A 57,671-nucleotide genomic window follows, 5' to 3' on the forward strand; every position below is an offset into this window, starting at 1 on the left:
CGCGCCACCAGGTGGAACCCGGGACCGACCGGACCGGCGTGCAGCGACCCGCCGAGGGCGTCCACCCGCTCGCGTAGCCCGGTCAGCCCGTGGCCGGCGCCGGGCTGCGGGCACCATCCGGCAACGGGTCCGCCGTCACGGACGCTGGCGACCACCGCGTCCCCGTCGCGGTGCACCCTGACCCGGACGTCGGTCGGCCCGGCGTGCCGGGCGGTGTTGTGGAGTCCCTCCCGGACCACCGCACACACCGCCAGCTGCACCCCGGACGAGACCGTGCCCAGCTCCGCCAGGTCGAGCGCGGCGGGCAGCCCGCTGTCCCGGGCCGCGCCGACGATCCCCGGCAGGTCGCCCAGCGACGCCGCCGGCAGCACCGGTGCCGGCCCGTCACCCGAGGTACGCAGGACGGTGAGCAGCCGTCGCAGTTCGGTGGTCGTCTCGCGGGCCACCCGCTCGATGTCGGCGAGTGCGGCGGCACGTTCCGCGTCACCGCCCACGCCGGCCACCCGGTTGGCGGCCGCCGCCCGCACCGTGACCAGGCCCAGCCCGTGTGAGACGAGGTCGTGCAGGTCACGGGCGATCCGCAAGCGTTCGGTCTGACCGGCCCGCTCGGCGGCCCAGGCGGTCAGCTGCTCCTCGTAGCGGCGGCGCTGCCGGCGGCTGCGGACCAAGGCCCAGGCCAGCACGACGAACGCCGAGACGATCGCGAGGGCCGGAACGACCAGCGCCGCCGGCCCTTCGGCACCGGTCACGAGGGCCAGCGTGACAAGGACGGCGGCCAGCGCGGCGGCGACCAGCCACACCCGGGAACGCCAGGTCGGACGCCCACTGCTGTCCACCGGCCCGAGTCTAGGTCCGCCGGGTCGGGCCGACAATCGGACCGTGGTCGCACGACCACGGTCGCAGGACCGGTCCGCAGGTCCCGTCCCCGGCCCGACGACACGGCGACGGATCGGCGGTGGGATGGCAGGCATGCTGCTCATCGACGACGTCGTCAAACGGCGAGGTGCCCGACAGGTGCTGCGGGGCGTCAGCTTCGAGGCGGTGCCCGGTCGGGTGACCGGATTCGTCGGCCCCAACGGGGCCGGGAAGTCTTCCGTCCTGCGGATCCTGCTCGGTCTGGACCGCGCCGACGCCGGCCGGGCCCTGGTCGCCGGACGGCCGTACCGAGAGCTGCGCCGGCCGCTGCACACGGTCGGTGCGATGCTCGACGGCTCCGGCGCGCACCGGTCCCGTACCGCCCGCAGCCATCTGACCTGGTTGGCGCGCAGCAACGGGATCCCCCGACGCCGGGTCGACGAGGTCCTCGACCAGGTCGGGCTGGCCGAGGCCGCCCGGCAGCGGGCGGGCCGGTTCTCCCTCGGGATGGGTCGCCGACTCGGGCTCGCCGCCGCGCTGCTCGGTGAGCCGGCGGCGCTGGTGCTGGACGAACCGGTCAACGGACTCGACCCGGACGGCGTCCGGTGGGTCCGGCGGCTGTTGCGGGCCCACGCCGACGCCGGCGGGACGGTGTTGTTGTCCAGTCACCTGATCGGCGAACTCGCCGGCATCGCCGACGACCTGGTGGTCGTCGCCGACGGCCGGACCGTCGCGGCCGGCCCGCTGGCCGAGGTCGTCGCCGGACACGGCACTGCCGAGGCGGCGTTCTTCGCCCTCACCGGCAGCGACGCGCGGCCCGGCGCCCGGTGACGGCGTTCGACACGGTCGCCGCCGAATGGCGCAAGGCCGTCACCCTGCCGGCGACCGCCGTCGCGATGGCCGTCGCGGTCATCGGATCGGTCGCGATCACCCTGGTCAACTCGGTCACGGTACGCGGCGCATTGGCGTCCGGCCGTCCCGAACTGGTCGCGTACACGTCCGCGCCGGAGGCGTTCTTCGCCGCTGTGCCGCTCGGCACCGTCGGCGCGGTCGTCATCGGCGTCGTCGTGGTCGGCAGCGAGTACACCGCCAACAGCAGCGACAGCGGCGGTGGCCGGCAGATCACCACGACGCTGACCGCCGCGCCCCGGCGGCTGCCGGTGCTGGCGGCGAAGGCTTTGGTCGCGGTGGGGCTGGTCGCCGTGACGGCCGGGGTGGCGGTGCCCGCGTCGCTGGCCCTGGCCCATGCTGTCGTCGGCGGGGCGGGCGCCAACGCCGGTGCCGCCACCGTCGCCAGCGCCACCGCGACGGCGGACACCGTGGTCCGGGCGGTCGGCGCGGCCGTCTACTGGGCGCTGACCGCGCTCACCGCACTGGCGGTCACCGTCGTGACCCGCAACGGGATCGTGCCGATGACCGTGCTCATCGTCAACAACTCGCTGGTGTCGCTGTCACTGCTGCTGTCGTACGTCACCCCGCTGGCCCGCTACCTGCCGGATCTCGCCGGCATCCGGCTGTTCGCCCGCGAACACGTCGCTTTCGGCGACGCGCTCGCCCCACTGGCCGGCGGGCTGGTGATGGCCGGCTGGACGTTCGGGCTGCTCGCCGTCGCCGCCGGGGTACTCCATCGGCGCGACGTGTGACCGGCGGTCTCGGCGACGTCGTCGCGGCCGAGCTGGTCAAGCTGCGGACACTGCCGGGTGTCGTCGCCACCCTCGGCGGTACGGTCGGCGCGGCGGTCGCCGTCGTCGCCGTGACGGTCGCCACGGCCCGGTCGACCGGCGAAGGCGGGCCGGCGGGTGTCGACGCCGTGGCCCTGGCCTGCCGGGCGGTTCCCTTCCTGCAGGCGGGCCCGATCATCATCGGGGTCCTCGGCGGCGCGGCCGAGTACGCCGGCGGCCTGCTGCGGACCGCCCTGGTCGCCTGCCCGGACCGGCGGACGGTGCTCGCCGGTCGGGCGGCGGCGTACCTGGTCGTCGCTGCGCTCACCGCCGCAGCGGCGCTGGGTGCCGGCCTGACGACCGGTTGGATCGCCGGTGCCACCGTGCGGCCGGTCGGCTGGGCCGCTGTGCAGGTGTCGGTCGGCGCGGTCGGCTATCTGGTCCTGGTCGGGCTGCTCGGCCACGCCGTCGCGGTCGTGCTGCGCGGAGTCCTACCAGGGTTGGCCGTGACGCTCGGGCTGGTGTTCGTGGTCTGCCCGGTGCTGGCCGGGTTCACCGGCGTCGCCGGTGTCCTGCCGGAGCGGGCCGGTCGGCTGCTGGCCGGAGCGTCGGACGCTGCTGCGGTCGCCGTGCCGGATCTGGTGACCGGGCTGATCGTCCTGCTCGGCTGGATCGGGGTCATCGGCACGGTGGCGGCGACGGTCTTCCTTCGACGCGACGTCTGAGGCCGCACCCAACCTGACCGCACCCAACCTGACCACGCCTGGCCTCGCCGAGGTCGGTTCCGGCACCCCGCCGGCACCATCCGAGCAGACGTAACAAGCTGTTTCGCTGCGATGGCGTTGTGTGCGGCATCCTCAGGTGACACGATCAAGAAAAGCATTCACCTAATCCGATCGAGGAGGTGGACATGCGGACGTTGCGGCACCTGGCGGCCCGGCTGGTGGGCAGGAGGCGGATCAGCGGCCGGTACGAGTGGTGGTACTACCACCAGGCGTAGACAGCCGTCGGACACCGGGAACGAAGGCAGGATCCCGGTAGCGGGGTCCTGCACCTGGTTAGGAGCCGCAGATGGCACCGCTGAAGCAGGGCGACCGGCCACCGGGGCCGCGCGGGCACTGGCTCACCGGCAACACCCCGGCCTACGAGGCCGACCGGATCGGCTTCATCGAGCGCAATCACCGCGAGTACGGCGACGTGTTCACCTTCGACGACCGCACCGTGTTCGTGATCGACCCGGAGCTGGCCCACGACGTGCTCACCCGGCCGGGCAACGCCTTTCTGCCCGAGCTGGCCCCGTTCGACGCCCGCCCCGACCTCGACCGGGCCGCCGAGCGGGCCGAGGCCTGGATGCCGGCCCGTCGGGCCGCGTGGGCCGGTCTCGACCGACAGGCCAGCGCCGCCTTCGACGGGCGTACCGTCGAGATCCTCGACGCGGACCTCGACGCCGCCGCCGGCCGGGAAACCGACGTGCTGGCGATGATGCGACAGTACGCCGCCGCGACGATCGCCGATTACTGCTTCGGAGCCGACTCCGCAGGGGTCCCGGAGCTGCTCGCCGAGGGCGTCGCCGCCACCGCGCCGTTCGAGACCGCGAAGTACGGGTTCGCGGCCTGGCTGCCGATTCGGCGCAACCGTCGGTTCTTCCGCGCACACCGCACGTTCACCGACGCCCTGCTGTCGGTGGTGCGACGCCGTCGGGCCGGGACCGCCCCGACCGGTACGGCCTCGGCCGGTACATCCACCCTGGACCTACTGGACGTGCTGCTGGCGGCCCGGCCGGCACTGCCGGACCGGGCGGTCGTGTCGACGCTGCGCCCGGTCCTGCTCGGCGGACACGGCGTGCCGGCTGCCGCGCTGACCTCGCTGACCTGGGAACTCGCCAGCCGGCCGGAGCTTGTCGCCGCGCTGCGGGCGGAGGCGGGCGGGCCGGCCGGTTCCGGCGACCCGCCGCCGGCGGCCCGGCTACCGCTGGCCGAGGCCGTGGTCAACGAGGCGCTGCGGCTGTATCCGCCGGCGTGGCTGATGACCCGGACCGCCCGTACGGCCACCGGGTTGGGTCCGTGGACGCTGCGGCCCGGCGACGAGGTGCTGATCGGCGCGTACCTGATCCATCGGGATCCACGGTGGTGGCAGCGGCCCGACGAGTTCGACCCCGGCCGGTGGGCCGCCGGCCGGCCGGCACCGGGAGCGGCGTTCCTGCCCTTCGGCGCCGGGCCCCGGGTCTGTATCGGTACGGCGTTGACCATGCGTCAGCTCACCCTCACCGTCTCCCGGCTGGCCCAGCGCGGCTCGGTCGAGTCGTCGAACGCCGCGTCGACCCGGCTGCGGTTCGCCGGCCGGCTCGCACCGGCCGGCCTGCGGGCCCGGTTTGTCGACGGAAAGTTCTGATCACGTCTCGTTGCGTACCCGCAACCGGTGTGCGATGGTCATGAGAATTACTCACCTCGATCGAACGAGGAGGTAGCCATGCGGACACTGCGTCACCTGGCCGCCCGGCTGGCCGGCAGGAAGCGGGTCAGCGGCCGGTACATCTACTGGCCCTACCACTACGAGTAGGCCGACCCGGCGGACGACGTCGACGACTGCAGGACATGGTCCCCGGGGCCCCGCCGATCGGCGGGGCCCCGGGGACCATCCTTGTCTGACTGCCCGGACCGGTGTTCCAGCCTGTCCGGACCGGTGGTTCAGCCGCTGGTCAGCTGATGGTGCAGGCGGCACCGTTGAGGGTGAACGAGCTCGGTGCGCCGGCGTTGCCGGTGTGGGTGGCCTGGAAGCCGATGTCCACCGAGCCGTTGACCGGGATACTGGCGTTGTAGGACATGTTGCGGGCCGTCACCTGCCCCGAATTCGGTGAGTAGGTGGCGTTCCAGCCCCCGGTGATGGTCTGCCCGCCGGGCAGGGTGAAGACCAGCGACCAGCCGTTGACGGCGCTGGAACCGGTGTTGGTGATCCGGAAGTTCCCGGTCAGCCCGTTGTTCCAGGCGTTGATGGTGGCCGCGACCCGGCAGGCACCGGTGGGCGGCGGCGCAGTCGTCGGCGGCGGCACGGTGGTCGGTGGCGGAGCCGTCGTCGGCGGCGGTGCGGTGGTGGGCGGTGGAGCCGTCGTCGGCGGCGGTGCGGTGGTGGGTGGCGGAGCCGTGGTCGGCGGTGGGGTCGAGGTCAACCCGAAGAACTCGATGGCAACGGCGGCCATGCCGCCGCTCGGCAGGCTGTGGCCGGCGCCCTGGATGCTGTACGCCTCGACCTGGACGGTGCCGGAGCTGTCAGCGAACTGGCGGCGGTTCCAGCCGGACCGCGGGGTGTCGGTACGGGTCGGTGTCTGGCTGAGCCCGAACACGTTGGTCCACTGGTCGACCGCCTCCTGCAGCAACGAGTACGGCACCAGGGTGTCGGCGGTGCCGTGCCACAGCTGCGCCCGCGGCCGCGGGCCGGAGTAACCCGGGTACGCCTGACGGACGGCGTCACCCCACTGCTGCGGGGTCCGGTTCATGTTGCCACCGGTGCACTGGCTGCTCCACGGCGGATAGTCGGCCGCGTTGGCGAAACAGTTGTACGGCACTCCCATGAAGGCCGACCCGGCCTTGAACACGTCCGGGTAGACGGCCAGCATGTGGTTGGTCATCATGCCGCCGGACGAACTGCCGGTGGCGTACACCCGGTTGGGGTCGCCGCCGTACTGCTGCTGGGCGTACTGGACCATCGACATGATCGACACCGGGTCGCTGCCGCCGCCCCGCCGCCTCGCCGCCTCGGACCAGACGTCGAAGCAGTTGCCGAAGCCGGCCTGCTGGGTGGCGGTCGGGTAGATCACGATGAAGCCGTACCGGTCGGACAGTGAGGCGAACTCGCTGCCGGAGTAGAAGCCGGGCCCGGATCCGCCGCAGCCGTGCATCGCCACGACGATCGCCGGGTTCGCCGGACGGCTGTCCGGCACGTAGACGTGCATCTGCATTCCGCCCGGGTTGTTACCGAAGTTGGTCACCTGGACCAACGACGCCGCGTACGCCGGCCGGAGCGCCGGGACGACCAGGCCGGCGGCGACCAGCGACATCGCCATGCCGAGCAGCAGTTTTCGTCTGACTCTCATGCACCTGACTCCTTCCTGTCGTGTGCTGTCCCCTGTCGTGTGCCGGCCGGCGGGACGTCCGGCCCTGCCCCGCCCGGCCTTCGCACGGCAATGTGTGGCACTTAGTGTTCCCGCCGGACAGACAAGTGTCAATCGATACAGCTCGATCACAATCCCGGGTCGTTGCCATGAACCCAGGTCACCTGCGCCAACCGGAGATCACGCCGTCTACAGTCGGTACCGCTGCCCCCGAGCCACGCCGGAGTGCCCGTGACGAGCCTGTTCAGCATCGAGGAGATCTATCCGGAGGAGGCGGGCCGGCCGGTGCGGCTGCCCCGACGGCAGACCGGCAACTCGCCGCAGGGCCTCGCGGTGACCCTGCTGGCCGACTACACCCTGCGGACCCGCGCCTGGCTGCCGTCGGCCGCCATCGTCGCGCTGCTCGCCGAATCCGGCGTCACCCCCGCCGGCGCCCGGACCGCCATCAGCCGGCTCGCCCGCCGAGGGGTACTCGAAGGCAGTCGACGCGGTCGGCACAGCTCGTACCGGCTCGCCCACGCCGCCGCCGCCAGCCTGGCGATCGGCGGACACTGGATTCTCACCGCCACCGCGACGGCCCGGCCGTGGGACGGCCAGTGGACCCTGGTCGCGTTCACCTTGCCGCAGGAGCACAGCGCGCAACGGCGGGCGCTGCGGGGCCAGCTCCGGTGGCTGGGGTTCGCGCCGCTGTACGACGGGTTGTGGATCTCCCCCCGCACGCTGCCCGGGCCCGCGATGCGCCATCTCGCCCAGCTCACTCCCGGCACCATCTCGGTCTTCCGTGGCCGGCAGGCCGACCTGGGCGCCACCACCGGTCGCGACCCGCTCGACGCCTGGGACGTCGAGGCCATCGCCGGACAGTACGGCGACTTCGTCGACCGGTGGCAGGCGCTGCTGCCCCAGGTGCACTCCGGTCAGGTGAGCGGACCGGCGGCGGTACGGGCCCGCACCGAAGTGATGGACACCTTCCGGCGGTTCCCCACCCTCGATCCGCAGTTGCCGGTCGAGCTGCTGCCGGCCAACTGGCTACGGGATCCCGCCCGGGAGGTCTTCGCCGCCGTCTACGACGGTCTCGCCGACGTCGCCGAACGACACGTCCGGGCGGTCGTCACCCGCTTCTCCGGTGACGCGGCCCCCGACCACGTACGGGCCCACACCACCGGCGATCTGTTGGCGGGAGTCCAGCCAGCCGGTCCCGGCCCCGGCTACAGCCCCGGCCCGGGCTTCGACCCCGGCCCGGGCTTCGGAACGGGCCTGGGCCTCGGCCTCGGAGCTGGAGCCGGGCACCGGACGGCGCAAGCCGGGTCGGCGGCCCGTACCGTCGGACAGTGACCACGACCGCACCGCAGCACCCCGACGCCCGGGTGGTCGCCGTCGGCGTCGGCGCCTACCAGGCCGGCGACGGCTGGACCCTGACCGGGCCGGTCCACGACGCCGTCCGGATCGCACGGTTCTTCGTCGCCCACGGCGTACCCGCCGGGAACGTGGACCTGCTCACCGACCCGGCGCCGCCCGAGGACGATCTGCCGGCCGGGGTGCGACGGCGACCCGCCGACCGGACCACCGTCCGTCAACTGCTGCTGCGCGAGCTGCCCGACAGCTCCGCCCGGGAACTGTACGTCTACTGGGGCGGTCACGGCTTCGTCGACCCCGGTCGGCGGCGCCGGCTCTACTACGCCGACGCGACCGACGCCGACGCCGTCGACCTCGGCCTGGACTCGCTGCTGGCGACGTACGCCTCGGACCTCGTCACGGCGCTGCACCGGCAGCTGTGGCTGGTCGACGTCTGCCAGACCCACGGCCCGGCCCGGCCACGCCGGATCGACGGACACGAGACCTTCCCAGTCGGTGAACCGGTCGCTGGGCGCAGCCAGGACGTGCTGTTCGCCGCCGCCGTCGGCCAGCCTGCCGCCAACCTGGACCGGCAGCGGACCGGGCTGTTCAGCCGGGAACTGCTGCGGCTACTGGACGCCGACGGCATCGCGGCGCTCGACGACGCACAGTGGCTCGCGGACCGGCTCCGTACCCGGTTCACCGCGTTGCACGCCGAAGGTCTGACCGGGCAGACCCCGACCTACCTGTGGTACCGCAACGCCTACGGCGACGAAGGTCTGCTGCTGGCGGCGGAGCCGGCCGGCTCGCGAGAGACCGCCGGCAGGCCGGCGCGGCCGTCGACGGCGGCGATCGCCGCAGTGGTGGCCGCGCTGTTGGAGATCCCGGAGTTTCTTCGGCCGAACGACCGCGAGGAGATCCTGTCCCTGCTGCCCCCGTCGGTCTACGCCTCGATCCGGCGCAACCCGGCTGCGCGGATCGACGCAGTGAACATCGTCCGCGGCTGTCAGCGGCACGCCACCGGACTGTCCGAACTCGTCGCCGCCGTCCGCTTCTTCGCCGGCGACGATCCGGCCGTCGACCACCTCGCCGAGACGGTCCGGAGGCTCGCCGCGTAGGTGCCGCCGCTGTGACGCATGTGCCTCGGCGCTTCCGTTGCCGTACGGGGATGAGCGATGATGAGGACATCGACCGTCACCTTTCGTGAAGGGCTACCGCTGATGGACAGCACCCCGGCCGGAATCGAGTCCGAGATGCTCGATCTGTCGATGGTGGACGTGGCGACGTTGCGCAGCGTCGACGGTTCCGACATGGCCGCCGCGATGGCCCGGGTTCGGAACTGGATCGCAGACCCCGAAGGCAGTGTCAGCGACTACAACGGCTCATTCTCCAGCGAGGTCCCGTCCGGTGGCCCTCAACCGGAAGACCTGATCGGTTGACCGGCCAGACACCTGCCACGCACACGATAACTGCGGCGGACTTCCAAGCCCTGGCTACCGGCTCCGAGAATGACCGGGGCGTCGCAGCCCTACGCCGGTCAGAGCGGAGCTGGAGGCTGCTGGCGATACGCAGCGTCATGGACATCGCTAGGACACATCCCGAGGCCGCAAGTCCCCTACCGTCGGTCGACGTCGCCTGGCAGTTGCTGATCCGGGCGCACCTGGTCGATCCGGACGCCACCGAAGATGTGCTCGCCCAGCCGCAGGTCGGGGTCTGGGCCGCACACGCCCTGCGCCGGCTGGTCCACCACTCCGCCACCGCCACCGACGCTGGTCGGCTCTGGAAGGACCTCGGCTACCTGCACACCCTAGCCGCCGCTGCGGCAGTGCGCGCCGGGCTCAGCTTCGAGCTCGACGTCCCGGCTCGCTACGGACTCGCGGTGCTGCCCACCGTCGGCGCCGCGTCGTTGCCACCGCGTTGCCACCGGGCCCGGGTGGTGGCCCGCGACGGAGCTGTCACCATGACCGACGATATCGGGCAGCGGACCAGTCCCGGTGACCGTCACTGGCACCATCCGATCCGGCTGACGGTCGCCGCAGGCGGCGTCACCCTACGGATCGAGGTAGTCGACCGTGACGTGTACCGGAACCTGCGCGGAACCGCCGCGCCAGCACCGCTGGACGACGACCAGGTACGCCGCTGGGAGGCGCTGCTGCGGCGCGCCTGGTACCTGCTGGTACGGGAACAGCCAGCCCGCGCCCGGTCGATCGCGGCGACACTGCGGACCATCGCTCCGTTGCCCGCCGGACAGCGGTTCCGCCCATTGTCGGCCTCGGGGACGGAGGCGTTCGGCGGCGTGCTGCTATCCGAGCCGGACGACGCCGTCCAACTAGCGGCGACGTTGGTGCACGAGTCGCAGCACCACAAACTCGGCGCGCTGACACACCTACTCACGCTGGTCCGCGCCGATCCCAACCGGCGGTTCTACGCCCCGTGGCGCGACGACCCGCGACCGATTGGCGGACTGCTGCAGGGGTCGTACGCGTTCGCCGGCGTCACCGAGTTCTGGCGGATTCGTCGCCTACACGCGGTGGCCGGCGACGCCGATCTGGCCGCCTTCGAATTCGCACTGTGGCGTCGGCAGACCAGGTACGCACTGCGGGAGCTACTCGAATCGAGCCAACTGACCGACCATGGACGCCGGTTCGTCGAGATGCTGCACCGCACTGTCTGTGACAGTCAGAAGGAGCCGGTGTCGACCGGGCCTCGGATCCTCGGCGACCGGATGGCGATCGACCACTATGCGCTGTGGAGAGCGCACAATCTGCGGATCGGTGCCGCTGGCCCGGCTTTGGCTGCAGCCTGGGCCAGCGGAGATTCGTTCCCGACCTGGATCCTCGACGAGCCAACCGCCCAGCCGATGGCGCTGCCCGATTCCGGCCCGGCCTGGTTCGACACCCGCGCGGTGCTGGTCCGCCACCGGCTGACTGATGCGGCCGCTTTCGACCAGCTGTGCGCCGAGTCAGACGTCATCGGCACCCGGGTCACCGGAGCCACCGCCGCCGACCTCGCCCTGGTCAGCGGCGACGACGCCCAGGCGCGCACCGGTTACCTGCGGCAGCTGGCCGGCGACTCGCCTGGCGGCAAGACTCTGGCGCACAGCTGCATCGGACTCGGGCTGACCTGGTCCGACGACCCGGCGCACCCTGCGGCCCGTGCCCTGCTGCACCGCCCGGAACTGGTGATGGAGACGCTACGACACACGACACGCGGCGACACCACGCTCGGCGTACCGGACCTGGTCGGACTGGCGGCCTGGGTCGGGGACGGACTGGCCAGGGCGCAGACCAGCCGGTCCGACTGGGCCGGTTGGCCGGTACAGGACCGAGCCAGCTGATTAAATGGCCGGTCCGGTCCCGCTCAGCCGGACCGACGGAGCCCGCTCACAGCGGTAGCGGATCGATGTCGCAGTTGGCCCGCACGCCGGCGGCCGCAGCTGCGGCCGCCGGATGCAGCTCGCCGAACGTCGACCGGTACCGTTCCACCACGTCGTCGAACAGCAGGCTCGCCGCCGACTCCTGACCCAGGCCGCGTAGATCCATCGCAAGGTTCACCCCGCAGGCCAGCGTGGTCGGATGGCTGACGCCGAGCTGATCGGCGCAGTTGGTGAACGTCTCGTCGTCGAGCGCCCGCGCCGCCTCGTGCTCGCCGAGCTCGTACAGTGCGCTGGCCAGGTTGATGCGGGCTGCCAGGACGAGGGGATGTCCGTCCCTGACACGCCGCGTCAGCTGATGCAGGCCTTCCTCGGCCAACTCCCGGGCCTGCTCGTACTCGCCGAGCAGGCGCAGCGTCACAGCCAGATTTACCTGCGCTCCGGCGGTGTGTGGGTGGTCGTCGCCGTACAGCGCACGCATGCCCTGCACGGCTGCCTCTCCGGCCTGCCTCGCGGCCCGCAGATCGCCGGTGACCCGCAGATCAATCGACACTGTCAACCCGGCCAGCACGCTCTCCGGGTGGTCGTCGCCGTAGCGCAGCTGGAACCGCCGCAGCGCATCGCTGGACAGGTCGAGCGCCTCGTGATGCTGGCCGGCCTTGCGCCGGAAGCAGGACAGCCGATGGCTCTGCCGGACCAGGTCCGGATGATCGTCGTACTTGAGCATCCGTCGGGCGGTCGCAACCAGACTTTCCTGGCTCACATGCGCGGCGACGTAGTCACCCAACTCCCGTCGGTCGAGGTTGATGCCCCCGAGGGTGTTCAGGCTGTCCGGATGGTCCGTGCCGTAAATCTGCACCATCCGCTGGTAGGTCTGCTCGTCCAACTGCAATGCTCGGCCAAATAGCCCAGACAGCCGCATACTGACCGCGAGGTTGTGCGCGGCCCGCAGAGTGAACGGCTCCTCGTCGCCAAAGCTGCGTTGTGACTGCTCGTAGACAGCGAGCGAGCGTTCCAGCGCGCTATCGAAGTCACCGGCGACGCGATGGTCGGCGGCGACCGCACCGAGCGCGTGAAGCGTCTCCTCCTCGTCGTCGCCGACGGCCTGCCGGTACAGCTGCAACGTCCGGGCGTTCAGCTTCGCTGCAGCGGCGTACTCCCCCCGCACGAAGTACATGAAGCCCAACCAGGTCGCCATCCGCAGGCTGTCCGGGTGGGTTTCGTCGCCCATCCCGATCCATGAGCTGTACGCGCGCTGCGCCAGGTCCCGGGCACCGATGTGGTCACCCCACCGCCACAGGTACTTCGCCTCGTTGAGCACCATGTCCCGCACCAACTCGTTGCGACACCTCTCCGCCTCGGAGGCGACGATGTGCGGATACAGCTCGGCGTAGCGGGGCCAATGGTCGGCGTCATCGGGCTGGTCCGGATCGTTGCCGGCGAGCAGCAAATGGGCGCTGTGCCGCAGCGTGGCCCGGTCCTGCTCGCTCATTTGGTGGATCAGCACCCGCTGGACCAGGCGGTGCATCTGCAGCGAATTGGTCCGGTGGTCGATGCGGGCCAACGACAATCGGCCGATGGTCCGGATCGCCTGCTTGAGCCGGATCGGACTGCGCATCAACGGGTCCAAATCGGCGTGGATGCGTAGCCGGGGCTTAGACAGCAGCACCCGGCCGATCGGCTCGGGTGCGAAGAACGCGCAGACCTGCAGCAGCCGCAGGGCAGACGGATCCCGCTCCCGCAGCACGTTGAGGGACACGTTCCATGCGGCGGCGACCAGCGGTGGATAGTCCTGCTCCGCATCTGTCACGTCGTCAACGTCGGGCCAGCTGTCGTGCAGCAGCTGCAGGTACTCGTCGGCGGTCATCGTCGTCTCCGCCCGCCAAGCGGCGGCCTGCTCGATGGCCAGCGGCAGATCGCCAAGCGCGTCAGCGAGCCGCTCGGCGTCGCTGACCAGCAGGTCCGGGCCACGGCGGCGGAGCAGCTCGATGCTCTCCTGCCGGTCGAACACGTCGACCGGCAGGCTGTTGGCGAGGTCACCCCACCGGGCGTTGCGCGAGGTGACGACAATGCTGCCAGGTCCGCCCTTCGGGAAGAACCGCTCGACGTCGTCGGGATCCTCGGCGTTGTCGAACACCAGCAACCAGTTGGCGTACGGACGACCGATGCGCAGCGCGTCGAGCACCGCCGGCACGGCAGTGTTCGCCGTCGCCGGCACCTGCAGGTCGAGACGGCTGGCGAGCTCGGCGAGCGCGGACTGGATCTGCGCCGGACGTTCGGCGGGAATCCACCAGATGAGATCGAAGTCCTGCTGGTGTTGGTAGACGTACTCGATGACCAGCTGAGACTTGCCGACGCCGCCGGTACCGTGCACTGCCTCGGGCAGCACTGCGGTAGTGCCAGCACGCAGTCGCTGGTGCAACGCGTCGAGCAGCGCCCGCCGTCCGGTGAAGTTGGCGTTGCGCAGTGGAAGGTTGCCGACAATGGCCGGCTGCGGCTCGCGGCGCTGGCCGTGCAGGACAGCGGTGGTCAACGTTACGACATCGCCGGTCGGAGACACCGCACTCCCTTCTGGGTCGATTCCGGGGTGGGGCGTCGGCTGCCGGGCACCGAACGGGAAGGGCGCTCCAGGCGGCTCCATTATGTCAGACATCGGCCGCTCCATACCTATATGACTCGCTTGCGAATTGGTCGCCGGATAGCGGGGTCTACGGGCTCGCACCGGCGAACCCAACGCCCGTCCGAGCCGCTCAGCGGCGACCAGGTTCGGGCCGCCCAACGCCAGGTGCACCGCCAACTCGACCCGCAGGTACGGCTCGGACGCCGGGGTCACTCGGGGATATGTGGCCTGACGGGGGCTACGGATTCGACGGGTCAGGTTCCGCACCGCCTCGATGTCCCGGCCGAGCTCACTTTCCACCGTGTACTGCACCTCGACGATGCGGTCCCGGTAACTCGACGCCAGCAGCTGGTCCCGGACCCCGTGGCGGAACTCGTACCGCAGCCGGGTGTCCCCGCCGGACGTACCGCCGCCGTGCCGGACCGGCCGCAACAAGTCGCTGGTCAGCACCTCGGTGAGATGCGCCGGGCCGAGCCGCCCGGCGGTCCGCTGCACCGCCCGGATGATCCGCGAGGTCAACGGGGCGGCGGCGAGCCGGGTCGCCAACGCGAACGCCCGGGGCGACGCCTTGGCCCGGAACCGGGCGACCAGCTCCGTCGCCCGCAGCCCCGAGGGCACCAGCCGCGGTACGCGCACCGATCCCGGGACCCGATCGGGTCCCGAATCCGGATCCAGGTCCGGGCCGGTACGCCACGAGCGCACCAGCAGCGCCGGCATCCGCACCGTACCGGCCGTCGACCCGGCCAGCAGTCGGCCCCACCGCGACAGCCAGTCGCCGCCGCGCTCGATCACCGGCACGGCGGTCTGCGCCGGCTCCGTCGCTGACCACGCATCCGGCACGCTGGTCCGCCATGCACGCTCAGCGGTCGGCAGCCGGGCGTCGGCCGGGGTCCACAGCACCTCGGCGGTGTCCATTCCCCGGTCGTACCAGTGCTGCTGCGGCAACACGTTGACCACGGCCAACGCCGCCAGCGCTGCCCAGCCGACCAGCACCGGGAAGATCAGCCCGGTGGTCCAGGCCGACGACCGGCCGTGCGTCACCAGAAAGACCACCGGCGGCCCGCCGTCACCCGGGGGGACGGTCAATGGGGCGTGTGGGTCGTCGCGCCAGCGCACCGCGCCGTCGGCGACCACCATGGACCGGACCGATACCGAGGCGAAACAGTCCTGCTCGCGCAGCATCGCCAGGAAGTGGGCGAACTCGTCGGACCAGAACTCCATCACCGGGTCGTCGTCGATGACGACGAGTACCTCACGCCGACCGACGATCTCCAACTGCCGGGTCGGCTCGGGCAGGGATGGGCGGATGGCGAAGGCCGACCCGCGCGGCGATACAGAATCCATCATGGTGCACCATCAGGGCGAGTGGCGTCGCCGACCGTCCCCCGGTGACCGTCACCGCTCATTCGCGGGCCTCTCCCAAGTCGTCGCCGGCTGAGCCAGTCTGTCCGGGCTGCCGCATCGGATCGTCCCACAAGATCACAAAGCCGTGCCCGACATGCCGGCCCGAGGCAGACGGATCCTCACCCCAGGCCGACTTCCTCAACTTTGCGACATGCATGGGCAGCTGCGCCATCCCCCCAGCGAACCCATTCGCCGACTCGACCATCGATCGCAGCACCCGGCACAGCTCAACGGCCAGCACCGGATCGCGGTGCCAGACGATGGCTGGGACACCGGACCGTACGCCGACGAGCAGTTGCCGCTCGGCCGCGCTGTCCGGCAACGGCGGATCGCTCAACACCAGAACGACCGCCGCCTCGTCACCCGTCAGCAACGCCTCGAGTTGTGCGTCAACCTGATCAGGCGCGGCGCAGAATATCCGAGAAGACCCACCGCCCGCAGCAACGCCACGCCAACGCACCCGCCAACGCCGATGCCACTCGGGCGATCGCAGCCGCTCCAACGAGCGGATCACCAGTGGATACTCCACCACCAACGGGCTCGGCACCGGCGACCGAAGTTCCTTGCGCCAGGTGTCGACCGGCTCGTTGAGCAACTGCCACGGCAGGATGATCTCGATCGCCACCGGACCTGCCTGGTATGCCCAGCGCCGCTCCGTCTCCGACAGCACCTCGTCGACCGCAGCCTCGAGATCACCGTTGCGCACATAGCGGTGCTCACCACGCACCGGCTCCCAAGTCGGCGACGCCCACTGGTACCAGTGCGACATGATGAAGGTGTCGTCGTCGCCGCCGTACTTCTCGAACTGGATGATCAGGTAGGCCGTCGCCGGGCCGGCGGCCTCGTCCGGGGCGACGGTGGAGTCGGAGACGGCCGTCGCGACGAGGGCGTCCTCCAGCACGTCCCACTCCTCGGCCAGGGTCCGCACCAGCTGGCGCAGCCGCTGCCGCGACCCGGCCGGCACACTGTCGTCGAGCCGGCCAAGCAGCCGCAACCAGTGCGGCACCCCGCCGGCCGGCGGTGCCAGCACCAGGTGGGCGAACAGATGCCAAAGCGACGTGCAGTGCTCTGGCGGCGGCAGCTGCCGGCACTCGGCCACGAACCGGCGCCACTGCGCGGTCACTGGCAACAGGGACAGATCGTCACGCAACCAACCCAAGTCATGATCGGTAAACTGCTCGAACACCTGCCACTCGTCGGACAACTGGAACAGCGTCAGGGTCCGCGCGCTGTCCGGCTCCAGCAGGTCGAGACACTCCGCCAGCAGCCGCAGCCCACCTGTACGGTCGATGCAGGCCGTGATCAGCTCCACCAACTGCAGGCGCAACCCCCCCAGCTCACGCAGCCGCAGCGGCCCAGCCAGATCGCGCTCGATCAAACGCAGCAGCGACTGACGGCTGCTCGGATCCCGGACCACCTCCGACTCCTCAAGCAGCTCGGCTACCTTGGTGGTGATCCGGCGATGTTCCTTCCCAGGCAGGGACGGCACACGCCGCTCGCCGTCACTCGGGTCCAACATCGGGCTGGCCACTCCACGGACACCGGGCCGACCCGAACCGGATCAATCGGGCCGTCCCGGTCCGAACGGGTCCAATGTCTCCAGCGCGCGAACCACGTCGTCGGCGTCACCGGCCAGATCCGCCCGCCGCCGCTGACCGTCCTGCTCGAACACGGCGATCACCCGCAGCGGCCCGGAGCGGCTGCGCAACATCGACTGGATCGCGTACCAGCCGGCCGACGACGCGATGCCGACCGCGATCTGCAGCAACGTGTCGCCCACCGGGCCTCGGGCGGACAGGAACTCGGACTCCGCCGCCGGATGCCAGGTACGCGCGGTGACCCCCTGCGCTGTCAAATGGTCGACCAACTGGGTCGTGTGTGCCGGGTAGACCGGTGTGCCGTGATCGAACGCCTGCGGCAGAAACACCACGTCGGTGCCGGCCACCGGTCCCGGACCAGCATCCGCGGGCACGGTGACGACGGATTCCTCGGAGAGCATGTGACGATGGTATGTGGACCACGCGAACCCGGACGTCCCGCCCGACCGGACGGCTTCTGAGGCACCTCCGGGTGACCGCCAGAAGATGGCTGCGGAAGTGGCGATTACGCGCGGTTAGGCCGTCGGAGCGCAGGACCGCCGGTACGATCCCTCCAGCGGTGCAGCACGGAACCTCTTGCCCGATGGCCCGTCGGCGTCAGGCGGTAAGGCATGATTAGCCGTCGCCAAGCGGTGGGTGGAAGGACTGCCCCAGATGACTGAACCCTCGCGAGAGGTTGAGCCCTCGGTCGAGTGCGAGTTGGTCGACCTGTCCCTGGTCGCTCTCGCGGAACTGCACCGAACCCAGCTGACGGAAGCCGAAGCCTGGGTCTCACGTCGTTTACGAGTTTCCGGCGGCAGCATCAGCGGTTACAGCGGCAAGTTCGCCGAACCGGACAACTCAGCGCCAACCACAGCACACGGGTCATGACGATCGGCTTGGCCGCCACCCGGCCTCGACACCGCCTGAGCGTAGACGGCTACCGAGCCCTCTCCGCCGGCCTCGGCGATGAGAAAGCCATTCGGCAGTTGCGGTCCACCGAGCGCAGCTGGCGCATGGTAGTGCTGTCGCTCCTGCTCAACAGGCTGGCCAGCGCTGGCGATCAATCCGGCAATCTGGTCCCGGCCAGTGAAGCCTGGCAACTGGTGGCGGCGGCCGACCGGGCCGATCCTGGTGTCACCGAGGACGTCCTAGCCCAGCCCCAGGTCGGAATCTGGGCCGCCCACCTACTGCGCCGCCTCAATGGCTGGGATCAGGGCAGCGGAACACCTCCGCTGTGGGCCGAGGCCGGGTATCTGCACACGCTGGCAGCAGCCGCCGCGATCCGTGCCGGTCTGACGTTCGAGCTGACGGTCCCGGCGCGTGACGGAATGGTAGTGCTACCCACGATCGGCTCGGCAGCCGTTCCGGACGCCGAGCCCTGGTCCACGGCTCATATCAGCTGCGTGAACGGAGTGTTCGAGGTCCTCGCCGCCGACGAAACCCCGGTGGGGCCGGGCACCGGTGCCTGGCGGCCGCCGATCATCGTGACCGCGACGGCGGACGGACTCGCCCTGTCCGTGGAACTGATGGACCGGGACCACTACCGGGACCTCCGCGGCCCGGCCGCGCCCCGATCACTGTCGCCCACCGAGGTCACCCGGTGGCAGCGGTTACTGGCCGAGGCCTGGTCCATCCTCGTCCGCGAACAGCCGGAACGCGCCCCGGCGATCGCCGCCACCTTGCGGGTGCTCACCCCGGTGCCGTCCCGCGAACGGTTCCGCTACCTGTCCGCCTCGGGCGGCGAGGCCTTCGGCAACGTTCTGCTGTCCGGTCTCGATGACGCCGTCGACCTAGCGGTTACCCTCGTCCACGAGACACAGCATCAGAAGCTGGGCGCTCTTCTCCATCTGCTCACATTCCATGACGAAGATGCGGATCGGCGGTACTACGCGCCGTGGCGTGACGACCCTCGGCCCTTGAGCGGCCTCCTGCAGGGCGTGTACGCCTTCGCCGGCATAACCGAGTTCTGGAGCCGGTACCAGTCGCCCAAACACGCGGATCTCGCCGGGTTCGAGCTGAGCCTGTGGCGTGGACAGACCTTGAGCGCGTTGCAGACCCTGATCGCCAGCGGCAGGCTCACCCTGCGCGGGCGACAGTTCCTCGAACTCCTACACAGCCCCGTTCAAGCGTGCCTCGACAAGCCCGTGCCCGGGCCAGTGGAACGCCTTGCCCGGATGGCCGCGATCGACCACCGCGCGATGTGGCGTGGCCACCACCTGGTCGTGGACCCGGCATCCGCAGAGGCGCTGGCGGATGCGTGGCGGCGAGGCAGGCCGGCCGTCGTCCCGGCAGGCAACTGCCGGGTGACCCCGTCGACCAGTCCCGAGGTCGGGCTGTTCGACACCCGCGCGGTGCTGATCCGGCATCAGCTCACCGACCCGGCCGCAATGAGACTGATGCGGGACAATCCCGATCTGTTAACCGCCACCGTGTCCGGTGCCCGGCCGGCCGACGCCCTGCTGATCTCCGGCGATCGGCGGGCCGCGCAGGCGGCGTACGCGGAAATCATCGCGGCGGACCCCGCGAGCGTCCATGCCTGGGTCGGTCTTGGGCTGGCCCGGTCGGAGCAGACCGGCGACGCGGCCGCCCGCGCCCTCCTGAGCAGACCGGAACTCGTCCGAGCGGTGGCGTCCCTGGTGGAACCCTCACCCGATCCGGTGCGGCTCGCCGCGTGGCTCGGCGCCGGGCTACCAGCGGAGTCGCTGGACATGCCGGTGCCTGCGGTCTGGCAGATCGCCTGAACGGCCGGCTACAGCGGCAACGGGTCGATGTCACAGTTGGCGCGGACCCCATCGGCCGCGCTGACCGTCGCGGGATGCCTCGCACCCAGGACCGCCCGGAATCGGAGGAGTGTGTCCGCCAGCAGCCGTTCACCGTCCTCGGCACGTCCGGTCCGCTGTAGGTCCCGGGCAAGATTCACCGCACAGGCCAGGGTCGTGGGATGGTTGACGCCGAGCAGGTCCCGGCATTGCCGCAGGACGATCGCGCCCAAGTCGCGCGCTTGGGCTACCTCACCGACGGCCTGGTAGGCGCTCGCAAGATTGATGCGGGCGTGCAGAACGTTCTGGTGGTTCGGGCCCAGCCGGTCGGTCAGCCGGGCGATCGACCGCTCGTCCAGCTGCCGTACGGTCTCGCTCTCCCCTTGCAGACGCATCGTGATCGCCAGGTTGACGTCGGCGCTGGCCGTGTGCGGATGGTCCGGGCCGTACAGCTGGCGCAGTTGCTCGGCCGCGAGTTCGCCCGCCTCACGGGCTGCCCCGAGGTTGCCCAGCACCCGCTGATCTATCGAGACGGTCAGTCGCGCCAGCGTGGTGTCCGGATAGCCCTCGCCGTACCGCTGCTGGTAGCGCAGCAGCACCCCTTCTGACATCGTCAGCGCGTTCGCCAGGTCACCGGCCTTCCGGCGGGTGACCGCCAGCTGCTGTGTCTGGCTGAGCAGCAGCGCATGGCGTTCGTCCGGCAGCAGGCTACGCACCAGGGTGACCAGGCTCTCCTGATCGGTACGGGCCGCCACGTGATCCCCGAGCTCGCGCCGGTCCAGATTGATGCCGCCCCGGGTGTTCAGGGTTTCCAGATGGTCCGCACCGAGCACTTGGACAAGCTGGGTGTAGGTCCGCTCGTCTAGCTGAAGTGCCCGGCTGAACAGCCCGGACAGCCGGAGGCTGACGGCGAGGTTGTGCGCGGCCCGGAGGGTGAACGGCTCGCCCTCGCCAAAACTGGCACGGGACCGCTCATAGACAGTCAGCGACCGGTCAAGTGCGCCAGAGAAGTCACCGGCCACCCGTAGATCGGCAGCGACCGAGCCGATAGCGTCCAGGGTCTCCTCACGGTCGTCGCCCAGCGCCTGCCGGTAGAGCTGCAAGGTGTCGGCGTTCAGCTCAGCCGCCGCACGGTAGTCACCGACGGTGAAATGCATGTAGCCCAACCAATTTGCCATCCGCAGCGTGTCGAGATGCGACGAACCCTCGACCCGGACCAGCACGTCGTACGCCTGTCGGGCCAGGTCCCGGGCACCCCGGAAGTCACCCCAGCGGGACAGGTACTTCGCCTCGTTGAGCACCAGGTCACGGACGTAGCCGTTCCGACACTGCGACGCATGCGACGCCAGCACGTGCGGGTACAGCTCCGCGTACCGTGGCCAGTGATCCGTCTCGTCGGGAAGGTTAGGGTCATTGGCGGCGAGCAGCAGATGCGCGCTGTGACGCAGCTCATCACGCTCGTCCGGGTCCATCTGGGCCACCAGCACCCGCTGCACCAAGCGGTGCATGTGCAGGGAGTTGGTGCGGTAGTCCACTCTCGCCAGCGAGTAGCGGCCGATGGTCCTCACCGCCTGGTTGAACCGGGTCGCGTTGCGCAGCACCGGGTCGAGGTCCGGATGGATCCCCAGGCCGCGCGCGTTGGACAGCAGGATGCGGCTGATCGGCTCGGGCGCGAAGAATGCGCACACCTGTAGCAGGCGCAACGCCGCAGGCTCCCGTTCCCGGAGCGCGATCAGCGACATACTCCAGGCGGCGGCGACCGCCTCCGGATAGTCCAGCGGTGCGGAGACCGCCGTGCCATCGGCGGCCGCCGTGGTCAGAGCCGGCCGTCCAGCGTCCAAGCGCCGCAGGTACTCGTCGGTCGTCATGCCGGTCTCGGCGACCCAAGCCGCAGCCAGCTCCACGGCGAGCGGAAGGTCGCCCAACGCCTCGGCCAGCCGGTCAGCGTCTCTCTCGGACAGCGCGCGCCCACGTCGCCGCCGCAACAGTAGGATGCTCTCCGCTCGGCTGAACACGTCGACCGGGATCGGGTTGGCCACCTCGCCCCACTCCGGGTTCCGTGACGTCACCATGATCTTGCCCGACTCTCCCGCCGGGAAGAACGGTTGAACGTCGTCGGGATGTACGGCGTTGTCGAACACCAGGAGCCAGGATGGCGACGGATCACCCTGGGTAAGCGCGTCGATGACAGCCGGGACCGCCGAACCCGCCAGCGGCGCGACCGGCAGGTTGAGGCGTTGTGCCAGCTCGACGAGTGCACTGCGGATCTGCGCAGGCCGCTCGGCGGGAATCCACCAAACGATGTCGTAGTCGTTCTGGTAGCGATGCACGTACTCGTTCGCCAGCTGGGATTTCCCCACCCCGCCGAATCCATGGATCGCCTCCGGCAGCACTGCGGTCGTCCCCGAGCTCAGCCGCGAGTGAAGGATGGCGAGCAGCTCGGCTCGGCCGGTGAAATTCGCGTTTCGCGGGGGAATGTTGCTGATGGTGGCGGCACGACGGCTCTCCCGCTCGGCGGACGACTCCACGCCACGGCCGAGATCGGTGTCCCCAGCGCGGTGCTGGTCGGGCCCGAGTAGCTCGTCGAGACGGGAGGCGGGAACGTCGGACCGATCCGACGGCGCCATGGTTACCAGCGTAGGGCGTGGCCCGGGGGCCGCGGGGCGATCAGCGAGAAGACTCCGCAGCCGGGCGGCCGCGACCAGGTGGGGCCCGCTCAACGCCTCGTTGACGGCCAGCTCGACCCGCAGAAACGGGCGGTTGCCCTCGGTTGGGCCGGGATGCTCGGCGGTGGCCGGCGCGGCGATCCGGCGGCTCAGGCCCTGGACGGCTTCCACCTCGGCGTGGAGTTCCGCCTCGACGATTCTGACAACGTCGATCGTCCGGTCGCGGTGCCCGTACTCCAGCAGCCGCTGCCGGACCCCACGGGTGAAATCGAAGGTCACCCTGGCCGGATCGGTGACCTCCTCGTCCGGCACGACAGCGCGGATCAGCCCACTGGTGAGCACCTCCGCCAGCTCTGCCGGGCCGGCTCGCGGCAGCCTCCGCGCGACGGCGAACATGGTACGGACGTTGAGCGGCGCAGCGGCAAGCGCGATCGCGAGCCGGACCGCAGTGGGCGAGGCCATCGCCCGGAACCGGGCTACCGCGTACTCCGCGGAGTGCTGGCCCACGTCGTCGTCCTGTACTGCGGTCATCCGCGGATGGCTGGCCGAGACGAGAATCGCCGGCATCGCCACCACACCAGGCCCGGTCCCCGCGACCAGGTCCGCCCAGCGGCGCACCCACCGGCCGTCGATCTCCAGCACCGGCACCGCGACCGGGTCGGCCAGCCGGGCCGTGTCCGGGTCCGCGGCATCGATCGCGGACCTGCTCCACGCTACTCGCGCGGTCGTGGCCATCTTGGTCGTGCGCAGCCAGGTCCGCCGCGGGTCGAGCGCGGTCTGCGACCACCGCTGCTGCGGTAACGGGTTCAGCAGTGCGACGACCATGCGCGACGACCAGAGCGCGACGGCCGACTGCGCCGCGCCGGTCCACCAGATCTCCGAGTATCCGTCGGTCAGGATCAACACGACGGTACGACCGGTGGGGTCGACGATGTTGGCTGGCGCCATCGTCGCCCGGCCGGAGACAGAGCCGATCCCGATACCGTCACGCCCGTCGGACGCCATGGTCCGCACGCGGATGTCCCGGAACACACCCTGCCGTTCGAGCAACGCGGAGATCGTGGCGACATAGCCGGACCAGATCCACATCGACGGCCCGGTGTCCACCAACAGCACGACACTCCACCGGCGCTCGACTGCGGGACGCATCACCGGCAGCCAGCGGCGGTCGATCACGCCACGTTCCGCTGTCGCCTCCTCGTCGATGACCATGTCCGTGCTGGACGGCACGTCCTGGCGCAGGCTCGCGAAGAAGTCGGCCCGTCCCTGTGTAACTGGAACGGCCGGCTGGTAACGGGTACGCGCCGAAGGCTCAGGCCGCGCCGCCTCAGCGACCCCGGCGTCGATGCCGGCACCGACGCCGGAGTCCGGCACCGACGGCTCCGGGTCTGCCGGGTCGGGCCCGCCGGGCGATGCCGCCGTGTCGGGAACGCCGCCTTCCGCAGCAGCTGCCTGGTCCGCCTCGTCCGGCCCTGCGGCCACTGTCCGCGTGGCTGCCTCGAAGCCGTCACGGCTGGCCAGCCACAGCGCATCCGCGATGTCTGACCAATGTAGTGAAGTCGGGCGCGGCCACTGCGAAGGTTCCATTACACACCCGTCGCGTACAGGTTGCGCCACACCGTGTCGAGCAGCCGGGTCCACTCCGCCTCGTTGCCGGCCGGGCGTGCCCCGGACGCCGCCAGGAAGACGGCGTTGAGGAGTTGGTCCGCCGCGAGCGTACCTTGTTCGCCACGCCGCTCGATGAAAGCCGTGATCAGCTGCCGCGCGTTCTCATCAGTTCTGGGAAAGTGCGCCGACACCAGATCGGCGAGCCGCTTCTCATCCGGGTCCGGCAGGTCGAGCCGGATACAGCGACGCAGGAACGGGGGCGGAAAGTCCCGCTCACCGTTCGACGTGATCACCACGACGGGGAACGCATGGCAGTGGACAATCCCTTCCCGGATGACGGCGCGGTGGCCAGGGTCGGCCGTGTGCACCTCAACCGCCGGCATCCGGTTCCTGGCCCGGATCAGCTCGGGAATCGAGAACATGCCGTCCTCGAAGACGTTCAGCAGGTCGTTCGGCAGATCGATGTCGCTCTTGTCGAGCTCGTCGATGAGCAGGACGCGGGGACGCCGGTACGGCAGCAACGCGGTGCCGAGCGGGCCGAGATGGATGAAGTCGCCGAGAACCGATTCGGGGCCATCCGGCGGCTGCTCACCGGCGGGCCGCTCCGCGGCGGCCTGCGCCCGGCCGATCGCGTCGTAGTCGTACAGGCCGGACTGCAGATTGGACCGGGACGTGATCGGCCAGTGCAGCACCCGGCCCAGCCGGAGATCCCGGGCAAGCTGATAGGCCAGGCTCGACTTGCCGACACCAGGACGCCCGGTGACCAGGAGCGGCCGGTACAGCCGCAGCGCCGTGTTGATCACGTCCAACTGGTCGCGGTCCGGGCGGGCAACGCCGGGGCTGCCCAGCCGGCGTGCGGTCTCGTCCGGGTCGTCTGGTGGATCCGGTAGGTCGGGACCACCGCTGAAAGCGCGCCACTGCGGCGGATCCGGCCAGGCGCCCTCCTCGGCTCCCAGCCGAGGGTGTCCCGATCCGTCGTACAGCCACCACCCCGCAGCCGGAGGCGGATTTTGCTGGTCCTGGTCAGTCATTACGAGCCTCTTTCGGTGCGCTGTCTGGTGGCCAGATACGTCCGGGCTGCCGATCCGGATCGTCCCACAAGATGGAGAATCCGTGCCCGACGTGCTGCTCCCGGTGCGCGGTGTCCTCGGTCCACGCCCGACGCCTCAGCTGGGCCATCCGCACCGGCAACTGCGCCAGCTCGGACTCCGCAGACGTCCCTACGCCCAGCAGCGCCGCCACCAGCGATCGGAGGCTCGAATCAACCACCTGACTCCGGTGCCAGATGAGAATCGGTAGACCGGCGCGGAGCCCGGCGAGCGCCTGGCTCTCACCGGTGCTCCTCGGCGTCGGCGGCTGGTTGAGGACCATGGCCACGATCCCGGCCTCGTCCTTCAGGATCGCCTCGAGCCGGATGTCGTTCTGATCGGGCTCGGCGTAGTAGATCGGGTGTGGGTGCCCGGAGCCGGCGGTCAACTGTCGCCAGCGGGATCGCCACAGGCGGTGCCACTGCCGGGCGTAGAGACGGTCGAGACTCCGGATCACCACCGGATAGTCCATCGCCAGTGGCGTCGGCGACGGCGACGAGAGCTCCTTACGCCAGGCGTCCACCGGCGTGTTGAGCAACTCCCAGGGTAGGACGAACTCGATCGTCACCGGGCCGTCCTTGTCCGCCCAGTCGCTCTCTGTCCGGAGGACGATGCGGTCGACCGCAGCCTCCAGACCGTCCCGCTCGACCCGCTGGTCCTCACCACGGATCGGCTGCCAGACCGGCGACGCCCATTGCCGCCAGTAGGAGACGATGTACGAGTCGTCGTCTCCGCCGTACTTCTCGAACTGAATCACCAGGTAGGCCATGCTGGGCCCCGGTGACGGCTCGGATCGGCGCGTTCGCAGGGCCGTCAACTGCGCTCCCATGCCCCAGTTGTCGGCCAGCGCTGCGGCCAGCGCCTGCAGCCGCGACGCCGCCTCGGGGGGCAGCAACGGTGCCACAGCGTCGAGAAACCGCAGCCAGGGCGGCATGCCATCGACGGCGTTGAGCCCGGACAGATGGGCGAGGACGTGCCACGCTGACGCGCAGTACGGTGGTGGCTCCGGTGATCTGGCCGCCACGAGCAGATGTCGCAGCACCTCACGCCCGCGCAGACGGTGCAACTCCTCCCGCAGCCACCAGACCTCGTGTCCCTCGAAGACCTCGGTCACATGCCACTCATCCACCAGCCGGTACACCTCGGCGACCCGCCGGGTGTTCGGCTCCAGCGCCTCCAGACACTCGGCCAGTGACCGGAGGGCTCCCGGCTGCTCAGCGCACGACTTCACCAGCTCGACCAACTGCAGATGGAGCACCTCGTGCTCGCGCCTGGACGGCGGACCGCCCAGTACGGTGTCGAGTTCCTGCAGAAAGAGCTGACGTCCTGCGGTACTGCGGATGGTGGGCGACTCCCCGAGGAGAGCAACGAGCCGTCCGCGGAGGCGCCACCGGTCATGCATGGCCGTCTTCGAACCATGATCGAAAGCAGGCGTCTCCGGCATGCGGCTGAGCACCGTCCAAAGCGTTGTAGCCGGCTACCGGCTTGGTCCACTGATGGCATGCTAATTGATCGGCGTACCCGCAACGCAAGCATCGAAGGCCACTCGCATACAGCAGACACGCCAAGCCGATAGGCGATCCACCATGTTCCATGCGATCGTGTCGTTCATGGCCAGTCCTTCTCGTACACACGCCATCGTCGTCGGGATCGACGAGTACCAAATCGGGACAGCGGCACGGCTGACCGGACCCGTTGACGACGCGATCCGGTTCACCCAGTGGTTCCTCAAGAGCGGCGTGCCGGCCACTAGACTGCACCTCGCGGTCACGCCGTGCCCTCCGGAGGCCGACGAGCTCCGAAGCGCCGGCGTCGACGTCCGTAGCGCCAGCAAAGCCGACATCCACCGCCTGCTCACCCGTGACCTGCCGAAGTGGGACGGCGACCTGCTGTGGGTAGTCTGGGGCGGACACGGCGCCGTCGACGAACTACGGCGGCGGCGCCTCTACTACGCTGACTCCACCCACGCCGACCCGGCAACCCTCGACCTCGAATCGGCGATGGCCATGGCTGCGAGCAGCTACATCCCCGCGTTCGATCGACAGATCTGGGTCATTGACGCCTGTCAAACTCACGGCGTCGCAGCCAGACCACGCTGGGTGGCCGGGACCGAGACGTTCCCGCTCGGCACTCCGGAACAAACCCGCGACCAGGACGCGCTGTTCGCAGCCAGCCTGGGACAACCAGCGCTGAACCTGACGGCCGCGCGCACCGGCCTGTTCAGCGCCGAGGTCCTGCGCGAACTCGAAGCCGTCGACCAAGGGCCGTGGCCGCCCGACATCGACGCGCTCACCGCCCGGCTCCGGGAGCACTTCACCCGACTGCGCAACAGCGGCGTCCACGGACAGACACCTACCTACCTGTGGTACCGCAGTCGGCACGGCGACGAGGGACAGCTGCTGCAGTCCGGCCCGGCACCAGCCACGCCCACCCACTCGGCCCGGGTCGACCTGCGGCTGCTGGGCACCGCTGCCGACGCCCTGGTGATGATCGACGAGTTCGTCCGCATGGACACACGCGAGGAAATACTGTCTACGCTGCGCCGCAGCATCTACGCGTCGATCAATCGGCAGGCCAACGCCCGGCTGGAGGCCATTAGCGCGCTTCGGACCTGCAGCCGTTACTCCGGCGGCTTGTCAGAACTGGTGGAAGCGGTCCGCTTCTTCAGCAGCGACACCACCCGCGCCGACAACTTCGCAGCCGCCGCACACCGACTCACCGCCGCCAGCTGATCACCGAACGCACGCCCTCGCCGATCTAGCGGAGAAGACCCGGCCGAACCGGGCCACCGTCGAACTGCCCGGTTGGTAGGGCGACAACGGCAGGCCGTTCCAGCGGACGCGTACCGTTTCGCAGATGAGCGAGGCAGGAAACCGGGTGAGCAGCCCAGATCAGACGAGCGGTACGGACGTACCGCAGCTGCTGACCGCGGCGCGTGCCGGCGACGGCACCGCCTTCGGCCACCTCGTCGGCCCGCTCCGCGACGAACTGCACGCACACTGCTACCGGATGCTCGGCTCGGTGCACGACGCCGACGACGCGGTCCAGGAAACCTTCGGGCCCTGACCATCATCGAGCGTCGCGGACGACGGGAACTCCCCACCGACCTGAGCCCACAGGGGGCACCCCTGGCCGAGACGGTGTGGCTGGGTCCGTACCCGGACCAGCCGGCCGCACCGACGGCGTCGCGCAGCCCGGAAGCGCAGATCATCGCCCAGGAAAGCGTCGAGCTGGCGTTCGTCGCGGCCCTGCAACACCTGTCGGCCACGCAGCGCGCCGTCCTGCTGCTCCGCGACGTACTCGCCTACCCCGCCAGCGACGTCGCCGACCTGCTGGACACGACCGTCCCCGCCGTCAACAGCGCCCTGCAACGCGCCCGCAGAGCCGTCGCCGAGCTGCATCCGACCCCCAGCCAGCAGCGGACCCTGGCCGCGCTCGGCGACGCCGCACAGCGCGAGCTCGCCCGACGGTACGCGGCCGCGTGGCAGGCGAACGACGTCGACACCATCGTGGCGATGCTGACCGAGGACGCGCGCTACTCGATGCCGCCGATGACCACCTGGTACGACGGACGCGACGCGATCCGCCCCTTCCTGGTCGACGTGGTGCTGCGGCACCGCTGGCGGTTCCTGCCGACCCGGGCCAACGGGCAACTCGCCTTCGGCACGTACCTGTGGAACGACGACCGGGACGCGTACGTCCCCGCCGGCCTGGACGTGCTCACGCTGCGCGGACAGCAGGTCGCCGAGGTGGTCGCGTTCCTCGACGCCGACTTCCCGACCTTCGGCCTACCCGCCCTGCTGACCGGCTGACCGGCCGGCCTGTCGGGCCGGTGTGGCGCTGCGCGATGAGTTTGCGGCCCGGCCGGGGTGGTAGTGCCGACGGACACGCCGACCGGAAGGACACCACCGACCATGGCCACCACCGAAGAACAGATCCGTACGCTGATCGGACGTTGGACGGCGGCGGTCCAGCGCCGCGACCTGGCGGCCGTCCTGGCCGACCACGCCGACGACATCGTGATGTTCGACGTCCCACCACCGCAGCAGGGGGTACGCGGCATTGACGCCTACCGGGAGAGCTGGCCGCCGTTCTTCCAGTGGCTGGCCGGCGGAGGTGGGGTGTTCGAGATCGAATCGCTGGAGGTCGCCGCAGGCGACGACGTCGCTTTCGCGTACGCGCTGCTGCGCTGCGGCACCGAGGCGAGCTTCGCCGAGCAGCCGGACGTCCGGCTGCGATTGACCCTCGGCCTGCGGAGGCAGAACGGCCGGTGGATCGTCGCCCACGAGCACCATTCGTTCCCACTGGCCGACACCACCCCGCAGGACCCGGCCCCGGATCAGGGCGCGGCCCAAGCCGAACAGGACCTACGCCAGCTGCACCAGGACTGGTTCGACGCCACCACGGCGAAGGACCTCGACCGGCTGACCGCCCCGATCGCCGACGACGTCGTCTCCTGACGAACACGAGCAACCTCTGCGGTCCTGAACCACGTCCGGTTGGAGCCGGCCGAAGCGACGCCCTCCGGCAGCTGGTCGCGCCGGACCCGCGTCCTCCAACGTCGGGATGGCGCGTGGCGGACGGTCCACCAGCACCTTTCGTACCCTACGACCCGTCGACTGGCGCCAAACTCGGTCCTGAGCTGGTAGCCGTACTTGGGGCCGTCGGCGAAGAGAGCCAACAGCCCCACCGCGCCGCAGTTCGCTACATACCGGACACGCGACCAAGTAGGTAGTTGCCCAGTAAGCATTCCCCCTCGATGCGGCGGTACACGTCTCGTGTCTCCACCCGGTACGGTGGCAAGCCATGCACGCGCTGAAGCCCTGGCATCTGGCCGTACTGCTGCTCACCGGTCTACTGTTCGTCGGCGGTACCACAGCAGTCATCGCCGCTCTTCTCGTGGCCGCCAAACGGGGCAAACGCTAAACCCGCAAAAGCCTCTTCCGCGTACGCTGCGAGCGACCTTGGCCGGTCTCGTCGTAAGCGCAGAGCCGGGGTCAATCCCCGCATTCGCGGGGAGCAAGCCGGACATCCGGGTCCGGCGAGGATCGCAACAGGACCATCCCCGCGCGCGCAGGGAGCAGTTGACGACGGCGGTACTGGACCGGCCGCCGCTGGGACCATCCCTGCGTACGCGGGGAGCAGCCTGGTAGATGTCGACCCGAGACCTGACCGCAGGGACCATCCCCGCGTGCGCGGGGAGCAGACGATGGTGTCGAGGGGATCGACCAACCGCGCGGGACCATCCCCGCGTGCGCGGGGAGCAGTAGATCGTGCCCGTGTCCCCGTTGATGAGCCAGGGACCATCCCCGCGCGGGAAGCAGCAGCAGCTGTTCCGGCTGGTCGGCTGGAATCCGGGACCATCCCCGCGTGCGCGGGGAGCAGGCGACCAGGCCGACGCGCTGCACCACGCTGCGGGGACCATCCCCGCGTGCGCGGGGAGCAGCTGGACGCCGGCGTGTACGGGTCGTCGTTCCGGGGACCATCCCCGCGTGCGCGGGGAGCAGCGAGTCGGCCCCCTGCGACGACCGCTTGATCCGGGACCATCCCCGCGTGCGCGGGGAGCAGGCGAAAGCCCGTGGTGCGGTGCGGAACCAGGTGGGACCATCCCCGCGTGCGCGGGGAGCAGTCGATGGCCGACGTGGCACCCGAGGCGGCCATGGGACCATCCCCGCGTGCGCGGGGAGCAGACCGCGTTGAGCACCATGTCGATGCCCCGGTAGGGACCATCCCCGCGTGCGCGGGGAGCAGTGGCCGTCGCCGGTGCCGTCCTTACGGATGCTGGGACCATCCCCGCGTGCGCGGGGAGCAGACCCCCCTGAGCCGCACGGATAGCCACGTGTCGGGACCATCCCCGCGTGCGCGGGGAGCAGCGAATCGCCGGTCAGGCTCCGCGAGTCGACCAGGGACCATCCCCGCGTGCGCGGGGAGCAGGTGCCATTGGTCTGCTTCGCGGCCCGCGTTGAGGGACCATCCCCGCGTGCGCGGGGAGCAGGTGCCATTGGTCTGCTTCGCGGCCCGCGTTGAGGGACCATCCCCGCGTGCGCGGGGAGCAGGTGCTCGGCAACGCCGGCTTGGACCTAGCGTGGGGACCATCCCCGCGTGCGCGGGGAGCAGCATTCCCCTGAGTCTCGGGAAAGGTGCGCGGGGGACCATCCCCGCGTGCGCGGGGAGCAGGCAAGGGGAATCGAAAGGCCACAGGCGGCTATGGAACCATCCCCGCGTGCGCGGGGAGCAGCGCTCGCGCGGCCGGGCCAGATCGTCAGATCGGGGACCATCCCCGCGTGCGCGGGGAGCAGTCTTCGCCGGGTATTCGGGCGCGTCCTGCTCGAGGACCATCCCCGCGTGCGCGGGGAGCAGTTCCCGGTCGAGCCGTTCCCGGAGCCAGTCCAGGGACCATCCCCGCGTGCGCGGGGAGCAGATCGACCCGATCCGTATCGACGGGCTGCAGCCGGGACCATCCCCGCGTGCGCGGGGAGCAGCACCCCACCAGCTAAGCCGCTCTGAGGCAGAGTGGACCATCCCCGCGTGCGCGGGGAGCAGGGAGCAGACGTAGCTGGGCTGGTCTGGCGTCGGGGACCATCCCCGCGTGCGCGGGGAGCAGACGACACGGCCTCGTGGCCGGCGGCGTCCTGGGGGACCATCCCCGCGTGCGCGGGGAGCAGCCGAGAGCCAGCATCGCTTCGTCGAGATCGACGGGACCATCCCCGCGTGCGCGGGGAGCAGCACTGTGGGTGCAATTCGGGTGGAATAGTCCGCGGACCATCCCCGCGTGCGCGGGGAGCAGCTGCATGTAGCCGTTCGACCAGTCGCTGATCGCGGACCATCCCCGCGTGCGCGGGGAGCAGGATGCGGGGGCGCAGGCCGACTGAACCCCGCTGGGACCATCCCCGCGTGCGCGGGGAGCAGGTCCTGGACCAGGTCAGTCAGGTCCAGGAGAAGGGACCATCCCCGCGTGCGCGGGGAGCAGGGGACCGCCGTACACGCCTGGCTGGCGGACGCGGGACCATCCCCGCGTGCGCGGGGAGCAGCCGGCGGCCGCGGCGATGTTGTCGAGCACCGCGGGACCATCCCCGCGTGCGCGGGGAGCAGATCACGCGCTGCGTAGTGGCCACAGCTGCCGCGGGACCATCCCCGCGTGCGCGGGGAGCAGGTCATCAAGTCCGCTGACCTACCGCCGTTCCCGGGACCATCCCCGCGTGCGCGGGGAGCAGATCGACAACTACCGGCTGATCGCCGCCGAACTGGGACCATCCCCGCGTGCGCGGGGAGCAGGTCGACGATTTCGCGGGCGCAGTTTCCAACAAGGGACCATCCCCGCGTGCGCGGGGAGCAGCAGCGGCTGTTCCGCGCGGAGGTCAGCGGCCTGGGACCATCCCCGCGTGCGCGGGGAGCAGATCGCCGGCCTGGAGTCGGAGGTGCGGGAGCTGGGACCATCCCCGCGTGCGCGGGGAGCAGAGCGAGCACAACCCGCGCGGGTTGCCTGAGCTGGGACCATCCCCGCGTGCGCGGGGAGCAGGCTTGTTGAACTGGGCGTTTAAGGGCTCGGGGCCCGGTTTTCATTCACTTTGGTTTGGCTCCTGTCGATCAGTGGACCGGGTGGAGGCGCGTCGGGCGAATCGGCGCCGCTTGGACGCTTTGCTCCACCCCGTTGGCGGTGCGGCGGCAACGGCGGCGGGTTCGGCCGGCCGGCGCATCAACATGATGCCGTCGAAGTCGACCGGGTGCCAGTGGTGGTCGTGCACCTTGAACGACAGCCGCTGCTCACCGCGTACCTGGTAGACCATCAGGGCACGGCCAGGGCCGGCGAGTTCGACGACTCTGCCCCAGAGCCGGTCGCGTACCCGGGCGGTGACGTGACCGACGTACACGCCGGCCGAGATCTCCAGCAGCCACTGCGTCAGGTGACCGCGTAGGCCCGCCGGGCAGGCGGTGAGGACGATGACGACCATCAGAAGTCGACCTCGTACTCGTCGGCGTAGTTGATGCCGCTGGGCATCTCGACACCGGACTCGTCCCAGAGGTTGACGACGTCCTCACCGAAGGCGTGCCCGTCCGGCTCGTCACCGGCGGACGGCGGCAGAAGCAGTCTGCGGACGTCGTAGGCGCACCGGTCGAGCAGGTTCAGCTCGAACAGCTTGTCGCGGACGGCGCGGCGGGTGTCCGCCGGTACGTCGATCGATCCGCCTGCCACGACGTCGAACGCGACCGGGATGCTCACTTCTGCCTTGTACAGGTCGGCGATGTCGTAGACGAAGGACCGTTCGTGGCCGGTGTGGATGAAGCCGAGGCCGGGTGCCGCGCCGAGGGCGACGATGACGGCGTGGACGACCCCGTACAGGCAAACGTGCGCGGCGGACAGCGCCTGGTTGATCGGGTCGGATCCGGCGAAGTTCTCCGGGTCGTAGTCCCGGTGGGTCCAGGTCACCTTGGTACGCCGGGCGTGTTCCCGGTAGATGCGTCTGACCCGTGCCCCTTCCCTGCCCCGCAACTGCTGCATGGTCAGCTTGTCGGTGTCCTCGTCCGGGAAGCGCATGTCATACATGGCGCGGGCCACGGTGAGCCGCCGGTCCCGGTGGGACACGGCGGCGGCCTGGGCGACGAGCAGCCGGCTGGACCGGGCCAGCGATCGGCCATGGGCGTAGTAGCGCACGCCCTGCTCTCCGACCCAGACGACGGTGGCTCCGTTGTCGGCGAGCAGCATCATCGCCTGGTGGGTGACGGTGGTGCCGGGGCCGAGCAGCAGCACTCCGAGGCTCGCAGCCGCGATGTGCACGGTCCCTTTGGCGTCGGTCGCGGTGATGGCGTTGCTGTCCCGGTGGATGACGCAGCGTTCCTGGTAGATGAAGCTGATCCGGTCCTGGGCGCGGACCAGGTCGGGTAGCTCCGGAGGCCGTACGCCGGGGATCTTCATCGTGCGGCGTCGGCGGGGGCCAGGGTCATCAACCCGCAGCCGTACGCCTTGGCGTGCCCGATGCCGGCGGTGAGCACGCGACGCAGGGCCTGCGGGTCGCGGACGGCGAGGACGCCGTCGTAGGTGACGGTACGGATGACGACCGGGCGGTCTCCCCCGCGTCGCCCGAAGCTCTGGGTGGTCTGGTTGTGCAGGATCAGGTTCAGGTCGTCGTCGGTGCCGCGCAGGATCTCGAACCCGTTGGGTTCGGCGCGTTTGACCAGCCACTGGGTCTGCTGTTGGACGGTGACGTGGCCGTACCGTTTGGTGTCGGCGGTGGGGTCCTTGGGTCGGCCGTCGCGGACCGGGTTGGCGGTGAGGCGGAACGCCCACTGCTGTCCGGCGGCGAGCTGGTCGAGGAAGCCGCCGTACGGTCGGGTCTGCCACCGTTCGCCGGTGGTTGGCCAGCCGGCCTGTTCGACGAGGTGGGTCAGGTCGGGTCGGCCGGGGCTGACGATGTAGAGCACCGGCTGGTTGCCGGTGGTGTCGAGCCGCCACAGGGTGCGACGGCCGTCGCGGGTGTGGTCGGCGTCGTCGGCGAAGCCGGACATGACGGCGGCGTGCATGACCTGTGGCGAGCCGAGGAGTCGTCGGCTGTCCCGACGTGCCTTGTTGAGTCGGAACCGGGTGAGGTACACGTCAGCCTCCGAGGACTTGCATGGGGTCGTGGCTGGGGATGGTGGCCACCTGTGTGTCGGGGTGGGGCAGTTCGACGTGTTCGCGCACGACGAGCCGCCACCCGTGTTGCCGGTGGGTGGGGTCGAAGCTGACCGGCTGGTCGCGGATCGTCTCGGTGAACGGGTCGGTGTCGTCGGCGTCGCGCAGCATCTCCAGGGTCACGGTCGCTGACCGTCTGGTGCGCCGGTGCCAGGCGGACGCTTCCCAGCGGTGTCGGCGCAGCACGTCGACCGGGGTGCCGGGGTGCACGCCGAGGCTGACGGGCAGCACCGGCGGGCAGGATCGGCGGCCGAGGTAGAGCGGGAACTGTGGTCGGCGCAGCGCGTCGTGCAGGCCGGTGAGCAGGTCTTCGTCGCCGCCGACGGCGGCGACGAAGACGGCGTCGCTGAGGTAGTGCCGGTAGGACAGGGGTAGTGCGGAGCCGTCGAGGCGTCGGGCCGTCTGGAAGTCGCGCAGCACGGTGCCGGGCTGGTCGACGCGTACGGCGAAGCTGAGGCGGAGCAGTTCGGTCAGCGGCTCGGTGCGCCGGATGCCCTTGGCGGCGGCGAGCATGCCGATGACGCCGCTTTTCGTCGGCGCGGTTTCGGTGCCTCGGTAGACGAACCGGCTGCTGGCACCCCAGGCTTGCAGCGGTCCGGCGAGCCGCAGCAGCAGGGTGTTCATTCTTCCTTCCCGAGTCGCGCGGCGGCCTCGTCGGCGACTGCGGTGACGAGGTCGGCGAAGGGCAGCGCGTCGCCGAGGGTGTCGAGCGCGGCGGTGTGGTCGCCGACCCGGCTGATCCAGGCGGCGACGGGCTGCTCGCCGTAGGTGGTTTCGACGGAGGTGGCGTAGGAGGCGAGGCGCTCGGCGGCTTCCCGGACCCGGCCGGTCGGCGAGTCGTAGGTGACGACTTCTTCGTACGCGCCGACGAAGTTGATCGGTTGGGTGTCGCGCAGCCGGACGATGACGGCGTCGGGCAGGGTGCGGTTGGCGAAGGTGTTCTGTTTGCCGGTCGGCATGCTCTTGGCGAACGCGGTGACGAAGGCGTGGACGGCGCGTCGGGTGGCTTCCGGGTCGCCGAGGTTGTCGTTGAGCCGGTCGACGTCGAGGGTGGCGTAGCGGTACAGGGTCGACGAGTTGAATTCGACGGTGCCGATCATGCCTGCGCCTTGTTCCTTCGCGTCGTCCTTGCGGTCGTCGACGGCGGTGTAGTAGTCGAATTCGTTGTTGACGGCGTGCACGCTGATCGCGTGGGCGACCTGGACGGCGGCGTCGACGTTGGTGTCGGACAGGTCAGCGAGCATCCGGCCGAACAGTGCGATGTCGACGGAGTGCCGCTGGTTGGCGAGCTTCTTCAGCTCTTTGCCGTCGGGGTCCTTGCCGGCGCGGTGCGCGGCGATGGCGTGTGCGGCGATCGCGTCGAGCTGGTGGTGGCTGAGGAATACCAGATACTCGGACTCTGCTGCGGTGACGCCGTCGTCGGCCTTGTTCTTGGCGGCTTTTGTGGCCTTGGCCGGTTTGGCGAGCCCGAGCGCGGTCAGTGCCTTGTTGGCGAGGTCGATCTTCGCGTCGGCGAGGTCCGGTGCCTGCCCGGCAATCAGTTCGCCGAGGGATTCGCCGAGCCGCTTGGTCCGCTCCCCCAGGTCGGCGCGGTCGAGCAGCGCGTCGAACGAGGTCCGGGTGGCGCGTTTCCACGCCTGGCTGGAGACCCGGGCCCGGCGTTGGCCGCCGTAGACGGCGGTTTTCGGTGAGCCGGTGTCGTCCCGGTTGAGGTTGCTCGGCGGGACGGTCTGCAGGATGTGGATGTCGATCACGGTTCGGCTCATGGCTGGTCCTTCGAGGAGTCGCTGTCGGTGGTGTCGGCGTCGGTGTCAGTGCCGGTGGTGGTGTTCGTGGTGCGGTGGTATTCGCGGCCCCACAGTGAGCGGATCTTGTCCGGGCCGCCGGGTGCCTGGAATTCGCGCAGGTCGTCGGCGAGCAGCCCGTAGTCGAGGGCGATGCGTTTGTCGCGCAGCAGTCGGACCAGGCCCCGGCAGTGGTGCAGCGCCTCGGTGAAGGTGGCGGCGGTGCCCATCGCGACGAACCGCCGCCGCACGGCTTCCTTGCTGGGGCTCTGCGCGGCGAGCAGCGCGACGGCCTGACCGAAGCCGTACCCGTCGCGGTGCATCCCACGGTCGTGTGACGACTGCTGGTGTACGGCGTACAGGGTGAGCGCAGCGTGCCGGGCGTGTTCGACCGGTTCCGGATCGTCGGCGAGCCGGCGGGGCAGGAACTCCGTCGGTACGGCGGTGACGCCGAGGATGTCCAGGCGTGATCCGGCGAGGGTGCCGGCGGCGGCCCGCAGCCGGGCGAGGGTGGCGATGGCGGCGGGCGCGTCGTTGATGAAGGCGCTCTGGAGCTTCGCGACGTCCTTGGCGACGTCGTCGCCGAACGGGCGTCGCCGACGGATCGCCGCCCTGGCCGGGGTGCTTGTCTGGCTCATGTCAGGGCCACTTCCTCCTGCGGACGGTCGGTGGTGTCTGGCTGTGCCGGCCGGAGCGGGCCGGCCAGTGGCAGCGCCTTCGACAGTTGGTTGCGGAACCAGGCGTCGGCCTGGGCGCTGGTGATCAGGGTCTTGTCGATCTCCCGGCCGGCCCAGGCGACCGGTCCGGCTTCCGCGACCATGCGGTCGCCGAGTCCGCGCAGCGACTTCGCGGCGGTGCGGTGCCAGGCGGCGCGGGCCTCGGCGAGGTCGACTCCGTCGACGAGCCCGCGCAGCCAGTCGCGGAACTGCTGGTCGAGGGCGGCGTACGCTTCGGCGGTCGTCTCGTCGCGGGCGCCGTCGACGCGTTTGTCGTCGCGGACGCCGGCGGCGCGTAGCAGGTTGCGGCCGAGGTTGACGAGGGCGCGTACGCCCTGGTCGGCGTCGTCGGCGGCGCGTTGCACCTCGATGGCGGTCTGCGGGTCGGTGATGGCCCGTACCGGCATGGTGACCGCGTCGTCGATGATCTCGTCCAGGACGGACTGTTGGGTGCCGTAGACGGCGCCGACGGCACGGAGCCGGATGACGGGTCGGCGCAGCAGCCGGCGGTTGGCGGCGTACCCGATCCATTCGAGGACGCCGGGGTCGAGGTTGGCTGGTGGTTCGCCGCTGCCGCCGCGTCCGGCGGTGCCGGGCAGCATCGCTTCGAGGCCGCGCCACAGCGCCCGGCCGGGTGCGTGGGTTTTCGGCAGGTACACCGGGGTGGTCTTGAGTGCCTTCTCCTGGGTGGGGCTGCGCCGCCAGGCGGTGAGTGGTTCTCGTTGGTGCAGGTCGCGAGGGCTGAGCGGGTCTCCGTAGGCGAGCACCACGCCGGTGATGCCGTGCTCGTCACCGTGCAGCCGGATCCGCCGCGACTGCCAGGTGTAGAGGCGCAGCACTCCCGACGGTGTCAGGTCGTCCTGCTCGGCGGGGCCGGGCGGGTCGACGTCCCAGATCGGCGCGTCGTTGTCGTCGCGGCGCAGGTACGGCACGTCGTGTGGCACCAGGTTGAGCAGCAGTGTCTCGCGCAGGTTGTCGCCTTCGACGAAGACGCCGCCGAGGGAGCCGGCGTAGCCGGTGCCGAGCGGGTAGACCTTGCCGCCTTTGACCCGGCTGTCGCCGACCGCGCCGGATTTGATCCCGGAGACGTCGTACGCATGGGCGTGCACCAGCCAGCGGGCGGCCTCGGCCGGGGTGATCCGGCGCAGCGCGGGGCCGGACCGGGCGGTGAACAGCGGTGCGCCGCTCGGCACGTCGGCGATGAGCCGTTCGAGCCCGAACACTTCGCCTTTGCTGGTCCGCAGGTCGGCGACCTGGTAAAAGGGCGTGGTCGGGTGCAGCAGGTCGAACCGCTCCCGGCGCTCGTCGAGGTAGTCGAGGATGTCGTCGACCGGCAGGTCGGCGGCGGCCCACAGCTGCTCCCAGTCGTCCTCGCTGGGGCCGCCGACGGTGTCGTGCAGGACGGCGAGCAGCAGGCGCAGGACGGCGAACTCCTGGGTCGGCACGTCACCGGTGATCCGGCGCAGCGTGCCGGCCCGGCGGAAGGCGTCGGCGAGCGACACCTCCTCCACCTGCCCGTCGAGCCGCTGCACGAGCAGCCAGTGCCGATCAACAAGATCAAATGACATTGGGCATTTCCCATCGTGGCCAGACAGGTTGCTCTGACATGGATCGGGACCCTACTGCGGGCCACCGACATTCCAAACTTGATCATCGGGATACGAGGTGACATCGCATTTCGCTAGCAATCCTTGCCCTGAGCAGGAAATTGTCTCCTCAGCTCTGGCCGGGGCAAGGAGCCGGGCGGCCTCGAACAAGACCACAGATGGCAAAAATGCAGTCGCCTTGCCGACAGATCCTCAACCGTTCGGCCACGTTGTCCGGTCGATCACGCTATGGCGACTGGCCAAGCTGGCACTTTGGATCAACAGCCGTGGCTACGCAACAGACGGTTGAGTTGAGCGACGCGGCGTCGTCGGCGTGGGGCAAGACGAGCGAGGATGGCCCCGGCTGGCTACCGCTGTGGCAGCATCTCGCCGACGCGGCGGCCGTCGCGGAACGGCTGTGGCGGCACTGGCTCAACGACGCCGTACGGCAGCGGATCAGCTCGGCGCTGCCCGGCGGTGACGCCGACGGGCGACTCCTGGTCGCCTGGCTGGCGGGGGTGCACGACATCGGCAAGGCGACACCGGCGTTCGCCGTGCAGCGCGACGATCTGATGAGCCGGATGCACGCTCGCGGGCTGACGGTCGACAACCGTGTCAAGGCAGACCGGCGTATCGCGCCGCACGCCCTGGCCGGCCAGATCCTGCTGGAGGACTGGCTGATCGACGGGCACGACTGGGTGCCGCGAGCGGCAGCCACGTTCGCCGTGGTCGTCGGTGGCCATCACGGCGTACCGCCGACGGACAAGGAGCTGCACGCGGCCCGCAGCCTCGACTACCTGCTCGGCACCGGGCCGTGGCCGGCGGTGCAGCGGGAGTTACTGGACTGGATGACCGACCGGTGCGGCGTACGGGACCGACTGTCAGCGTGGCGCGACGTCCGACTCCCCCAGCCGGTGCAGGCGCTGCTGACCGGCATCGTCGTGGTCGCCGACTGGATTGCCAGCAACCAGGAGCTGTTCCCGACGACGTACGCGGCCGACGTGCACCGGGTCGAGCGGGCCTGGGACGATCTGGACCTGCCGTCGCCGTGGCGGGCCGTCGACCTCGGCCTCTCCCCCGACGCGATCATTGCCACCCGGTTCGGGCTGCCGGCCGGCGCGACCGCGTACCCGGTGCAGCGGGCGGTGATCGACCAGGCCCGGCGGATGGCCGAACCCGGCCTGATGATCGTCGAGGCGCCGATGGGCGACGGCAAGACGGAGGCCGCGCTCGCCGCCGTCGAGATCCTCGCCGCCCGGTTCGGGCTGTCCGGCTGTTTCGTCGCGCTGCCGACCCGGGCCACCAGCGACGCCATGCTGTCCCGAGGGCTGTCCTGGATGGAGCGGCTGCCGGACCGCGACGCCGACCGTGGCGCCTACGGGGTGGCGTTGGCGCACGGCAAGTCGAGCTTCAACAACGAGTACGACACGCTGCGCATTGACCGGCGTCCCAGCTCGATCGGCGTCGACGAGGAGGGCGTGCAGCTCGCCGTGCACCGGTGGCTGGCGTCGCGCAAGAAGATCCTGCTGTCCGATTTCGTCGTCGGCACCGTCGACCAGCTGCTGTTCATGGCGTTGAAGGCTCGGTACGTGGTGCTGCGTCACCTCGGGCTCGCCGGCAAGGTCGTCGTTGTCGACGAGGCGCACGCCTACGACGTGCACATGAGCCAGTACCTGGACCGGGCGTTGGAGTGGCTGGCCGCGTACCGCGTACCGGTGATCGTGCTGTCGGCGACGCTGCCGGCGCGGCGTCGCCGGCAGATGATGATGGCGTACGACGACGGCCGGTTCGGGCAGCCGACGCAGCGCCAGCGGCGGCGACGCACGCCGGCATCCGACGCGGCCCCGGGCGCGGACACCGACCCGTACGCCGACCTGGCCGGGGACATCGGCTACCCGGTGATCACCTGCTCGGGCGCGACGGACCGGCAGCCGGCGGTGACGACGACGGCTTCGTCCGGCCGGGCGGTGCAGGTGCGGGTGAGCCGCTTCGACGACGACCCGCAGCGCCTCGCCGACCTGCTCGCGGACGAGATCGGTCGGGGCGGTTGCGCCCTGGTGGTCCGCAACACGGTCCGGCGGGTCCAGGAGACCGCCGCCGTGCTGCGGCGACGGTTCGGCACGGACATTCCGGTGTTCGTGGCGCACTCCCGTTTCCTGGCACCGGACCGGGCCGCGAACGACCGGCGGCTGCTGGACATGTTCGGGCCGCCGAGCCGGGTCGCGGACCGCCCGGAGCGGTATGTCGTGGTCTCCAGCCAGGTGGCGGAGGTGTCGCTGGACGTCGACTTCGACCTGCTGGTCACCGATCTCGCCCCGGTCGATCTGCTGTTGCAGCGGATGGGCCGGCTGCACCGGCACCACCGCAGCCGCCCGGCTCATCTGGCGACGCCGCGCTGCCTGATCACCGGCGCGGACTGGTCGACGGATCCGCCCGAGCCGGTGCAGGGTTCACGGATCGTGTACGGCCGGGCCGGGTTGTGGCGGGCGGCCGGCGTCCTCTGGCCGCATCTCGACGGCGACGTCCCGGTCGAGCTGCCCGCAGACATCCCGACGCTGGTGCAGACCGCGTACGACGTGCCGTTGGTCGGCCCGACCGGCTGGCATCCGGCGATGCGCGAAGCCGACGAGGCGGCGACGAAAAGGCAGCAGGAGCATTGTGTACGGGCGGACGCGTACCGGCTGAACCCGGTCTCGGCGCAGCCGACCGCCCTGCTCGGCTGGTTGGTGGCGCACATCGGCGACGCCGACGCGGGCGGCGACGACGCGCGCGGGCGTGGTCACGTCCGCTCCGACTCCGCCGAGAGCCTGGAGGTGATTCTCCTGGTACGCCGCGACGGCCGGCTGCACCTCCCGGACTGGGTGCCGGACGACCCCGGCCGGGAGGTGCCTACGGAGATGGCACCGGACAACCGGCTGGCCCGGTCGGTGGCCCGGTGCACGCTCGCCCTGCCGCAGCTGATGACCAGCAGACTCGACGAGGTGATCGACGAGCTGGAGGCCCGCAACTGCTTCCCGGCCTGGGATGCGTCGCACTGGCTGGCCGGCGAACTCGTGCTCGACATCGACGACACCGGCCGCACCCAGATCGCCGGCTTCGACCTGCACTACGACAACACCGACGGACTCATCGTCACCAAACTGGATGCCTCACTCATCTGACGGACACCAACCATGTGACCCGCCCGTCTGCGTCCATGGGATTAAAGACTCCAATCCCCGCATACGCGGGGAGCAGAACGAGTTGGCTACAGGTAGAAGGGACCTGACGGGACCATGCCCGCGTGCGCGGGGAGCAGTGCAGGGCCAGCTCCAGGCCCGGGGTCTGGCCGGGACCATCCCCGCGTGCGCGGGGAGCAGCGGCGCGCACTCGCCGGTGTGCGATGGCCGACGGGACCATCCCCGCGTGCGCGGGGAGCAGGCTGATCCGCTGGCGCGTGCGTTCGGCCAGTCGCCCATGGTGCAGAAGAACCGCCGTACCCGTAGGTGCAGCATGGTCTCCCGCCCGGCGACCGGCGCGTCGAGTAGCCGTCGTTCGTACCGGCTGTGCACCCGCCGGGACACGGTCGAGCAGTCCGGGCATCTCGCGCCGACGCTACCTGGTTCGGCGTACACCCGCACCGTCAAGCCCGTGGCCAGCACATTCGTGATGCGTAGCCCGGACAGGTGCGAGAAGATGACAGCAGCAACATCCACTATGGGCACGAATCATGATCTACCATCGACCGTCCGCGATCACCGAGACCGTGCCAGAGCCCGAACCAACTGACCGTTGACAGCAGGACGCGATCGACCAGTTGGACCCGGACCAGGAGGATCCATCCCCGCGTGCGCGGGGAGCAGTCGTCTGACCGGTACTCAGCAATGGCGAGCATGGGACCATCCCCGCGTGCGCGGGGAGCAGCGCCCACCTCGGCGACCGGGTCAGGAGTACGGGGGACCATCCCCGCGTGCGCGGGGAGCAGACGTTCCACGCCGGTTTGGCCAAGGTGAACTCGGGACCATCCCCGCGTGCGCGGGGAGCAGAAGGTAGTTGGCCAGGGCGATGAGGTCGTGCTGGGACCATCCCCGCGTGCGCGGGGAGCAGGTGCCGATCGCGGCCGGCGTCTGGTCGTCCACGGGACCATCCCCGCGTGCGCGGGGAGCAGAGCTCGTCGACGACCGCGATCATCAGTGCCTTGGGACCATCCCCGCGTGCGCGGGGAGCAGAAGCTGCGCGGCACCCGCCAGTGGGGGCAGGCGGGACCATCCCCGCGTGCGCGGGGAGCAGGACCATCCGTCGCGTCGACCAGCTCGGCTGCGGGGACCATCCCCGCGTGCGCGGGGAGCAGAACGATAGCCAGGTGTCGCGGTTCATGGAGCAGGACCATCCCCGCGTGCGCGGGGAGCAGGTGCTGGTGACCGCCAGCAGACCGGACGTCCGGGGACCATCCCCGCGTGCGCGGGGAGCAGACGACGTGGTCGAGCCGCGCCGACCCGCCGCCGGGACCATCCCCGCGTGCGCGGGGAGCAGACCCTGGTCGCGCTGGCGTTGCTGGTGCTCCTGGGACCATCCCCGCGTGCGCGGGGAGCAGGCCCGCCAGGCGCTCGAGCAGGCGCAGGCCGCGGGACCATCCCCGCGTGCGCGGGGAGCAGTCGTCGACGGGCCCGGTCGGCACCAAGCCACGGGGACCATCCCCGCGTGCGCGGGGAGCAGGGACTTACGACGCATTCAAGACACTCCGAATTGGGACCATCCCCGCGTGCGCGGGGAGCAGACGACGGTGCCGGGCTGGTAGCTGATCCGCTCGGGACCATCCCCGCGTGCGCGGGGAGCAGAGGGTGCCCGGTTCCCGCACGTCGACCCGCCGGGGACCATCCCCGCGTGCGCGGGGAGCAGGCGCGGCGAGCCTTCGACAAGCACAAGGACACGGGACCATCCCCGCGTGCGCGGGGAGCAGCAGCTGGCCGAGGGCGTCGCGAGCTGTGGTCAGGGACCATCCCCGCGTGCGCGGGGAGCAGTGACGATCTCCCGCCACCCGTGGTTGTAGACGGGGACCATCCCCGCGTGCGCGGGGAGCAGAGGCCACACCCCGAGATCACAGCCGGCGCCGAGGGACCATCCCCGCGTGCGCGGGGAGCAGCATGACGCGTCCCCGTCGGCGGATGTAGAGCGCGGACCATCCCCGCGTGCGCGGGGAGCAGCTGACCATGGCTTTCGTGCACGGCAAGGACACGGGACCATCCCCGCGTGCGCGGGGAGCAGCGCATCGGCCGCAACGTGCTCGAGTCGCTGCTGGGACCATCCCCGCGTGCGCGGGGAGCAGGTCTGACCCGACAGACGACGGCCGCCCGGCTGGGGACCATCCCCGCGTGCGCGGGGAGCAGGCCGTCGTTGATGCGCAGTTCGCCGTCGGGCAGGGACCATCCCCGCGTGCGCGGGGAGCAGGTCGGCGGCTTGCTCGGCCCATTTGCGGATGCGGGACCATCCCCGCGTGCGCGGGGAGCAGACACCTTTAGACGGGTCGATCTCGCCGCGAGAGGGACCATCCCCGCGTGCGCGGGGAGCAGGACCACCCGTTGGCCAAGGAGCGGCCGGACCTGGGACCATCCCCGCGTGCGCGGGGAGCAGACCATTGTGGGCAATCTGGCTCGCGATCCAGAGGGACCATCCCCGCGTGCGCGGGGAGCAGTCGTTGCCGATGGTCCCAAGGACTTGGATGCCGGGACCATCCCCGCGTGCGCGGGGAGCAGACCCCAGACGAGGACTGAGACCCCATGGATCTGGGACCATTGAGCCATTTTCATCCTGTGTAGGGGTTGGCTTCGACGTGGTGCAGGACGAGGATGGCCTGCACGATCGCGGTGGCGCGGTGTGGGCTGCAGCGCAGCTTGGTCAGGATCTTCCAGGTCTTGAGCGTGGCGATGGCCCGTTCGCCGTGTGCTCGGATCTTCGCGTGCGCCCGGTTGATCGTCTTCTGTCGGCGTGACAGCTTCGGTCGGAAGCGGTGGCGCTTGAACGGGGTGCGGACGGTGCCTCGGGCGCCCTGGTAGCCCTTGTCGGCGAAAGTCATCACCTGGGCGCTGGTCAGCGCGTGGGTGATGCCGTGGACGCGGGCGGCGGTGAGGTCGTGCGCCGAGCCCGGCAGTGTCCGGGAGGCCCAGACGAGCCGGCCGGCGGCGTCGGCGATGACCTGCACGTTCACGCCGTGGCGCTGGTGTTTGCCGGAGTAGTACGGCTTCTGGTCCGCCACTCGGTCGATCGGGATCAGGGTGCCGTCGAGGATCGTGTACGCCAGGTGTCGGATGCGGCGCATCGCCGTGGTCAGGTCCTCGGCGACCGCGGCGAGCAGGGCGATCGCTTCCTGCACGTACCGCCAGGCGGTGGCGACGCCGACGGCGAACCCGGCGGCGAGCCGGGTGTAGGTGTCGCCGTTGCGTAGGTGGGCCAGGGCGAGTAGTGCCTGGCGGCCGGGGTCGAGGCGCCGCCATCGGGATCGATGCTGGTTGCGGTGGGCTCGGATGAGGTCGGTGAGGTGGTTGAGGGTGCGGCTGGACAGCGGGATCGTGGAGGGGTAAGACAGCACGGGCGAGGCTCCCGGTCGGGGCATCGGATCTTGGTCGACTGCTGTCTTACCTGGAGCCTCGCCCTCATCGCTCTCCGGGCTTGCTGCGCCCGCCCTGACCTGCAAGATCAGCTTGGAAAAGGCTCATCGTCAACGCCGCCTCAATCGTGACCACCGTGGTCCGGCTGAAACTGGACCACCCCGGTTTGGTTGATCTTCAGTCGTTGGTCTTGGTCGCTGCCGGGACGCGGCCGAGGTCGCGGTCCTTGAGCCGGTAGCTGTCGCCCTTCATCGAAACGACCTCGGCGTGGTGAACAAGCCGGTCGATCATGGCCGCGGCGACGACGTCATCACCGAAGACCTCTCCCCACCGGCCGAAGGGCTTGTTACTGGTGACGATCAGCGAGGCACGTTCGTAGCGGTTCGAAACCAACTGGAAGAACAGGTTCGCCGCTTCGGCTTCGAAGGGGATGTAGCCGACCTCGTCAACGATCACCAGCGGGATCCGGCCGAGTTTGACGAGCTCGTCCTGCAGCCGGCCGGCGTGGTGGGCGTCAGCGAGACGGGACACCCACTGAGCGGCGGTGGCGAACGCGACCCGGTGTCCGGCCTGGCAGGCCCGGATACCGAGACCGATGGACAGGTGGGTCTTGCCGGTGCCGGGCGGCCCCAGGAACACGACGTTCTCCTTCGACGCCACGAAGTCCAGAGTGCCCAGGTGGGCGATCGTCTCCCGCTTCAACGACCGCTGGTGTTCGAAGTCGAACTCCTCCAGGCTCTTGCGTGCCGGGAACCTCGCCGCCCGGATACGCCCCTCACCGCCGTGGGCCTCCCGGGCCGCCACTTCGCGTTGCAGACAGGCGGCGAGAAACTCCTCGTGCGTCCACGACTCCGCCCGGGCCCGCTCCGCGAGCCGGTCCACCGACGCCGCCAACGAGGGCGCCTTCAACGCACGGGTGAGGAAAGCGATCTCGGAGGAGACGTTGCGGTTGCCGGTCGTTCTGGAGGCCATCACGCGGCCGCCTCGGCATCGACACCGAACATGCGGTCGTAGTCGGCCAACCTGCGGTGCTCCACCTCGGCCGTGACCGCCGGTGCCGGCGCCTGCCGCGCGGCGGTCCGCAGATCGGCGGCGGCCTGACGGTGAGCCGGGTCGGTGATGCTCTGATGCCGCGCCCAGCACCGGTCGTGCCGGGCGACGAGACGGCCCTCGCAGAGCACCTGCACCCGGTCGGCGTCAGCGACCACGTCGACCCGGCGGCCCACCACCATCGGGTGCACCGAGTAGTCGTTGCCGTCCAGCCGGACGTAGTGGTCGCGGGGCAGACGGGTGCTCCGCCGCCAGCCGACCACCGGCGCGACCGGCGGCAGCGTCAACATCGCCGCTCGGTCGGCCTCCCACCGGTCCACCGGCCGGCAGCCCAGCACCCGGTGCCGACGCTGGTTCGCCCGTACCAGCCATTCGGCAAGCTGGGCGTTGAAGTCCCGGGGCGAGCTGAACCGGCGCCCGGGCAGGAACGACGTCTCAAGATAGCCGTTCGCCCGCTCCACCAGGCCTTTGGCTTCCGGATCCGCCGGCCGGCACTGGAGCACGCGGATCCCGAGAGTGCCACGGAAGCCGTTCATCGCCTCGGTCAACTGCGGCCTGCCGGCACGCCACTGGCCAACCGCTGACTCGTTGTCCCATACCAACGTCCTGGGCACCCGACCCCACCCGGAGATCAACGTCCAGTGTCCGACCAGCAGATCCGCCGACTGCCGGGACGGGATCATCACCGCCGTCAGCCACCGCGAGTACCCGGACACCATCACCATCACCGGCGGCCGTCCGACCTGACCGAACCCCAGGGGCACGTCCGCCGGCGGGAACCACAGATCACACTGCGCCAGCTCACCCGGCAGGTACTCGGTGCGCTGCGCCGGGTCAGGCCGGCGGAACAACGGCCGCAGCCGCTGCACCCGGTCACAGAACACCGTCTTCCCACGGGTCCACCCGACCCGTTCCATGATCACCGTCGAGGGCATGTCCGGGAACTCCGCCAACAACGCCCTGATCTGCGGCTCGACCGCGTCCACGATCGAGCCCTTCGCCGCCCGTCGGTACCGCGGCGGCTCATCACTGGCCAACGCCTTCTTCACGGTGTTGCGAGACATCCTCAACCGCCGTGCGATGGCCTGAATCGCCATACCCTCCGACCGCCGCAGCCGCCGGATCTCCGCCCAGTCCTCCACGTTCAGCACCTCCCGATGCTTCAGGAGGTGGTCCCGATTCAGCCGGAACCACGTGGTCAGTTTTCACGCGGAGCTGACAACCATCCCCGCGTGCGCGGGGAGCAGGGTACGTCGGTGGGCCGTTGCATGACCGCGACGGGACCATCCCCGCGTGCGCGGGGAGCAGACGTACGGCAGCTCATCCCAAGCAACCACCCGGGGACCATCCCCGCGTGCGCGGGGAGCAGCTCATGCTCGCCGTAGGCGTCGGCGCCGGCCTGGGACCATCCCCGCGTGCGCGGGGAGCAGGTTCCGTTGGTCTGCTTCGCGGCCCGCGTTGAGGGACCATCCCCGCGTGCGCGGGGAGCAGCAAACGACGGAAGTGGAAATGGCACTACCCGCGGGACCATCCCCGCGTGCGCGGGGAGCAGGCGCAGAAAATCGCGGTGATCTGCCGGTGCCTGGGACCATCCCCGCGTGCGCGGGGAGCAGGCGTGGCCCGGTCGACTCTTATCGCGAGTGTCAGGACCATCCCCGCGTGCGCGGGGAGCAGGCACGCCGGTCGGCGATGTAGTGCGTGACCGCGGGACCATCCCCGCGTGCGCGGGGAGCAGCTGGTGGATCATCTGACCGGCGAGCGGTGGCAGGGACCATCCCCGCGTGCGCGGGGAGCAGGCAGGACTGTCAGCGGCGTCGCCGGCGGGCCGGGGACCATCCCCGCGTGCGCGGGGAGCAGTCGGCGGATGTAGAGCGCTTGGTGGTCACCCAGGGACCATCCCCGCGTGCGCGGGGAGCAGTTTGCAGTTCACCCGGGACCTGTACGACGCCGGGGACCATCCCCGCGTGCGCGGGGAGCAGAGCAGCCCCGCCGCCAGGTGCCGCCGCCGCACGGGACCATCCCCGCGTGCGCGGGGAGCAGTCGTTCGCGTCCGTGACCTCAGGCAACGGCCAGGGACCATCCCCGCGTGCGCGGGGAGCAGATCGTCGAGAAGCCGGGGTCGATGTCGGTCGAGGGACCATCCCCGCGTGCGCGGGGAGCAGCGACAGATCCCCGGCCACACCGGCCCATGTGCGGGACCATCCCCGCGTGCGCGGGGAGCAGGTGTTCGTCCACAACGGGCACGCGGACCTGACGGGACCATCCCCGCGTGCGCGGGGAGCAGCCGAGCGCGAACCCGACTGACCACCGGGCCGCGGGACCATCCCCGCGTGCGCGGGGAGCAGTGCACCAGGAAGAACTCTCCGGTGTGGAAGTAGGGACCATCCCCGCGTGCGCGGGGAGCAGTGAATTGCCAGCAACGGCGAGACAAGATACCCAGGACCATCCCCGCGTGCGCGGGGAGCAGGCAGGCCCAGCGCCGGGGTGATGGCGGCGGCGGGGACCATCCCCGCGTGCGCGGGGAGCAGGTGACCGTCGCGGCGCAACTCGAGTTCTCCCGGGGACCATCCCCGCGTGCGCGGGGAGCAGACTTCCTGACCTGGGCGTTTACGAGGTTACCGGCCGGTTTTCGTTCACTTTCATTCGGAGCTACTCCAGGTCCAACGAGGTGTTGCGGGGGGATGCAGGCAGGGTACCTGCCTGCATCCGCCAGCCGGTGACCTATCGGGTGGGCAGGTGGGTGGTGAAGGTGGCCCACTGGGCGGGGGCGAAGGTCAGGACCGGGCCGGTCGCGTCCTTGCTGTCCCGTACGGCGATGACGTCGGGCAGGTTCGTCGCTACTTCGACGCAGTTGCCCGAGTTGCCACTTCGGCTACTCTTCCGCCACTTCGCGTCGGTCAGGCTGTCCACTAGCGAATTCCTCCAGTATCTGACGGATGAGATCCCTTGACGCCGATTCGTCGAGGGCACGGCTCTCAAGATCCTTCCAGACCAAATCGTAGGCCCTGACTTCGTCGGCCTTGTTCAGGTAGAGCGATCCCGTCAGGGTGTCGACGTAGACCAGCGGCGGCTCAACCGGATCCGGGCTGAGTGGGGCGTTGGGAAAGGTCAGGAAACTGAACGCCGAGTTCATGCCGGCGTGAGCACCGACCGTGTACGGGATCACCTGAACCGAGACACTGTGCCGCTCGGTGACGTCAAGGAGGTGCTGAAGCTGCGCGACCATCACCTCAGGCCCGCCGACCTCCCGACGCAACACAGCCTCGTTCAGCATCACCTTCAGGTGTGGCGGGCGCGGCGAAGCCAGAAGCGCTTGCCGTTCAATACGAACCTTGACTCGGTGTGCGATCTGTTCCTCGGTGAGCAGCCCGACCGGAAGGCGGGTCACCGTCTCGGCATAAGCACGTACTTGCAACAGCCCTGGAACTGACTCCGGCTCGTACTGCCGGATCATGGCGGCGCTGTCTTCGAGGGAGACGTAGAGGCCGAACCAGGCGGGTAGGGCCGATTCGGTGTAGTCGTGCCACCAGGCACGTCTCGGGGCTTCGCGGGTCTCCCTGGTCATGGTGAGCAGGCGGTGGCGGGTCTCCGGGGATACCCGGTAGAGGGTGCACATGGCGTCGACGTCGACGTCGCGGAAGCGGATCCGCGAGTCGCCGGCCTCGATGCGCCAGATGGTGGAGGAGCCGCGTTGCAGTGCCCGAGCTGCGGCGTCCTGGCTGATGCCGGCGGACTCCCGCAAGACGGTGAGCCAGCGGCCGATGTGTCGGCGGAGCAGGGTTGTGCCGATGGAGCCGGACAAATCGCTCGCCCCCTTCATCCTCTGTGGTGAGTGTAGTCACCAACGTGGCGGACAATCAACTGACGAGCGCCTTCATAATCGTGAAGGCGCTCGGCACTGAAATGATTGACCTCGACCAGGGGTTGCCCACGACGATAAGGGCGCATCGCGCCTTGTCTTATGCATGCGGTCCAACTTAGATAACTGATGCCGGTGCTGTCCATAGTCACCCGCCGCAGTCGGAGAACCCCCCGTGACCGGCTGCGGCGGGCCCGGCGCATGCGCTCCTGCCCGCACGATTAATTGATCTTCGCTCGGGAGGAAATGGAATGTCCACCGCCCTCGCGTTCATTGCCGCCGGCTTTGTGCTCGGCATTCCGCCGGGTCTGCTGCTGTGCCGGCTGCGGCGGCGCTGGTGCCCGGCCTGCGGGCAGACGCTGCGCTGCCCCGACTGCGGCTCCCGGCAGTTCGTCACCTTCGACATCCGGCCGACGACCGGGCGGCGCTGGTCGCCCCGGGCGCGGTCGGCGACCCGGGCAGTCGGCTCGTGACCGTCGAGCATGTGGCGGCGCGGCCGTCGTGGCGGTGCCGGGTGTGCCGGGCACCGTGGCCGTGTCAGCCGGCGAAGGCGCAACTTGTCGCCGCGTACGACCGGATCGGCCTGTGCATGTACGTGGCCGAACGGTCCGCGGAGGCAGCCCTCGACCTGCCGGGGCTGACCCCGGCGGCGGCGTACGCCCGGTTCCTCGGCTGGGCGCGGGCCGCCACCCGTTCCGAACCCACTGGAGAGACCACGATGGAATCCGAGATGACCGTCCGGGACGCCGACGTCACCGACATCGCCGAACTGTCGGCGCTGCTCGCCGAGGCGTTCGTGACCAACCCGGTGGCCGGCTGGCTGATCACCGACGTGTCCAACCGGTACACCACGTTCCTGCGGCTGTTCGACGTCGAGTTGACGCACGGGCTGAGGCACGGCGTCGTGCACGTCGCCGGCAACCGCGAAGGGGTGGCCGTTTGGCAGCCGTACCCGATGCGGTTGACGACGGTGACCGACCACGAGCGGGAGGTGCTCGGTGCGGCCGGCATCTACCGGCGGCGGGTCGCGCACCTGCGAGCGGTGCGTGACGAGCACCGGGCGGCGGCGTTGCGGCTGCCGGTCGGGCCGTCGGCCGGCCTGTCCGCGCGGTCGCCGGTGGGGTCGGCCGGGCCGGCTGCCGGGCCGGCCGACGGGTCCGCGCCGGAGCCGGTGGTCGGCCACGAGCTGGTGTACCTGGCGGCGGCACCGTGGCAGCGCCGCCGCCGCATCGGCGCGGCGCTGCTCGACCACCATCAGCGCACGTTGGACGCCGCCGGGCTGGTCGGGCACACCGTCACCGACGAGGAGTACGCCCGTGACCTGCTGGCGGTGCGCGGCTGGCGCACGCCCGGCCCCCGGCACCTCTCCCCCGGCGGGCCGCCGCTGTGGTCGATGCGCCGCGACCCCGGCACCCGGCCGATTCCGCCTACAGCGGGGTACGGACGATGAAGGTGGCGTAGGAGGCGTTGGCGCCTCGGCCGATCTCGGCGAGTTTCAGGTATCTGCCGTCGTGGTGCAGGTAGCGGTCCGGGTAGTTGTAGGAACGCAGTGAGGTGTGCTGCCCGGTCAGTCCGGCGACCGGGCAGAACGTGGCGTCGGCCCGGAACAGGGCGCTGCCGTCGATCCGGTGCAGGAAGAAGCGGAAGTCCTGGTGGCGCAGGTAGTAGCCGGGGAAGTTGACCGACTCCAGGGAGATGCAGTCCGACTTGGCCAGGCCGCGACGGACCACGAACGCGGCGTCGGCCTTGCTGCGCTGGTCGACGACGTCGACGCGGCCCTCGAACTCGAAGTGGCGCACCCGCCGGCCGGGCAGGTTGACCGGCTCCAGCCCGTACGTGCCGCCGACGGTCAGGGTGAGGTGCGCGGGCGCGGTCGGTTTCGGGTCCGGCTTCGGGTCGGTGGCCGGCGGCGGTGGTGCCGGGGCGGCCGGGGTCGGCCCGCCGCCGGGTGCGCCGGTGTCGGGCGTGGCGGTGTGTACGCCGTCGCCGACCGGGCCGGCCTGGTCGGTCGGCTCGCCGGACGGCGGTACGGCCGACGGGTCGGCGGTCGCACCGGGGTCGCCGGCCGGGTCGGTGTCGGCCGGGGAGTTGCCGGGGCCGGCCCCGGTGTCGACGCCGCTCGGGGCTCCGGCGACGAACTCGCCCCGGATCGGCTCCTGCTGGGCGCCCCGGTTGGTGGCCACGGTCGCGGCGATGACAGCGGCGGTGAGCACCGCAACGGCACCGATGGCGGTGCGGCGCTGCGGGATCGCCGGGCGCTCGGCGTGGCTGACCGGTGCGGCGGGCAGGGCGTGGGCACCGGATGCTCTGCCGCCCGGTCCTTTGCTGCCCGGTCCTCTGCCGCCCGGTGCCGTCGTGCCGCCGGTTGCGGTGCCGTCGGTGACCTCGCCGTCGATCGTCGGGGAGGCCGACCAGCTGACCTGGCCGAGCCGGGCGGTGGCCTCAGTGAGTGGGCTCTCCGCCGGTGGCCTGGGCCAACGTGGGTTGGCGCGGGCCCGCCGGGACAACTCGCGGCCGGGTGCCGGCTCGCCCTCGGACGTGAGCCAGCGCCCGACGCGCAGCGGATCCTGCTGGGTGTCCTCGTCGGACATCGCGGTCCTCCCACTTTCCGGATCACAGACTGTTCCGGTTTTGTCACTGCATCGCGGCGCATACATTCTCATTTCGCCCCTGGGCTGCGCCAGTACCCGGAGCCACTGAGTTGATCTCTTTTCGGTGTTCGCCGGGTTCGTTGCCGGGGTCGGTTACCGTTACGAGGGTGACCGGTCGACTCACGGTAGCGAAGTCGATCAGGTCGGTCCCCGCAAGTGAACGGGCGACCACGATCAGTAGAGTGGGGACGTGCCTCTGTGGATCGCAGCGACGTGGGGACTGGTCGGCAGCGTAGTCGCCGAAGCGCTCAATCTCTACGCCATGATGCGCCCGACCACCGAGTCGAAGGGGCGTTGGCAGTGGCCGTGGCGCACCCCGGCGGACCAGCCCATCATCATCTTCGCCGTCACGCTGCGGGCCGTCGCGGGCACCGGCCTGGCCGCCGCTGCGGCGGCTGGTGGGGTGGCCACCACGGCGTTCGCGACGTTCGTCTTCGGCGTCGCCGCGCCGCTGTTCATCGCCCGGATGTTCGACCAGGTCCGGGTGGTGGATCCGCGCACGCCGCCACCGCCGTCGATCACGCACCGCTCTGCCGCAGACCCCGATTCACCTGTACGGGAGCCTGGCGATGAAAGCCCGTGACGGTTTCCTGTCCCGGCTGGTCGCGGCGCTGGCCGCCCGGCCGGCCGAGACCACGACGTCGGTGCCGCTGCCGGCGCGGACCAGGCTGGCGGCGGCACTCGCCGCCCGGCCGGTGGTCGGGCAGCCAATCGACCGCCCCGCCGACGATGCCGTCGTCGGCACGGCGGCCGGGGCGGTGTCCGCCGGGGACAAGCTGACCGGCCAGGTCAAGCTGGTCGTCGCGGAGCTGCTGAAGACCACCGTGGACCAGCTGCTGTTGGACTCCGACGGTGACATCGGCATCCGCGCCGGTTCGGCGATGATCCTGGTACGCGCCCAGGAGGACCCGCCGCTGGTGGAGGTCTTCTCGCCGCTGCTGACCGGGGTGCAGCCGTCCGAGGCGCTGCTGCGGCGGCTGACCGATGTGACCGTGACGATGCCGGTCGGCCGGATCTACTGCACCGGCGACACGGTGTGGGCGTCGATCCCGGTGCTCGGCGTCGACTTCCAGCCCACCCATCTGCTGCTGGCGATCCGGGCGATGCTGCGCCTGGCCGACGACCTCGACGACCGGTTGCAGCAGGAGTTCGGTGGCAGCCGGGCGGCCGGGCCGGAGTCACCGGGCCTGGAGGCGCTGCCCGACCCGACCGGATACCTGCGGGACCTGGCGGCGGCCGGTGAGTCGCCGGCCGGGCGGATCCTGGTCGACCTGCTCGCCGACCGGGGCCACCTGGACCAGCTGCGGACCCTGGCGGCCAGCGGCGACTGGCATGCGGCGTCGCGGCTGGCGACTCTGCTGTACGCGCAGGGCGAGCGGGCCGAGGCGGAGCACTTCTGGCGGCTGGCGGCCGACAAGGGCGAGCCGTCGGCGCGTACCGAGTTGGCGACGGTGCTGGCCGGGCGGGGCGACGTCGACGAGGCGATCGCGTTGCTGCAGGCCGGGGTCGCCGCCGACGACTGGCACGGGGTGGGTCTGCTGGTGACCCTGCTGGCCCGGCAGGGCCGCATCGACGAGGCGGTGGCGTTGCTGCGCGACCGGGCAGGCTGAGCCCGGCCAGCTCGACGTCGAGCCGGCCGGGCGTTACCGGGCCCGCCTGCGCAGCAGCCAGCCGCCGAGCAGCAGCACGAGCAGTCCCCCGCCGCCGGCGGCGACCCCGGCAAGCAGCGGCCCGCTGCCCCGGTCGTCCGGCCCGGCGGCGGCCGTGTCGGCCGTACCGCCGTCGGTGTCGGCGGAGTCGGCCGCCTCGCCGGCGGTGCCCGGTGCCGGCAGCACCGCGCGGGCACAGTCGGCCGGGTCGGCGCTGTCGGTGCCGCCGTCGACGACCTCGAAGTAGAACTTGCCGGTGATCGCGTGCCCGTCGGCGGACGTCGCCTGGTAGGCAAGCGTGTGCACGCCGACGGTCAGCGGGTCGACTGTGGCGCACAGGGTCTTCGCGTTGACCACCACCGCCTCCCCCACCGCGACGGTGGTGTCGTCGGGGCCGGTGACAGTGATCCGCCGTTCACCGGTGCCGGCCAGCGGGCCGAACGTCAACGCGATGGTCGCCACGCCGGGGGCGACCTCGTCGCCCGGCCCGGGGGCGGCGGAGACCAGCTCGGTGTGCGCCCACGCGGGAGCGGCGAACGCGACCGCCGCCACCCCCGCGCAGGCCAGGGCCGTGGCGTGGCTCAGAAGTCGGCGCATGCCAGCCGGTTGTCCATGGCTTCCATCGGGTGGATGACCACCGACTTGGCGGCGTCGCCGACCTGCTGCTCGTTGGTGACGGTCGCGGTGCCGGTGCCGTCGGTGGCGGCGGTGAAGCCGAGGTGGACCTCGTTGGGCGGGGTTTCCGGGCCGCTCTCGTCGAACTTGAAGTGCGGTCCGCCGTTGTCGGCGGCGCACTCCTGGGCGTGCAGGTGGCCCATGTACTGTGCGCCGGGCTCCAGCCCGGTCATGGTGACGGTGACCGTCGTACCGTCGTCGGTCTGCGCCAGCCAGGCGGTCCCGGCGGCGTCGTCGGTGCCGGGTGGCCGGGTGTCGAGCAGGGCGAACGTGGCCTCCACCGCGCCGTCGATCTGGTCGGCCGGGGTGGCGGACGGGTCGTTCATCATCCCGTCCATCCCGTCCATGCCGTCGGAGTCCATGTTGTCGGACATCGCGGAGGCCGTCGCCGACGGCTCCGGGGTCGCGTCGGCGTCGGTGGTGCCGGACGAGTCGTCGCCGCAGCCGGCGAGGACGCCGACGGCGGCGAAGCCGACCACCGCGACAGCGGTACGCCAGCGGTCCGATCCGTTGATCTTCACGTGTCGTGTTCTCCCTGTTCGGATACGAGGGTGGGCCGGCCACCTGGGCGATCCGGTTGCCGGCACATGTCTGACCGTTCGGGCGGTCCGTGCGTTTTTGGGCCGTCCCTGTATTGAGTCGGACGCGGCCGCGCGGAGGTTCCCGCGAGATCGACTCCGTGGCGTGACGCCCGACTCTGCATCCGTACGTGCAGGGCGGTAGCGCTCTCCTCAGCGCTCGTGACCGGTGCCGTCATGGGCGTCCTGCGGCCCAGGCCAGGTCGCCCACTCGTCCGGGGAGTGGTGTTCCGTCCACCGCGCCCTCATGTACGGCTTCACCTGTTGGACTGGCACACGCAGGCTACGCAGGTAGTCGATAGCGCCGTCCACGATCCGGTGCCACGCCGGGCCGGTGACCTCGATGCCACTGATCACCGCGACCGATTCGGCCGCGCCGAGGCAGAAGGCACCCGAGTCCGGGCCCGCCGGGCCGATGGTGGCGGCGAGCATTTCGACGTACTTCTCCGGATCCCGCTGCAGGAAGTCGAGCATGTCCAGGTCGACGTGGAACGACCGGTAGTTGGTCGGCTGTCCAGCCAGATGCTCGCCATACTCCCGCAGGGTCCGCAGGTGCAGCCCCGGGACGGAGGAACGTCCATCGGTTCGCCACCCCGAGGTGGGTACCGCTACCGGTGGTCTGCGGACGAGTTCTGGTCGCCGACGCCGGGGGTGGTCTCGACCGCCGAGGGGTCGGACAGGTTGACCCGCTGCAGCGGAGCCGACGGGTGCGACGTACCGCTGTCGTGGCCGCCGACCTCGGCGCGGACCCGGGGCCGCGACTGCGGGTGCTGCTCCTGCACCCAGGCGACCAACTGCTCCCGGACCAGGCACCTCAGGTCCCACAAGGCGGACGAGTTGGCGGCCGACACGAGCGCGCGGGTGCGGATGTTGCCGTCGGTGGCCCCGGTCACCTGCAGCCCGCAGACCCGGCCGTCCCACAGCGGCGCGGCCGCCTCCGACTCGACGATGCGGCGCAGTTCCTGACGCATCGCCTCGACCGGCAGGCTCCAGTCGACGTCGATCTCGGCGGTGCCGAGCACCGACGACGCGGTCCGGGTCCAGTTCTGGAACGGCGTGGTGGTGAAGTAGTTCGACGGCAGGATCAGCCGGCGCTCGTCCCAGATCTTCACCACCACGTAGCCAAGGGTCATCTCCTCGATGCGGCCCCATTCGCCCTCGACGACGACCACGTCGTCGAGGCGTAGCGCGTCGCCGAAGGCGAGCTGCAGGCCGGCGAAGATGTTACCGAGGGTGCTCTGCGCGGCGAGCGCGGCGACCACGCCGACCAGGCCGGCGGAGGCCAGCACGCTGGCCCCGGCGGCGCGGGCCCCGGGGAAGGTGATCAGCATCGCGCCGACGGTGAGTACGCCGACGACGGCGAACGCGACCCGGCGGATCACGGTGATCTGGGTGTGCGCGCGGCGGGCGGCGAGATTGTCGTTGACGTCGATCGGGAAGCGGCGCAGCGCGGTGTCGGCGGCCAGCCCGAGCAGGGTGGCGACCAGCCAGCCGCCGGTGGCGATGGTGGCCAGCAGGATCACGTGCTGCACCGGCTCGTGCCAGCCGTTGGTGGTGGCGATCGGGATGGTGAAGCGGGCGGCGAGCAGCGCGGCGATGATCGCCGTCGGCCAGAAGGCGCGCCGGGAGATGTCGGTGAGCAGCGTGGAGCGGCGGCCCGCGAAGCGGAGGATGCGGTAGACGACGGTGACGGCAAGGGCCGCCGCAGCCGCCGATCCGATCACGATCGCGGCGCTGACCAGGGCGTCGGACACGTCCGACATCTCCTTCCCATCGGTTTGTCGGCAGCGGCCAGCTAATCACATCGACCGGCGC

The 57,671-nt window shown here is 70.7% G+C and carries 41 protein-coding genes, 3 pseudogenes and 3 CRISPR repeat arrays (2 of these 47 running past the window's edge); of the genes and pseudogenes, 17 read left to right on the forward strand and 27 right to left on the reverse strand.

Going from position 1 to position 57,671, the window contains the following annotated elements; genetic code table 11:
• Window positions 1-836, reverse strand: the 5' portion of a protein-coding gene (locus O7629_RS12840; RefSeq protein ID WP_278166951.1) for a histidine kinase. It extends 28 nt beyond the left edge of the window; the window shows 836 of its 864 coding nt (coding positions 1-836); its start codon is at window positions 834-836; its stop codon lies off the left edge, out of view.
• 133 nt (window positions 837-969) lie between these two features.
• Between O7629_RS12840 and O7629_RS12845 the strand changes: the two genes are divergently transcribed.
• The 4 genes from O7629_RS12845 to O7629_RS12860 all read left to right on the forward strand — a co-directional run bounded on the left by O7629_RS12845 (window position 970) and on the right by O7629_RS12860 (window position 4,907).
• Window positions 970-1,686, forward strand: a complete 717-nt coding sequence (locus tag O7629_RS12845; RefSeq protein ID WP_278166953.1) for an ATP-binding cassette domain-containing protein — start codon at window positions 970-972, stop codon at window positions 1,684-1,686.
• Window positions 1,683-2,498 (forward strand): hypothetical protein, encoded by an 816-nt coding sequence (locus O7629_RS12850; protein WP_278166955.1) that lies wholly within the window; start codon window positions 1,683-1,685, stop codon window positions 2,496-2,498. The genes O7629_RS12845 and O7629_RS12850 overlap by 4 nt, the downstream gene beginning before the upstream one ends.
• Window positions 2,495-3,241, forward strand: coding sequence for a hypothetical protein (locus O7629_RS12855; protein WP_278166957.1), 747 nt, complete (start codon window positions 2,495-2,497; stop codon window positions 3,239-3,241). The genes O7629_RS12850 and O7629_RS12855 overlap by 4 nt, the downstream gene beginning before the upstream one ends.
• 346 nt (window positions 3,242-3,587) lie before the next feature.
• The gene (locus tag O7629_RS12860; protein ID WP_278166959.1) at window positions 3,588-4,907 is read left to right on the forward strand and encodes a cytochrome P450; all 1,320 of its coding nucleotides are present in this window, start codon (window positions 3,588-3,590) and stop codon (window positions 4,905-4,907) included.
• Window positions 4,908-5,214: 307 nt separating this feature from the next.
• On the opposite strand, the gene O7629_RS12865 is transcribed toward O7629_RS12860, so the two are convergent.
• A complete protein-coding gene (locus O7629_RS12865) occupies window positions 5,215-6,606 on the reverse strand; it encodes a PHB depolymerase family esterase (RefSeq protein WP_278169398.1) in 1,392 nt (463 codons plus the stop codon).
• A gap of 249 nt (window positions 6,607-6,855) precedes the next feature.
• On the opposite strand from O7629_RS12865, the gene O7629_RS12870 reads away from it, so the two are divergent.
• The 4 genes from O7629_RS12870 (at window position 6,856) to O7629_RS12885 (ending at window position 11,293) form a co-directional block, all read left to right on the forward strand.
• On the forward strand, window positions 6,856-7,956 hold the full coding sequence (locus O7629_RS12870) for a PaaX family transcriptional regulator C-terminal domain-containing protein (RefSeq protein ID WP_278169399.1): 1,101 nt from the start codon (window positions 6,856-6,858) through the stop codon (window positions 7,954-7,956).
• Entirely contained in the window at window positions 7,953-9,074 is a 1,122-nt protein-coding gene (locus tag O7629_RS12875) for a hypothetical protein (protein WP_278169400.1), read from the forward strand. Before O7629_RS12870 ends, O7629_RS12875 begins: the two co-directional genes overlap by 4 nt.
• Before the next feature lie 60 nt (window positions 9,075-9,134).
• The gene (locus tag O7629_RS12880) at window positions 9,135-9,395 is read left to right on the forward strand and encodes a hypothetical protein (protein ID WP_278169401.1); all 261 of its coding nucleotides are present in this window, start codon (window positions 9,135-9,137) and stop codon (window positions 9,393-9,395) included.
• A 137-nt stretch (window positions 9,396-9,532) separates the two neighbouring features.
• Window positions 9,533-11,293 carry an HEXXH motif domain-containing protein gene (locus tag O7629_RS12885; protein ID WP_278169402.1) on the forward strand — a complete coding sequence of 587 codons (1,761 nt, stop codon included), beginning with the start codon at window positions 9,533-9,535 and terminating at the stop codon, window positions 11,291-11,293.
• A 46-nt stretch (window positions 11,294-11,339) separates the two neighbouring features.
• Here O7629_RS12885 and fxsT (O7629_RS12890) read toward each other — a convergent pair whose 3' ends face one another.
• From fxsT (O7629_RS12890) to O7629_RS12900, 3 genes are read right to left on the reverse strand one after another with little or no spacing between them, the layout of a single operon-like run.
• On the reverse strand, window positions 11,340-15,293 hold the full coding sequence (gene fxsT, locus O7629_RS12890; RefSeq protein WP_278169403.1) for an FxSxx-COOH system tetratricopeptide repeat protein: 3,954 nt from the start codon (window positions 15,291-15,293) through the stop codon (window positions 11,340-11,342).
• Between the two features lie 58 nt (window positions 15,294-15,351).
• Window positions 15,352-16,872, reverse strand: a complete 1,521-nt coding sequence (locus O7629_RS12895; RefSeq protein WP_278169404.1) for a hypothetical protein — start codon at window positions 16,870-16,872, stop codon at window positions 15,352-15,354.
• 42 nt (window positions 16,873-16,914) lie between these two features.
• Window positions 16,915-17,352: a hypothetical protein gene (locus O7629_RS12900; protein WP_278169405.1), complete on the reverse strand. Its 438-nt coding sequence runs from the start codon at window positions 17,350-17,352 to the stop codon at window positions 16,915-16,917.
• A 594-nt stretch (window positions 17,353-17,946) separates the two neighbouring features.
• Between O7629_RS12900 and O7629_RS12905 the strand changes: the two genes are divergently transcribed.
• Entirely contained in the window at window positions 17,947-19,674 is a 1,728-nt protein-coding gene (locus O7629_RS12905; protein ID WP_278169406.1) for an HEXXH motif domain-containing protein, read from the forward strand.
• Window positions 19,675-19,682: 8 nt separating this feature from the next.
• Here the strand turns inward: O7629_RS12905 and fxsT (O7629_RS12910) are convergent, their stop codons facing one another.
• The 3 genes from fxsT (O7629_RS12910) to O7629_RS12920 are packed head-to-tail and all read right to left on the reverse strand — an operon-like array spanning window position 19,683 to window position 26,456.
• Window positions 19,683-23,975: an FxSxx-COOH system tetratricopeptide repeat protein gene (gene fxsT / locus O7629_RS12910; protein ID WP_278169407.1), complete on the reverse strand. Its 4,293-nt coding sequence runs from the start codon at window positions 23,973-23,975 to the stop codon at window positions 19,683-19,685.
• On the reverse strand, window positions 23,945-24,997 hold the full coding sequence (locus O7629_RS12915; protein WP_278169408.1) for a MoxR family ATPase: 1,053 nt from the start codon (window positions 24,995-24,997) through the stop codon (window positions 23,945-23,947). The genes fxsT (O7629_RS12910) and O7629_RS12915 overlap by 31 nt, the downstream gene beginning before the upstream one ends.
• Window positions 24,990-26,456 (reverse strand): hypothetical protein, encoded by a 1,467-nt coding sequence (locus O7629_RS12920; protein WP_278169409.1) that lies wholly within the window; start codon window positions 26,454-26,456, stop codon window positions 24,990-24,992. The genes O7629_RS12915 and O7629_RS12920 overlap by 8 nt, the downstream gene beginning before the upstream one ends.
• A 208-nt stretch (window positions 26,457-26,664) precedes the next feature.
• Between O7629_RS12920 and O7629_RS12925 the strand changes: the two genes are divergently transcribed.
• The 3 genes and pseudogenes from O7629_RS12925 to O7629_RS12935 form a co-directional block, all read left to right on the forward strand.
• Window positions 26,665-27,786 (forward strand): hypothetical protein, encoded by a 1,122-nt coding sequence (locus O7629_RS12925; protein ID WP_278174514.1) that lies wholly within the window; start codon window positions 26,665-26,667, stop codon window positions 27,784-27,786.
• Window positions 27,787-27,910: 124 nt separating this feature from the next.
• Window positions 27,911-28,866 (forward strand): annotated as a pseudogene (locus O7629_RS12930) (RNA polymerase subunit sigma-70).
• A 102-nt stretch (window positions 28,867-28,968) separates the two neighbouring features.
• A pseudogene (locus tag O7629_RS12935) lies at window positions 28,969-29,678 on the forward strand (nuclear transport factor 2 family protein); the annotation flags it as partial.
• Window positions 29,679-30,048: 370 nt separating this feature from the next.
• Window positions 30,049-32,573: a CRISPR direct-repeat array (repeat unit 28 nt; unit sequence GGACCATCCCCGCGTGCGCGGGGAGCAG).
• Window positions 32,574-32,613: 40 nt separating this feature from the next.
• On the opposite strand, the gene cas2e reads toward O7629_RS12935, so the two are convergent.
• The 7 genes from cas2e to casA are packed head-to-tail and all read right to left on the reverse strand — an operon-like array spanning window position 32,614 to window position 38,792.
• The gene (gene cas2e / locus O7629_RS12940) at window positions 32,614-33,006 is read right to left on the reverse strand and encodes a type I-E CRISPR-associated endoribonuclease Cas2e (protein ID WP_278169410.1); all 393 of its coding nucleotides are present in this window, start codon (window positions 33,004-33,006) and stop codon (window positions 32,614-32,616) included.
• Window positions 33,006-33,968 (reverse strand): type I-E CRISPR-associated endonuclease Cas1e, encoded by a 963-nt coding sequence (cas1e, locus tag O7629_RS12945; protein ID WP_278169411.1) that lies wholly within the window; start codon window positions 33,966-33,968, stop codon window positions 33,006-33,008. Before cas1e ends, cas2e begins: the two co-directional genes overlap by 1 nt.
• A complete protein-coding gene (gene cas6e / locus O7629_RS12950) occupies window positions 33,965-34,645 on the reverse strand; it encodes a type I-E CRISPR-associated protein Cas6/Cse3/CasE (RefSeq protein ID WP_278169412.1) in 681 nt (226 codons plus the stop codon). Before cas6e ends, cas1e begins: the two co-directional genes overlap by 4 nt.
• A gap of 1 nt (window position 34,646) precedes the next feature.
• Complete coding sequence (gene cas5e, locus O7629_RS12955; protein ID WP_278169413.1) at window positions 34,647-35,348, reverse strand: type I-E CRISPR-associated protein Cas5/CasD; 702 nt, start codon at window positions 35,346-35,348, stop codon at window positions 34,647-34,649.
• Window positions 35,345-36,490, reverse strand: a complete 1,146-nt coding sequence (cas7e, locus tag O7629_RS12960) for a type I-E CRISPR-associated protein Cas7/Cse4/CasC (RefSeq protein ID WP_278169414.1) — start codon at window positions 36,488-36,490, stop codon at window positions 35,345-35,347. The genes cas5e and cas7e overlap by 4 nt, the downstream gene beginning before the upstream one ends.
• Entirely contained in the window at window positions 36,487-37,146 is a 660-nt protein-coding gene (gene casB / locus O7629_RS12965) for a type I-E CRISPR-associated protein Cse2/CasB (protein ID WP_278169415.1), read from the reverse strand. Before casB ends, cas7e begins: the two co-directional genes overlap by 4 nt.
• Window positions 37,143-38,792 (reverse strand): type I-E CRISPR-associated protein Cse1/CasA, encoded by a 1,650-nt coding sequence (gene casA, locus O7629_RS12970; protein WP_278169416.1) that lies wholly within the window; start codon window positions 38,790-38,792, stop codon window positions 37,143-37,145. Before casA ends, casB begins: the two co-directional genes overlap by 4 nt.
• A 305-nt stretch (window positions 38,793-39,097) precedes the next feature.
• On the opposite strand from casA, the gene cas3 reads away from it, so the two are divergent.
• Entirely contained in the window at window positions 39,098-41,971 is a 2,874-nt protein-coding gene (gene cas3, locus O7629_RS12975) for a CRISPR-associated helicase Cas3' (RefSeq protein WP_278169417.1), read from the forward strand.
• 300 nt (window positions 41,972-42,271) lie between these two features.
• Here the strand turns inward: cas3 and O7629_RS12980 are convergent.
• The 6 genes and pseudogenes from O7629_RS12980 to O7629_RS13005 all read right to left on the reverse strand — a co-directional run.
• Window positions 42,272-42,430, reverse strand: a pseudogene (locus tag O7629_RS12980) (transposase family protein); the annotation flags it as partial.
• Window positions 42,431-42,623: 193 nt separating this feature from the next.
• A CRISPR array of direct repeats spans window positions 42,624-44,542; the repeat unit is 29 nt; unit sequence GGGACCATCCCCGCGTGCGCGGGGAGCAG.
• A 50-nt stretch (window positions 44,543-44,592) separates the two neighbouring features.
• Window positions 44,593-45,375 carry a transposase family protein gene (locus O7629_RS12985; RefSeq protein WP_278169418.1) on the reverse strand — a complete coding sequence of 261 codons (783 nt, stop codon included), beginning with the start codon at window positions 45,373-45,375 and terminating at the stop codon, window positions 44,593-44,595.
• Between the two features lie 196 nt (window positions 45,376-45,571).
• The gene (istB, locus tag O7629_RS12990) at window positions 45,572-46,366 is read right to left on the reverse strand and encodes an IS21-like element helper ATPase IstB (protein WP_278148120.1); all 795 of its coding nucleotides are present in this window, start codon (window positions 46,364-46,366) and stop codon (window positions 45,572-45,574) included.
• Entirely contained in the window at window positions 46,366-47,595 is a 1,230-nt protein-coding gene (istA, locus tag O7629_RS12995; protein WP_278169419.1) for an IS21 family transposase, read from the reverse strand. The genes istB and istA overlap by 1 nt, the downstream gene beginning before the upstream one ends.
• 67 nt (window positions 47,596-47,662) lie before the next feature.
• Window positions 47,663-49,033: a CRISPR direct-repeat array (repeat unit 29 nt; unit sequence GGGACCATCCCCGCGTGCGCGGGGAGCAG).
• 132 nt (window positions 49,034-49,165) lie between these two features.
• Complete coding sequence (locus O7629_RS13000; protein WP_278169420.1) at window positions 49,166-49,354, reverse strand: DUF397 domain-containing protein; 189 nt, start codon at window positions 49,352-49,354, stop codon at window positions 49,166-49,168.
• The gene (locus tag O7629_RS13005) at window positions 49,317-50,264 is read right to left on the reverse strand and encodes a helix-turn-helix transcriptional regulator (RefSeq protein WP_278169421.1); all 948 of its coding nucleotides are present in this window, start codon (window positions 50,262-50,264) and stop codon (window positions 49,317-49,319) included. The genes O7629_RS13000 and O7629_RS13005 overlap by 38 nt, the downstream gene beginning before the upstream one ends.
• 290 nt (window positions 50,265-50,554) lie before the next feature.
• On the opposite strand from O7629_RS13005, the gene O7629_RS13010 reads away from it, so the two are divergent.
• A complete protein-coding gene (locus tag O7629_RS13010) occupies window positions 50,555-50,776 on the forward strand; it encodes a hypothetical protein (RefSeq protein WP_278169422.1) in 222 nt (73 codons plus the stop codon).
• Entirely contained in the window at window positions 50,773-51,753 is a 981-nt protein-coding gene (locus tag O7629_RS13015) for a hypothetical protein (RefSeq protein WP_278169423.1), read from the forward strand. The genes O7629_RS13010 and O7629_RS13015 overlap by 4 nt, the downstream gene beginning before the upstream one ends.
• On the opposite strand, the gene O7629_RS13020 is transcribed toward O7629_RS13015, so the two are convergent.
• Window positions 51,731-52,894, reverse strand: coding sequence for an AbfB domain-containing protein (locus O7629_RS13020; protein WP_278169424.1), 1,164 nt, complete (start codon window positions 52,892-52,894; stop codon window positions 51,731-51,733). The two genes, O7629_RS13015 and O7629_RS13020, sit on opposite strands and share 23 nt — an antisense overlap.
• 250 nt (window positions 52,895-53,144) lie before the next feature.
• Here O7629_RS13020 and O7629_RS13025 point away from each other — a divergent pair, with 250 nt between their 5' ends.
• The gene (locus O7629_RS13025) at window positions 53,145-53,537 is read left to right on the forward strand and encodes a hypothetical protein (RefSeq protein ID WP_278169425.1); all 393 of its coding nucleotides are present in this window, start codon (window positions 53,145-53,147) and stop codon (window positions 53,535-53,537) included.
• Entirely contained in the window at window positions 53,524-54,564 is a 1,041-nt protein-coding gene (locus O7629_RS13030; protein ID WP_278169426.1) for a hypothetical protein, read from the forward strand. Before O7629_RS13025 ends, O7629_RS13030 begins: the two co-directional genes overlap by 14 nt.
• A 33-nt stretch (window positions 54,565-54,597) precedes the next feature.
• Here O7629_RS13030 and O7629_RS13035 read toward each other — a convergent pair whose 3' ends face one another.
• The 5 genes from O7629_RS13035 to O7629_RS13055 all read right to left on the reverse strand — a co-directional run.
• Window positions 54,598-55,200, reverse strand: a complete 603-nt coding sequence (locus O7629_RS13035; protein WP_278169427.1) for a copper resistance CopC family protein — start codon at window positions 55,198-55,200, stop codon at window positions 54,598-54,600.
• On the reverse strand, window positions 55,185-55,799 hold the full coding sequence (locus O7629_RS13040; protein ID WP_278169428.1) for a hypothetical protein: 615 nt from the start codon (window positions 55,797-55,799) through the stop codon (window positions 55,185-55,187). Before O7629_RS13040 ends, O7629_RS13035 begins: the two co-directional genes overlap by 16 nt.
• 210 nt (window positions 55,800-56,009) lie before the next feature.
• Complete coding sequence (locus tag O7629_RS13045) at window positions 56,010-56,330, reverse strand: hypothetical protein (RefSeq protein ID WP_278169429.1); 321 nt, start codon at window positions 56,328-56,330, stop codon at window positions 56,010-56,012.
• 134 nt (window positions 56,331-56,464) lie between these two features.
• On the reverse strand, window positions 56,465-57,610 hold the full coding sequence (locus O7629_RS13050) for a mechanosensitive ion channel family protein (protein ID WP_278169430.1): 1,146 nt from the start codon (window positions 57,608-57,610) through the stop codon (window positions 56,465-56,467).
• 41 nt (window positions 57,611-57,651) lie between these two features.
• A protein-coding gene (locus O7629_RS13055; RefSeq protein WP_278169431.1) for a potassium channel family protein crosses the window boundary here: on the reverse strand, window positions 57,652-57,671 show its 3' end. The gene runs 1,108 nt beyond the window's last position; 20 of the gene's 1,128 nt are visible here — the last part of the coding sequence; the start codon falls outside the window, past its right edge — the gene reads right to left on this strand; it ends in the stop codon at window positions 57,652-57,654.

Source organism: Solwaraspora sp. WMMD792 (assembly GCF_029626105.1).
GTDB lineage: Bacteria > Actinomycetota > Actinomycetes > Mycobacteriales > Micromonosporaceae > Micromonospora_E.

Coding starts and splice junctions, on each gene's coding strand:
- O7629_RS12880 (WP_278169401.1), top strand. CDS start 9,135: ATGAGGACATCGACCGTCACCTTTCGTGAAGGGCTACCGCTGATGGAC.
- cas7e (WP_278169414.1), bottom strand. CDS start 36,490: ATGAGCCGAACCGTGATCGACATCCACATCCTGCAGACCGTCCCGCCG.
- O7629_RS12860 (WP_278166959.1), top strand. CDS start 3,588: ATGGCACCGCTGAAGCAGGGCGACCGGCCACCGGGGCCGCGCGGGCAC.
- O7629_RS12925 (WP_278174514.1), top strand. CDS start 26,665: ATGGCCAGTCCTTCTCGTACACACGCCATCGTCGTCGGGATCGACGAG.
- O7629_RS12885 (WP_278169402.1), top strand. CDS start 9,533: ATGGACATCGCTAGGACACATCCCGAGGCCGCAAGTCCCCTACCGTCG.
- O7629_RS13020 (WP_278169424.1), bottom strand. CDS start 52,894: ATGTCCGACGAGGACACCCAGCAGGATCCGCTGCGCGTCGGGCGCTGG.
- O7629_RS12865 (WP_278169398.1), bottom strand. CDS start 6,606: ATGAGAGTCAGACGAAAACTGCTGCTCGGCATGGCGATGTCGCTGGTC.
- cas2e (WP_278169410.1), bottom strand. CDS start 33,006: ATGGTCGTCATCGTCCTCACCGCCTGCCCGGCGGGCCTACGCGGTCAC.
- O7629_RS13010 (WP_278169422.1), top strand. CDS start 50,555: ATGTCCACCGCCCTCGCGTTCATTGCCGCCGGCTTTGTGCTCGGCATT.
- O7629_RS13035 (WP_278169427.1), bottom strand. CDS start 55,200: ATGCGCCGACTTCTGAGCCACGCCACGGCCCTGGCCTGCGCGGGGGTG.
- casA (WP_278169416.1), bottom strand. CDS start 38,792: ATGTCATTTGATCTTGTTGATCGGCACTGGCTGCTCGTGCAGCGGCTC.
- O7629_RS12915 (WP_278169408.1), bottom strand. CDS start 24,997: ATGACTGACCAGGACCAGCAAAATCCGCCTCCGGCTGCGGGGTGGTGG.
- istB (WP_278148120.1), bottom strand. CDS start 46,366: ATGGCCTCCAGAACGACCGGCAACCGCAACGTCTCCTCCGAGATCGCT.
- O7629_RS12895 (WP_278169404.1), bottom strand. CDS start 16,872: ATGTTGGACCCGAGTGACGGCGAGCGGCGTGTGCCGTCCCTGCCTGGG.
- cas5e (WP_278169413.1), bottom strand. CDS start 35,348: ATGAACACCCTGCTGCTGCGGCTCGCCGGACCGCTGCAAGCCTGGGGT.
- fxsT (WP_278169403.1), bottom strand. CDS start 15,293: ATGGATTCTGTATCGCCGCGCGGGTCGGCCTTCGCCATCCGCCCATCC.
- O7629_RS12900 (WP_278169405.1), bottom strand. CDS start 17,352: ATGCTCTCCGAGGAATCCGTCGTCACCGTGCCCGCGGATGCTGGTCCG.
- O7629_RS13030 (WP_278169426.1), top strand. CDS start 53,524: ATGAAAGCCCGTGACGGTTTCCTGTCCCGGCTGGTCGCGGCGCTGGCC.
- cas1e (WP_278169411.1), bottom strand. CDS start 33,968: ATGAAGATCCCCGGCGTACGGCCTCCGGAGCTACCCGACCTGGTCCGC.
- O7629_RS12905 (WP_278169406.1), top strand. CDS start 17,947: ATGGTAGTGCTGTCGCTCCTGCTCAACAGGCTGGCCAGCGCTGGCGAT.
- casB (WP_278169415.1), bottom strand. CDS start 37,146: ATGAGCCAGACAAGCACCCCGGCCAGGGCGGCGATCCGTCGGCGACGC.
- O7629_RS12845 (WP_278166953.1), top strand. CDS start 970: ATGCTGCTCATCGACGACGTCGTCAAACGGCGAGGTGCCCGACAGGTG.
- O7629_RS12920 (WP_278169409.1), bottom strand. CDS start 26,456: ATGCATGACCGGTGGCGCCTCCGCGGACGGCTCGTTGCTCTCCTCGGG.
- O7629_RS13045 (WP_278169429.1), bottom strand. CDS start 56,330: ATGCTCGACTTCCTGCAGCGGGATCCGGAGAAGTACGTCGAAATGCTC.
- O7629_RS13005 (WP_278169421.1), bottom strand. CDS start 50,264: ATGAAGGGGGCGAGCGATTTGTCCGGCTCCATCGGCACAACCCTGCTC.